We start from the raw sequence: 57671 nt of genomic DNA, 5'->3' as shown, positions 1-57671 counted from the left end.
CAGTTTCACCACGTTGGGTCATAATATTACAGATATAGATAACTTCGGCCTTGGTCTTGCGAACAGCTTCACCTAGGTTAGAGATCATTAAGTTAGGTAAAATCGAAGTAAATAAACTTCCCGGCCCCAATACAACAGCATCAGCTTGCATAATTGCTGCCAAGACTGGTAACACCGCCTTAGGTTCTGCATCCGAATCACTATCGGTTACCCAGACGCGCTTAATTTGCTTATTTTTAGAAGTAATTTCTGTTTCACCAGATTCAATCGTACCGTCCATAAATTCTGCATTTAAGGTCAAAGGCTCATTAGAAGCAGGGAAAATATGACCGTCAACCTTCATCATCTTTGATAAAGATTGAACAGCATCAAAAATATTTCCCTTCATTTCATCTAAAGCAGCAATAATCAAATTACCAATTGCATGACCTGCAAAAAATGAATCCTTAGAATTAAAACGATATTGAAAAATATCCTTCTCCTGCTTAGGAATATCTGAAAGTGATACAATAACGTTTCTAATATCACCTGGCGGAACTACGTTAATATAGTCCCTAATTACACCCGATGAGCCACCATCATCGGCGACAGTCACAATAGCAGTTATTTCGGCATTTTGTTCTTTTAATGCATTTAAAATAACTGGTAGCCCAGTTCCCCCGCCAATCACGGCAATCTTAGGGCGGCGACCTTTAATCACTCGCACAATGCGACTTTCTCCGTAGGCCATAAATTCTCCCTTCCTATTTACGAATATAACGACTAATTTCCCGATGAGAAATATCTACTGGATACTTCTTAGACAGGTCAGTCGCTAATTGACGTGCAATTGATACACTTCGATGCTGTCCACCAGTACAACCAATTGCAATCGTTAATTTTTCTTTACCTTCTCGAATGTAACCAGGAATAGCAACTTTAAGCATGTCTAAAAGCTTAGAGTAAAACAGCTTAGTCTCATCTTTTTCCATAACATAATCGAATACCTTACGGTCTAAGCCTGTAAATGGCTTTAGTTGCGGAATATAAAATGGATTAGGTAAGAAACGCACATCCATTACAATATCCGCATCAATCGGAATACCATACTTGAATCCAAAGCTCATTACTTCTATTGAAAAACGGGGCGCATGATTTTCACTAAACTTATCTATCAACTTTTTCTTCAATTCTTTAGTAGAGAGATTAGAAGTATCAATTATGATATTAGCTATATTCTTTACCCCACCTAAAATTGCTCTTTCCTGTTGGATGCCATCAAGCAATCTACCCTTATTAGCCAAAGGGGGCAGTCGCCTAGTTTCTTTATAACGAGAAACTAGCGCATCATCAGATGCATCCAAAAAGACAATAGTTGACTGAACATTTTGACTATCTTCTAGTGAATTGATTTCATCGACTAAATCTTTATAAAAGCTTTTGACCCTTAAATCAATTACCACAGCAGCCTTAGTAAAATCATCGGAATTATTAATTAATTCCCAAAAACTTCCAAGTAATTCTGGTGGTAAGTTATCTACAACTAGATAACCCATATCCTCTAATGACTTAATAGCAACTGTCTTACCTGCACCACTCATGCCAGTTACAATTAAAAGTTGTTTCTTTTGATCAGCCATATTGCGTGCCTCCTTAATCTTCACCATTATAACATACCGGGTGTTTCATTTTGATAATTAAAAACCAGCAACTACAAAAAAGTTGCTGGTTTTTATGGTTAACGATGCATAAATGCTACAAAAATTTCATTAAAGCCAAAGACCATTAACCAAAATGCTACTAGGTAAACTAAGGTGATTGCAGCTAAAACTGGATTAAACATTAACGTAATTGCAATCAATAAACTAATTACATTTAAGATCAAACTTAAAATAAAATAGCCGTTTGAGTAATCCCTTAAGTGCCATGAAAAGACTACCCCAACTACTGAATCAACAAAGAACCAGACAGCAAATAGGACTGCAATAGTCAGACCGCCAATCTCATGGGAAAATAGAAAAATTAATCCAACAATAATATCTAAAATACCAGAAATCAATGTTACCCAGCTACGAGCGAAGAAGTCACGGAACTTAGAATACATATAAATCCAAATAATCCCCTGCATAATTGACAAGATAGCGAACAAAAAGACAAATGCTGCTAATCCTCTACCTGGGTATCTTAATAAGATAAATGAAGTAATTACTAACAATACACCCGCTAAAAGTGCACCCCAATCAAATCCACGTGGACGATCAGAATTAAATAAATTATTCATACTTTATCTCCTCCTCGGGTCTTATTTTACAATTATTTAAAGAGGATTCAAGCTACTTTTTATTTATTATCTTTAGCTATCTGAGCACGAGTAATCTTAGTATCACGCTCTAATACCGGCTTCAAATATTGACCAGTATAGCTTTCTTTGATCTGAGCCACTTCTTCAGGCGTCCCTGTAGCAACTACTTGTCCTCCGCCTTCTCCACCTTCAGGTCCAAGATCGATCAACCAATCAGCGCTCTTAATCACATCAAGGTTATGCTCAATAATCAAGACTGTATTTCCCTCGTCTACTAAGCGCTGCAATACTTCCAACAAACGCTTAATATCATCAGTATGCAAACCAGTTGTTGGTTCATCAAGAATATAGAAATTATTACCAGTAGAGAGCTTTTGCAATTCTGCGGCTAACTTCATTCTTTGAGCTTCACCGCCTGAAAGAGTCGTTGCAGATTGACCTAGCTTTACATAGCCTAGCCCAACGTCAACAATAGTTTGCAATTTACGGTGAATTTTAGGAATCTTTTCAAAGAAATCACAGGCTTCATTGATAGTCATATCTAAGACTTGAGCAATGTTTTTACCTCGATAAGAAACTTCTAAAGTTTCAGAATTGTAGCGTGTACCATGACAAACTTCACAAGGTACATAGACATCTGGTAAAAAATTCATTTCAATCTTGATAATTCCATCACCATGACAAGCTTCACAACGTCCACCTTTAACATTAAATGAAAATCTTGCCTTAGTATAACCACGCATCTTAGCTTCATTTGTCTGAGCAAATAAGGTCCTAATATCGTCAAAGACACTCGTATAAGTTGCCGGATTACTACGTGGAGTCCTACCAATCGGGCTTTGATCAATATCAATAATCTTATCAATATTCTTATATCCAGTAAGTGACTTGTATTTACCTGGCTTAGATGAATTATGGTTCAACTTCTGAGCTAAGGCCCGCTTTAAAATCAAATTAACCAAGGTTGACTTGCCTGAACCTGAAACCCCAGATACTACGACGAATTTTCCTAAAGGAAAGTCGACATTAATATTTTTTAAGTTATTTTCACTAGCGCCTTTAACGGTGATCTTTTTACCATTGCCTTTACGTCTAGTTAAAGGAACTGGAATTAGTTTTTTACCTGAAAGATATTGTCCTGTAAGTGACTTAGGGTTCTTCATTACTTCTTGGGGAGTTCCGGCAGCCATAACTTTTCCACCATAACTACCAGCTCCTGGCCCCATATCAATTAAGTAATCAGCTTGACGCATAGTTTCATCATCGTGTTCAACTACAATTAGTGAATTGCCTAAATCGCGCATCTTCTTTAGTGAAGAGATTAAGCGGTCATTATCACGCTGGTGAAGTCCAATTGAAGGTTCATCTAGAATATACATAACGCCAGATAAGTTAGAACCAATCTGAGTAGCCAGACGAATTCTCTGCGCTTCTCCACCAGATAAGGTTCCTGCAGACCGAGAAAGGTTTAAATAATCTAAACCAACATTAATCAAGAATGCTAGACGATCACGTACCTCCTTCAAGATTGGTTTAGAAATCAGGGCTTTTTGTTCACTTAACTTAATTGACTTAAAGAATTCTAACGCCTTACCAATTGCTAAATCTGAAGCTTCCGCAATATCTTTACCATTTATCTTAACCGCCAGAGCTTTTTCATTAAGACGCTTACCATGACAAGTGCTGCACGTTAACTCTGTCATGTACTTACCCATCACATCCCTCATAAACTTAGACATTGGATGGTTGTAGCGACGGTCAATGTTATTAATAACGCCTTCAAATTCTTGTTCAGTATCATTAACACCAAAATCGCCCTCTAAGTGAAACTTAATCTTCTTACCCTTTGAGCCGTATAATACTAGGTCTTGCTGGCGCTTGGTTAACTTCTTAAATGGCTTATCCATTGGGATCTTCAAGGCGGCGCAAGCTTGCTCTAGCATTGAAGAATAGTACTTAGAATTACCCCATGGCGCTATGGCACCATCTGCCAAAGTCTTATCACGATCAGGAATTACTAAATCTTCATCTACAGCTAGCTTCATCCCTAAACCATCACAGTCAGGACAAGCGCCAAATGGTGCATTGAATGAGAACAAGCGTGGCTCCATCTCACCAACTGTAAAGCCACAAATTGGACAAGCATAATACTCTGAAAAGTTAAGCTCTTCACCATCAATAACGTCAACATTCATATAACCTTCAGATAAGCGTAAGGCAGCTTCAGTTGAATCAAATAAACGACTTTTTATGCTATCTTTAACGACTAAGCGATCAACAACAATATCAATTGAGTGTCGCTTATTCTTATCTAAGTCAAATTCATCACTAATATCATGCATCTCTCCATCAACAATGACACGAACATAACCTGCTCTTTGAATTCGCTTAAAAACTTCCTTATGTTCACCACGCTTTTGACGAATAATTGGTGACAAAATTTGTATCTTAGTTCTTTCAGGTAATTCCATTACTCGGTCAACCATCTGGTCAACACTCTGTCTTTCAATAAGTGTGCCATCATTAGGACAGATTGGCTGGCCTACTCTAGCCCATAAAAGACGTAAGTAGTCATTGATTTCTGTTACTGTACCAACTGTTGAACGAGGATTATGTGATGTAGTCTTCTGGTCAATTGAAATAGCGGGATTTAAGCCATCAATTGAGTCAACATCAGCCTTATCCATTTGGCCTAGAAATTGTCTAGCATAACTAGAAAGTGATTCAACATATCGTCTACGACCTTCTGCATATAAAGTATCAAACGCTAATGAACTCTTTCCTGAACCAGATAAGCCAGTAACTACCACTAACTTATCCTTAGGAATAGTTAAATTAATATCCTTTAAATTATGTTCGCGTGCGCCGTGAATAACTATCTTATCACTCGACATTATTTAGTCTCCTTTTTGTCATGGACTTGTTTTTGTAGATCCATAATTGCATCCCTCAAGTTAGCAGCTTCTTCAAAGTCTAACTTCTTAGCAGCTTCTTGCATTTGTGCTGTTAGGTTCTTAATCATAGTCTTCTTTTGCTTGGTTGTTAATTCATCAAAGTTAAGATCTGCAAAGCTCTCCTTCTCTTCAGCTTCTTCAACATCCTTAGTAATTGATATTGCGTCCCTAATCGGCTTAACAATCGTCTTAGGAGTGATGCCATGTTCTTCATTGAACTTAATCTGTAAGCCTCTTCTTCGGTTGGTGGCATCAATAGCTTCTCTCATCGAATCGGTAATCCGATCGGCATACATAATTACTTCACCATGAGAATTTCTAGCTGCACGACCAATAGTCTGAACTAAGGGCCTAGTTGACCTCAAAAATCCTTCCTTATCCGCATCTAAGATTGCTACTAATGAAACCTCCGGTACGTCAATACCCTCACGTAAAAGATTAATCCCAATTAAAACATCAAATTTACCTAATCTTAGGTCACGAATAATTTGCATACGCTCTAAGGTCTTAATATCTGAGTGTAAATACCGCACCTTAATTCCGAGATCTTTTAGATAATCAGTTAAGTCTTCGGCCATCTTCTTAGTTAATGTGGTAACAAAGACGCGTTCATTACGTTCAATTCTCTTATTAATCTCCCCAACCAAGTCATCAATTTGGCCATCAATTGGTCGAACATCAATCTTAGGATCAAGTAAGCCAGTCGGTCGAATAATCTGTTCTACCTTATTATCTGTATGGCTTAATTCATAATCACCTGGCGTTGCAGAAACGTACATAATTTGATTAATATGCTTTTCAAATTCATTAATCTTCAATGGTCGGTTATCTAAAGCTGATGGTAATCTAAATCCATAATCAATTAATGTTTCCTTACGCTTACGATCGCCATTGTACATTGCCTTTAATTCGGGCATGGTTGCATGTGACTCATCAATCAAAATTAAAAAGTCATCCGGAAAGAAGTCAAGTAAGGTATATGGTGGCTGTCCAGGCTTGCGACCATCCATGTGACGAGAATAATTTTCAATTCCATTGGTATAGCCTACTTCGCTCATCATTTCAATATCATAATTGGTTCTCTGCTTAATTCTTTGGGCTTCAAGCAACTTCCCTTGACCTTCAAACTTCTTAACTTGAATATCCAACTCATCTTTAATTGAGCCCAGGGCTCTTTGAAGTTGCTCTTCATTAGTCATAAAGTGAGTAGCTGGAAAGAGTGAAACTTGTTCACGCTCACCAATTACTTCTCCAGTTAAAGAGTCTACCTCAACAATTCGATCAATTTCATCGCCAAAGAATTCTACCCGATAAGCGTGATCAGAGTTACCTGCCGGGAAGATCTCGACAATATCTCCTCTTACTCTAAAGCGTCCACGTTGAAAATCAATATCGTTACGGTCATATTGAATATTAACTAAGTCACGCAATAAGGTATTTCTGTCATACTCTTGCCCTTCTCTTAAAGAAATTACACTTCTAGCATATTCTCTAGGATCACCTAATCCAAATATGCAAGAAACTGAAGCTACAACGATAACATCATTTCTCTCCATTAAGGCTGAAGTTGCTGCATGACGAAGCTGGTCAATTTCATCATTAATGGAGGCATCCTTTTCAATATAAGTATCAGAGCTAGGTACATAGGCTTCCGGTTGATAATAATCATAATAAGAAACAAAATATTCAACCGCATTTTTAGGAAAAAATTGCTTAAACTCACCATATAGCTGACCTACTAGAGTTTTATTATGAGAGATAACTAAAGTCGGTTTATTTAACTTAGCAATTACATTTGCCATTGTGAAGGTCTTACCTGTACCAGTAGCACCTTCCAAAATTTGTTCCTTTTCACCATTTTTAAAGCCGGCTGTTAACTTATCAATAGCTTGTTGTTGATCACCTGCTGGCTTAAAATCAGAAACTAGTTCAAATTTTCGATCTTTTTGTCTTCTAATCATATTCTTTCCCTTATCTTTAGCATTTATCCGGTAAAAAAAGTTGGACAAAATGCCCAACTTTTTACTTAACATACTAATTCTACTACAGCAGATGAGTTAACACACGAATATTGCTTTACTGTAATAATTCTGCTAAGGCATCTTGATAAGCTTCTGCTGCTTTTTGAGCTGTTGCAATATCTGCCTTATTGACGCCTACATAAGCCTTAATAACCGGTTCAGTACCTGAAGGACGTAATGCTAGCCAAGTGTCATCAGCTAGTAAGTACTTCAATACATTTGACTTAGGGAAACCATTTAACGGTGTTTGCTTACCATCTTTAATAGTTTTTTGGATTTCAAAATCTTGAATCTCTACTACTTTTTGACCGTTGATTTCAGTTAAATGTTCATTACGCAACTTAGTCATCAACTCTGCCATCTTCTTTTGACCACCGATACCAGGCATTTCAATTGCACGAGTAATTTCATATGAAACACCATACTTCTGCCAGATCTCCTGTAGGCCATCAAAGACAGTCATATTTCTTGAAGCATAATAAGTAGCGACTTCAGCGAACATAATTGCCCCTTGCATTGCATCCTTATCACGAGCAAATGGCTGGAAGAGATAGCCATAACTTTCTTCAAAGCCCATTAAGAACTTGCCATCATTGGCCTTGTTCATTCGGTCAACTTCTTCACCAATATACTTAAATCCAGTTAAGACATGCTTGGTCTTAATACCAAAGTCCTTAGCAATCTTAAATGGCAAAGCACTTGATACAATAGAAGTTACAATCTCATAATCTGGGGTTAAGTTACCAGAATCTTTGAGATTTTGAAGTAAATAATACGCCATTAAAGTTGCAATTTGGTTCCCGGTTAATACTTGGAAGTCGCCATTTTCAGTTCTAACTGCTGCACCCATTCTATCAGCATCAGGATCAGTAGCTACGATTAAGTCAGCATGTTCCTTATTAGCTAACTCAATTCCTGGTGTAAAGACATCACGATATTCTGGGTTAGGCTTAATTGTAGTTGGAAATTCTGGATCAATAATTGATTGGCTTGGTACTGGAATTACATTAGTGAAACCGCCTTGACGGAACGCACGATCATAAAGCATCTTACCAGTACCATGCAATGGTGTATAAATAATCTTTAACTTATCAGCATTCTCTTTAACCATCTCACGATTTACCGTTACCTTGGAAAGTTCTGCTAAGTAGGCTTGGTCTACATCTTCACCAATTAATTGTAAGGTCTTGCTTGCACGTAATTGCTCTACTGGAGCCGCCTTAACACTAAATATGTCAGTTACCTTCTGGGCAAAGGCAAATAAACGATCAGCATTCTCTGGAGCCATTTGTGCTCCATCTTCACCATAAATCTTGTAGCCATTATATTGCTTAGCATTATGAGAAGCCGTAATATTAATACCTGCATAAGTATGCAAATGTCTTACAGCATAGGAAAGTTCAGGCGTAGGTCTTAAGTCATCGAACAAGTAGACATGAATGCCATGAGCACCCAAGATACGTGCTGCATGTTGAGCAAAGTCACGTGAATGATATCTTGAATCATAAGAAATAACTACCCCACGATCCTTAGCTTCTTGTCCCTCTTCTTCAATAAGCAATGCTAAGCCTTCTGTTACACGACCAACAGTAAACAAGTTAATTCGATTAGTACCAGGTTCAAGCTTGCCACGCATACCAGCAGTACCAAAGTTAATATCTTGTCCAAAAGCATCTTCAACCCACTTATGGTCCTTGCCTAAAGTATCTAGTTGATCTTGCAAGTAATCGGGTAGATTAGTTGCATTTTTCCATTGTTCAAAAATTTCTTCTGCGTTCATAAAAACCTCTATAATTCTTTCTCTTGCTTTCCTCAATAAGTCTATTTTACTATTTTTTAGCTAGAAATGAATTCTATACACTGTCTAAGTTAACTTTTTAGTATAAGACTAACTGATCTTCATTATTGAAATAATTGCGATATGCCAAGTAGCATGAAATAACTGCTCCTAAACTAGTTGCTGCTAATAACATAAAGGTAATCATAATCTGATATTTAATTGCATTAACTGGATTAACTCCTGCAAAAATAAGTCCCGACATCATGCCTGGTAAATTAACTAGTCCTACAGTTTTAGCAGAATCAATTGTAGGTTGCATCGCTGTTTTAATACTTCTTCTTAGAATTGGCACACAAGCTAGCTTAATATCACTACCTAAAGCCAGTCTTTCTAATACTTCTTGTTCTAAATCATGAAAACTAGTATCTAGAGCCTTGTAACACAAACCAATTGCAACCATCTCATTACCAGCTATCATACCTGTTATTGGAATAACCTGCATTGGTACTGGCTTGATTGCCTTAGTCAAGATTAAGACTGCTAAAGTGAGGTAAGTTCCAACTAATATTGCAACAATTGAATTCCATAACTTACGATTCTTATTAGGGTTACGATTATTTGCATTCCAAGAAGCATTAAAAATGATAATTAATGTAGCAATTAAAGTTAAAATCAAATTATTAACATGCAAAATAAATCGCAATACATAGCCAACTATTGCTAGCTGAATAACTGCTCTAAGCACACTAATAACTATATCTTTAGTTAATCCTAGCTTCTCTTTAAAGCTAATCCCCATGGCAACTAATACTAAAGCAAAGGCAAATATTAACGACCAATTGCTGATAGCTAAATTGTTCATTTCAAACTTCCATCCTTTTCTAATTTAACGATGTGTTGTGCTTGAGAAATTTCTGATTTATCATGTGTTACTTCAAGGATTGTTACATTACGTTTAAAATATGAACTGATTAACTTATTTACAATATGTTTACTATCTTCATCTAGACCAGCAGTAACTTCATCAAGCAAGAGGATTTTAGGTTTAAATAATAAATTACGAATCAAGGCAACGCGCTGCTTTTCACCACCAGAAAGCTCTGACTTCTTCTTAGTTAAGTAACTTGCGTCAAGATCTACTAAAGACAGCATTTGTCTTATTTTTTGCGAATCAACTTCTTGCTTACGCAATTCAAAAGGGAAGGTTAAATTATCCTCAACAGTTTTACCAAACAAAGTAGGTTGCTGGAAGCAATAGGAAACTTGGCGACGATATACCGCTGGGGCAATCGAACTAATATCCTTATCTTGGTAAAAAATTGTTCCCCTGCTTGGTGAAATCAAATTTGCAATCAACTTCAAAATAGTACTCTTACCACTACCGGATGGACCAATTAAAGTAATCCAATCACCTTGATTAATTTTTAAATTTACATCTTGCAGAATAATCTTAGAATTCGTTTGATAATATACGTTTTTAAGGTTTAAGAGCATAATATTCACCAGCTTTTATAATAATTAAATTTACTATACTAATTATAATTCTATGATTCATACTATAGAAATTTTATAATTATTATTTAGCTATTTTCCCACTTAATTAGATTTATCTTTTTGTCTTTAAAACAAAAAAAGATGCCTATCAAAACTTTTTAGTAGACATCTTAGAACTAATTATAATTTAATCATTCAAACTTTGAATATACTTAAATGCTTCTTGACCAGCAATACTACCTTCACCAACTGCAGTAGCAATTTGACGTAGGTCTTTTTGACGAACATCACCTAAGGCAAAGATACCTGGAATCTTAGTCTTCATATGATCATCGCTAATAATCCAGCCATGTTCATCGGTAATACCCAAATCTTCAAACGGAGCAGTCTGTGGTTGAACACCAACATAAATAAAGACACCAGCTACAGGTAAGGTCTTTTCTTCACCAGTTACCTTGTCCTTGTACTTTACACCCGTAACCTTATTCTCATCACCAATGATCTCTTCAGTTTGAGCATTCCAAATGAAGTCCATCTTATCGTTGGCGAAGGCACGCTTTTGCAAAATTGGTTGTGCACGTAATTGGTCACGACGGTGGATAACAGTTACCTTTTTAGCGGTTTGAGCTAGATAAAGTCCTTCCTCAATAGCAGAATCTCCACCACCGATAACAGCAATATCTTCATCCTTAAAGAAGGCAGCATCACATACTGCGCAGTAAGATACACCGCGACCTTGATATTCTTCTTCTCCAGCAACGCCAAGATGCTTATGTTCAGAACCAGTTGCAATTAAAATTACTGGTGCAACGTATTCATCATTATCTGTAACAACAATTCTGTCATTACCATCTAGCTTAACTTGCTTAACTTCTCCATAGACGAATTCTGGACCAAACTTCATTGTTCCTTGGTACATCTTTTCACCTAATTCAGGACCAGTAACATCTGGTAAGCCAGGATAGTTGTCAATTGCACCAGTATTATTCATTTGACCACCATATACACCACGATCAAGCATTAAGACAGATAAGTTAGCTCTTGCAGCATACAAGGCAGCAGTCATTCCACCAGGGCCTGCACCAATTATAATTACATCATATTTTTTAGCCATAATTAATGCTTCCTCCTTACTTTTAATAAGTACATTCTACACCGTATTTAAAATTATCACAACTATTTTGTTTAAAAAAGATGTAAGCTTGCACTTACATCTTTTCTCTTTATTATAAGCTAATCTCAGGCTTAGGACTACGACCCATCATTTGCTTAATTTCTTCATCGACATTAGCATTTTCGTACATTACACGGTAAACTGCTTCACTAATTGGCATGTCAATGTTCTTTTCTTGGGCTAATTCATGGACTGCCTTAACGGTAGTAGCACCTTCGACAGTTTGACCCATGTTTTCAATAATGTAGTCTAAGCTCTTGCCTTCACCTAATTGCTTACCAGCACGCCAATTACGTGAATTTACTGAAGTACAAGTAACAATTAAGTCACCAATTCCTGCTAATCCGCTAAAAGTCATCGGTTCAGCGCCGAAGTAGTTAACTCCCAAACGGGTAATTTCCGCTAATCCTCTAGTCATTAGGGCAGCCTTGGCGTCATCGCCATACTTCTTACCAACTAAGATACCAGCGGCAACGGCAATAACATTCTTAACTGCACCACCTACTTCAACACCAACTAAGTCAGAGTTAGTGTATAAACGTAAGTAATCATTTGAAAACATTTCTTGAACTTCTTTAGCATTTTCTACGCTAGTTGAAGCACAAGCAATTGCAGTTAAGTCTTTTTGAGCAACATTTTCTGCATGACTTGGTCCAGAAATTGCTACAATCTTATCTTGATCTTCTGGATAAATCTCTTCAGCCAAAATTTCTGTAGTTAACTTCTTAGTCCCTGGTTCAATTCCTTTAGTAGCAGTAATCAATAAGGGCTTAGTACCAATTTTATCTAGAACTTTACGAACATTCTTAGCAACAATTCTAAATGCCTTAGTTGGCAAAACAAATAATACCACTTCTGCTCCTTGAAGCGCCTTCTCTAAGTCACCCGTTGCTGTGGCATTAGGATTTAACTTCCAATTCTTCATATAATGCTCATTAGTATGATGTTTATTGATCTCTTCATTTACACTATCAATGTTTCCATAAAGAACTACATCGTTACCATTATCAGCCAATAAAGATCCTAATACTGAACCCCATGACCCATTACCTAAAACTGCAATTTTTTTCATTTTTTATACTCAAACTTTCTATTATTGGAATAAGCTTTTCCTTAATCTCTATTATACGGATATTTTAATCCACTACCAGCCAAATACCATTTCGGCCTAACAACTTTTCTGCGATAAATCCATAAGATAATTGCGCCAATGAACAGAATCAAACTCAATGCTTGAGAAACTCGAATAGTATTAGCAATATAGAGACTATCCGTTCTCATCCCTTCAACGAAAAATCTTACCGTCGCATACCATATTACATATGATAAAAATACCTCGCCTTGTTTAAAGAGGTGCTTTTTATGGCGTAAAGACAAAATTATAATTAAGCCAAGCAAATTACCTAAGGATTCATAAAGATAAGTTGGTTGATAGTAAGCACCATTAATGTACATCTGTTGAATCACAAAGTTAGGCAAGTGTAAACTCTGTAAAAAAAACAGCGTTGTCTTAGCACCATGAGCTTCTTGATTCATAAAATTACCCCAACGAGCAATAACTTGAGCAGCCATTACCCCAGGAGCAATAATATCTAACATTAAAAACGGAGGTAACATCCGCTTATAACAAAATATAACCAATACCGCCAGTCCAGCTAATAATCCACCATAAATTGCAATCCCACCATTCCAAATAGCGATTATTTGGTCTGGATGCTGAGAAAAGTAGCCCCATTCAAAGACTACATAGTAAATTCTAGCACCAATAAAGCCAATCGGAACTGCCCAAAGTAGGAAATCAACAAAATCATCAGATATTATTTGGCGCTTCTTACCTTCTTGTATAGCCATCAATGTTGCTACTAAGACGCCTGTCGCCATCAAAATACCATACCATCTAACCGATAAACTGCCTAAATGAAAGGCGATTGGATTTAATGCTAAGGTCATTATTTCTTTTCCTCCTTATCAGAGGCAGGCTTGGAATTGTCTGATATTAACTCAGTTAGATTATGTTCAAACTTTTCACTGGCGTCATAACCCATCTTCTTAGCTCTGAAGTTCATGGCAGCTACTTCAATGATAATTGCTAAGTTTCTTCCGACCTTAACTGGAACCGTAATTTGCGGAACATCTACATCAAAGATTTGACGAGTATCTTCTTCAAAGCCTAAACGATCGTAATTAGCATTAGGATTCCAATTTTGAAGGTTGATAATTAACTGAATCTCAGTGCTGTCTTTGACTGCACCAGCACCAAACAAGTTCATCACATCAATGATCCCAATGCCACGAATTTCCATTAAGTGCTTTAAAATTTTGGGAGCTTCACCAACAATTGTTGAATCATCTTGCTGGTAGACATCTACTCGATCATCCGCAATCAATCTATGTCCTCGCTTAACTAAGTCAAGTGCTGTTTCCGACTTACCAACTCCAGAGCTACCCGTAAGCATCACGCCCATACCATATATTTCTACCAAAACGCCATGGACACTCTTTCTTGGAGCTAATTGCTCATCTAGATATTGCATCAAGACACTAGATAGGTGAGTAGTTGCCATATCGCTAGTAATCACCGGTATATCCGCAATTTCGGCAGCTTCTATTAATTCAGATGGAATTGGCAATCCCTGAGAAACAATAAAGCATGGCGTATCAGAAGTGCACATCTTAGTAAATACATGCTTTCTCAGGTCATGATCTAAACGAGCACTGTAAGATATCTCTGTTCGCCCTAATAATTGAATTCTCTCTTTCGGATAAAAGTCAAAATAACCAGTCAACTCTAAGCCTGGACGAGAAATATCTGAAACTGAAACAGATCTCTTGTCCAAAAACTCCTTGCCTTCTACTACCTTTAATGCTGGAATATCTTTGACTAATTGACTAACTCTAACTGCATCAACCATTGTCTTTTCCTCTTTTATCTTTCTTTACATCCTTAACTGTAACATTCCGAGCTCTCTTACGACCAGTAGGATTACCAGAATTATTAAAAATATTATAATTTTTCCTCGGATAATTATCTCCTTCGCCAGTTGGCTTTTTGAATTTATAGATTAACCAAATAATTAAAGCAACAACTATTGCTGCTGGCAAAAGTGCGATAAAAAACTTAAAGATCGCAAATAATACACTCAAAATTACCAAGGCAACCAGCACTAAAATAAAAATAGTTCCTAAGCTCATATCTCTACCTCACCTAATCAGGATTCTTTTGACTTAGATTCCATTGTAAATATGCATAAATGAAGTCATCCAGCTTACCATCTATTACACCATTGACATCACTGGTTTCATAATTAGTACGGTGATCCTTAACCATATTATATGGATGAAAAACATATGATCTAATCTGTGAACCGAAACCAATTTCTTTTTGATTACCTTTCAATTCTTCTGTTTGCTTGCGCTTTTTTTCTTCTTCTAATTGGAACAATTTAGCTCTCAACATGTTCATTGCAGTTTCCCGGTTTTGAAATTGCGATCTCTGAGCTTGAGAAGAGGTCACTATTCCTGTTGGCAAGTGTGTTATACGCACTGCACTAGAAGTCTTATTAATGTGCTGTCCACCGGCACCACTAGAGCGAAAGACATCAATTCTTAAATCATCCGGATTAATGTCGACATTAATACTTTGATCTATTTCTGGAATAACTTCTACCGATGCAAAAGAAGTGTGTCTCCTCTTAGCTGAATCAAATGGTGATATCCTAACTAACCGATGAACGCCATTTTCTGACTTTAATAAGCCAAAGGCATTATCCCCCTGAACCCTAATACTGACACTTTTGACTCCAGCTTCATCACCAGGCTCATAGTCTTCAACTTCAAACTTGAAGCCATGACTTTCACTATAGCGCTGATACATTCTAAGAAGCATATCAGCCCAATCCATCGCTTCAGTACCACCAGCACCAGGGTGAATTTCCATCAAGGCATTGTGGCTGTCATATTTTTCAGAGAGCAATAATGATAATTCATAATTATGAAAGCTTTCACTTAAATCAGTAATCTGTTGCTCAAGTTCTGACTGCAAGTCTGGATCAAAATCCTCTCTTAGTAGCTCTAATGCAGTCTGGGCATCATCAAAGTTAGTAGATAGTTGCTTAAAGTTTTCACTTTTATTTTTTAATAAGTTAGTTTGACTAATTAAATCTTGTGCCTGATCCTGATTATTCCAAAAATCTGGCTCAGACATCTTCTGTTCATTAATAGCAATTGCTTCATTTAAGGAATCAAAGTCAAAGAGACCTCCTAAAGTGGGCTAATTTAACTTTTAATTCGTCAAGTTTATTTTGAATGTCACTAATTTCCATGTTTTACCTCATCATAAATAAAAAAGAGAGGACAAGTGCCTCCCTTTCTATTAACGACTAATATTTTGTCTAATTTGAGCCTTCATAAACAAGCGGGTGGCATCATATTCGATGTTGCTTATCATTTCCTCAAACATGCGATAACCTGCCTCTTGATATTCTACAAGTGGATTTAGTTGTCCATAACCACGAAGGCTAATAGATTGACGTAATTGATCCATTGCGTCGATATGATCTGTCCAGCGGTCATCTACTACTCGCAAGATGACTACCTTTTCAAATTCCAGCATTTCATCAGGATCAGCCAATTGTTCACGCTTTTCGGCAAAGTTATCTTGAGCAATCTTATGCAGCTTCTTCTTCAACTCGTCAGCTGTTATATTCTTCAAGTCAATCTTTTTAGCTACTTCTTCATTGGTTAAACAAGAAGCAATGAAGTCACGTAATTGGTCATTACGCCAATCTTTCTTTTCGCCTTGAGTATACATATCAACTTGGTGATCAATAGTACGTTGAATCATTGGTTTAAGCACATAATCAAGTGAGTGATCTTCAGAGATTACCTGCATTCTTTCACCGTAAATGATTTCACGTTGTGTCCGCATAACATCATCATATTGCAATGTTTGCTTACGAGTGTCGTAGTTATTACCTTCGACACGTTTTTGAGCAGATTCAACTTGTTTAGTAATCATTTTACTTTCAATGACTTTATCGTCATCATCATCTGAGATGCGATCCAAGAAGGCCTTTACTCGATCTGAACCAAAACGCTTCATCAAATCATCTTCAAGTGAAAGATAAAATCTCGTTACACCTGGGTCACCCTGTCTACCAGAACGACCACGCAACTGATTATCAATACGCCGTGATTCATGACGTTCTGTACCAATGACAGCCAAGCCACCTAATTCCTTTACACCAGGCCCTAGCTTAATATCGGTACCACGACCAGCCATGTTGGTGGCAATTGTAACTGCCCCACGTTGACCAGCATTCATAATAATTTCAGCTTCTTTAGCATGGTTTTTAGCGTTTAAGACTGCATGTGGAATACCTTCTCGGTCAAGCATGTTACTCAATCTCTCAGAACTTTCAATGGCAACAGTACCAACTAAGACAGGCTGTCCTTTAGCATGACGACGCTTAATATCTTCCACAACTGCTTCAAACTTAGAGTCTAAAGACGGATAGAGTACATCTGGCTTATCTACCCTAGCTTTAGGACGATTAGTAGGAATCGTAATAACTTGCATATTGTAAATTTCACGGAATTCCTCTTCTTCAGTCTTAGCAGTACCCGTCATACCAGATAACTTCTTATACATTCTAAAGAAGTTCTGGTAAGTAATTGTGGCTTGGGTCTTAGATTCTTCTTGAATCTTAACCCCTTCCTTAGCTTCGATAGCTTGGTGAAGACCATCTGAATAGCGTCTACCTTCCATAACACGTCCAGTGAAGGAGTCAACAATCATAACTTCGCCATTTTGAACTACGTAGTCGATGTCTTTTAACATGATGTAGTTAGCTCTCAAGGCTTGGTCAATATGGTGAACTAATACTTGGTTATCAATATCATATAAGTTCTTTAAACCAAAATGCTTGCAGGCCTTCTCAATTCCTTGATTGGTCAAGCTAATTGTCTTAGTAGGCCAGTCGATCTTATAATCACCATGATCTTGATCATCATCAACATCATCGTCACTCTTATCTTCAACCAAGGTCTTAACAAACCTATCAGCACGAATATATTCGCTATTAGCTTGTTGAGCTTGACCGGAGATAATCAATGGCGTTCTAGCCTCATCAATTAAGATAGAGTCAACCTCATCAATGATTGCATAGTTCAATGGGCGTTGTACCATCTGATCCTTATAAACAACCATATTATCTCTTAAGTAATCAAATCCCAACTCTGAATTAGTTGAATAAGTAACATCACAACTATAAGCTTCGCGCTTTTCATCAGCTGACATTGAATTTAAGTTTAAGCCAACAGTCAAGCCAAGCCACTTATATAATTGACCCATTTCACTTTCGTCACGGCTAGAGAGGTATTCATTAACAGTAACAACATGTACACCCTTGCCAGTTAAAGCATTCAGATATACTGGCATTGTTGCCGTCAAGGTCTTACCTTCACCAGTCATCATTTCGGCAATGTTACCAAAGTGAAGGGCTATACCACCAATTACTTGTACCCGATATGGATACAGTCCTAAAACACGCTTAGCACCTTCACGCGCAGTCGCAAATGCTTCAGGTAATAAATCATCCAAATTCTCATTATTGGCTAAGCGCTTGCGAAATTCTGGCGTCTTAGCCTGAAGTTGTTCATCAGACAACTTACTATATTCTTCAGATAAGGCGTCTACCTTATCTGCTAATTTTTCAAATTGCTTTAATTCACGTTTGTCATTATCGTAAAGTTTTTTTAGAATATTTACCATTAAATAATCGGTCCTTAAGTTTAAATTTTGTGCACAAATCTAAAGATACTAAGTAATTTTACCATTATTTTACCAAAATTAGAAATTACTTGAACATAAAAAATCCTCCCCGATGTATAACCATCAGAGAGGAAAACATTATAAACAAATTATTCGTTAGTTTCGATTAAGCCATAGCGACCATCATTTCTCTTATAAACGATGCTAGTGCCATTGGTATCTGCATCTTCAAAGACAAAGAAGTCGTGACCTAAAAGATCCATTTGTAAGACAGCTTCTTCTGCATTCATTGGCTTTAAGTCTAAGTGCTTGTTACGAACAATGTCGAACTTCTTAGGTGCTGGCTCTTCTTCAGAAGCTTCTTCATAGAAGTAATCTTTCAAGCCCTTTTCACGGTTTCTACGATTGATACGTGTCTTGTATTTTCTAATTTGACGCTCTAATTTTTCAGATACAAAGTCAATGCTCTTGTACATATCATCAGTCGTGTCTTCTGCACGTAATAAGAGGTAAGGAAGTGGAATAGTAACTTCCACTTTTGAGCTTTCATCCTTGTATACCTTCAAATTAACATGTGCAATAACGTTAGAATCGATCTCGAAGTACTTCTCTAACTTCTCCAATCTCTTCTCAACGTAGCTTCTTAAAGCATCAGTAACTTCAATATTTTCTCCACGAACGTTGTACTCTAACATAAAGATTCTCCTTTCAACGTTTTTCAACGTTTCTACTTACATATATAGTATAGCAGATGTGTAAGCGCTTAGTCTAATTAATTTACCTAGCTAAGGTAAAACTTTTAATGCAACTATTAGGAAAGGCTGCAGCCAAGGCATCCCTAGCATGATATAAAGTTCTACCAGTAGTATAAATATCATCCAAAAGTAAAATATTCCCCTGTAAATTTAACTTTTCATTAACATAAAAGCTCTGCTCAGTCTTTAATCGCTGCTGACGATTCTTTTCTCCTTGAGCTGACCCATTATCTATCTTTCCCAAAATAAAAGTTAAAGGAACTAAATCTTTAAATATCTCACTAACTGTATCAAATTGTCTTCTCGCAATATGTGACTTAGAAGTTGGAATTGGAACATAATAGTCAGCTGGCGAAATTTGACTTTTAATTAAGTCAGCTAACACTTGATGCAAGACATAGTCACCATAGCGTTTATAATTAACCATTAAGTCATGCATAGCTTGGTTATAACGATAAATTGATTTATTTTTTAATAACTTACCTTGATATTTAACCTGCCAAACTCGGCAATCTGAACAAAATTTAACCTTTTGACCAGCCTTATTACAATTCATACAGTGCTGGCCATTAATTTTTTCGAATTTACTTAAGCAATTGGGACAGATTGCTTTTTCCTGTGGCTTTTTAAATAAAAACAAATCCTTGAAATCTATCTGTGGCTTGTAGTTGGTATTACACAATAAGCAGTAACTCATTTATTCATCATCCTAATCTGTCTTTTAGCTTGCCTAAGTTCACGAGTATACCGATGGTAACAAAAGATCACCTTACCATCTCGATCATCTTGACTACGACCAACTCTACCAGCGATTTGAACAAGACTAGGTGCATTATAAATCTGATCATCTGCAGCAATCACAATTACTTGCACATGCTTGAAAGTTACTCCTCTCTCTAAGATTGTAGTTGTTAGTAAAATATCAAGTTGATTGTTTCTAAAAGAGAGAATTTTTTCTTGTCTTTGGCTATCTTGTGCATGGACTGCGCTAATTTTTAGATTGGGAAATGTCTTTTTAAGAACTCTTTGATAAAGTTCAAGTTCATTAATCCTTGGTATAAAAATCAAAAGTGGCTTAACTTTGGCAATAATTTTTTGAATTTCCTTTAGTAGCTTAGGATGTAGCCTTTCCTTGTTTAAAAATGGCTTAACAAATAATATTTCTTGTGGTACTGGTAATAATCCGCCATGGAATCTTCTATTAAGGAGCGAGTAGCCGATCTTGCCCTGCTTAGCTTGATCTAGTAAGCCCTGATCTGGAGTAGCTGACAAGTAGAAGGTTGCTCCGGTCGACTTTACTGCATTTCTAGCAGCGTAATTTAGGACCGGATTATTTCTAAAAGGAAAAGAATCTACTTCATCAATAATCAACAAATCAAAAGCATGGTAAAACTTAAGCAATTGATGTGTTGTGCAAATTATTAGCTGCTCATCCTTGGCTTCACAAAATTCCCGTCCATGGTACTTACCAATCTTTACCTTCTTAAATGCTTCCTGCAAACGAGGGTAAAGTTCGTCTACAACATCAATTCTCGGCGTTGCAATACAGCAGCGCTTTGCCTGCATAAGGCAAGTTGCGATCACCTGAAATAGCATTTCTGTCTTACCTGCACCGGTTACAGCATGAACTAAATGGTCTCTTTTCCGTTTAAATGACTCTACTAACTCATTAGAAACTTCTTTTTGGGCAGGGGTTAACTTTCCCTGCCAAGTTAGACCGCCGTTTTTAATTTGGGCATAGTTAATAATCTCACAGCTTCTAATTATCTCATCTCCTTCACATATTCTGCCTAGCCCAATGCAGAAGCGACAATATCGCTTACCATTAGGCAGCTGATATTTCACTAAACTATGACAACGAATGCAGCGATTATTTTCGATTGCTTTAACTTTTTTCACCTTTAACTTTGTGGTATCGTTATTTTGATTTAATAACCATTGACGGCCACATAATTTAATATCATTCAATTTTTAACACCTCAATTATTATTACGCTAAAGGAGGCAATTTTTTGTTAGAAAAAAAAGAATATTTAACCCTTAAAGAAAACGGCGCTCATGAACTAGTCATAAAAAAAAGCCGCTTTATTTGCACAATGAAGCGAACAGAAAGTGTTGAACAAGCTCAGGAGTTTATTGCAGAAGTTAATAAAAAATACCGTGATGCCACTCACAATACATTTGCTTATACTATCGGCTTAAATAATGATCAAGTAAAAGCTAGTGATAATGGTGAGCCATCAGGTACGGCAGGAATCCCAGAATTAAAAGCTTTACAGTTAATGAATCTCAAAAATGTTACCGCAGTAGTGACACGCTATTTTGGTGGTATTAAGTTAGGGGCTGGGGGTTTAATTAGAGCATATTCTAATTCTGTTACTCAAGCAGCAGAAGCGATTGGTGTTGTACGCTGCGTATTACAACAAGATATTAGCTTCAACATTGCTTATAATCGTATTGACGAAGTCCATCATTATCTAGAAACTAATAACATCTTTGTAGCTAATCAAGAATACGCTACAGAAGTTACTATTACTGTTTCGCTAGATTTAAATAGTATTGACAAGTTTGAAGAAGATTTAACTGATCTACTTGCAGGTAAGGTTCAATTTAACCATCAAGAAAAGCACTTTAACGAGATTCCAGTTAAAGGATTCAATTTCCATGAACAATAAGAGGAAAGCCGCCAGACTTTCCTCTTTATTTATTATATTTATTTTTTATTCTTTCTTTTGTCACTTAAGTGTTGAACCTCAACCTTAGGATCTTCTCGATCCATTTTATTGATCATCTTTTGGAAAAAATGAAGTAAAGGCTTATAACGCTCTCCCAATAAGCCAATTGTTTCAACAAATAACTCTAGGGCAAATAATAATCCTAACATCAATGGAATAACTCCCCATTTAGGAGCCGCAATTGATAGTAATGAAACAAAGGAGAATAACAAGGACAAGCCGTAAATTGCTAAGACTGTCTGTCTGTGGCTTAATCCCATTCTCATCAATTGATGGTGCAAATGATGCTTGTCAGCTTCTGAGATTGGCTTTTTATTCAAGCGGCGACGAATCATTGCATAGATTGTATCGGTAATTGGTACACCTAAAATGATAATCGGTACAAGTAAGGAAATGAATGTTACATCCTTCAATCCTTTTAAAGACAGAACCGCAATCATAAAGCCAATATACAGGGCTCCAGTATCACCTAAAAAGATCTTAGCTGGGTGAAAATTATAAGGTAAAAAACCCACTAAACATGCCGCTAACATGATACACATAATTGGTACATAATGTTGCCAAGTATAGAGAAAGAAAAAACCGACTATCCCCATTGTTATTAATGAGATGATTGACACTCCAGTAGCTAGCCCATCTAGTCCATCAATTAAATTCACAGCATTAGTTAACGCCAAGATCCAAAAAATGGTAATTGGCAAGCTCCACCAGCCCAGTTGAACTGTCCCTAGCCAAGGAAGAGTCAGTTCATTCATCTTAATTCCAGCTAAAAAATAAATCACTAAAGATGCAATAAATATACCAAACATCTTCTGGCGTGGTTTTAATTCTAAAATATCATCAATTAATCCTGTTAAAATTACAGCACTTGAAGCCAGTAATACAGAAAATAATTCGTGAGTTGGAAATTCATTCCGTAATAAGACAAATTGTCCAATACTAAAGGAAACAAAGATTCCCAACCCACCAATTGTAGGCATTGGCTTTTTATTAACTCTACGTGCATTAGGATTATCAACTGCACCTAAGACAAAAGCCAATCTCCTAATAAATGGTGTAATTATTGCAGATATTATTACTAATAAGAATATCTTTACTATTATTTGAAACATATAAAGCTACTTTCTTAAATCTTCTGTTTTAAATTATACAAATAGCTTTCCTTAAAGACAATTAGACTTTGTAACTTAATCATATTTTTAACAAAAAAAGCCAGACTTTCAAGTCTGACGTTAACAATGATTGTTATCAGCTTATAGTCCAGCTTTTATATTACTTGGCAATTGCGACTGCACGTTTTTCACGAATTACTGTCACCTTGATGTTACCTGGATATTCCATGTCATCTTCAATTTGATTCTTAATATCACGAGCTAAAATAACTGTGCGATCATCAGAAATCTTATTAGGTTCTACCATAACTCTTATCTCACGACCAGCTTGAATTGCATATGCTTGCATTACTCCTTGATGACTCTTGGCAATTGTTTCTAATTGTTCTAATCGTCTTATATAATTCTCAAGTGATTCGCTACGTGCTCCTGGGCGAGCTGAAGATATAGTATCTGCAGCAACAACCAATTCTGCAATAAACGATAACTTAGGAACATCATCATGGTGAGCAGCAATTGCATTAATTACAATGTCTGGTTCGTGGTACTTGCGTGCGAGTTCAACACCAATTTCAACATGAGAGCCTTCGATTTCATGATCGATGGCCTTTCCTATATCGTGTAATAATCCCGCGCGTACCGCTATTTTTTCATCTAAACCTAGCTCAGCAGCCATAACACCCGTTAACTTACCCACTTCAATTGAGTGAGACAGGACATTTTGACCATAAGAAGTACGATATTTCAATCGACCAAGGATCTTTACTAATTCTGGATGCATCTTGTGGATACCTAATTCCATCAATGCACCTTCCCCAGCTTCATAAATATCGTCGTTTACTTCTTTACGTGCTCTATCAACTAACTCTTCAATACGGGCAGGATGAATACGGCCATCCTTGATCAAGCGTTCTAGTGCTCTCTTAGCAATTTCACGCCTAATAGGATCAAAGCCGCTCAAAACTACTACGTCAGGAGTATCATCAATAATTACATCTACACCAGTTAATGCTTCAAAGGAGCGAATATTGCGGCCTTCGCGTCCAATAATTCGGCCCTTCATATCATCACTTGGCAAGTTGACAACTGAAACAGTCTTTTCAGCAACTGTATCAGCAGCACTACTCTGTATTGCCTCAACAATAACCTGTCGTGCAAAATGATCTGCCTTGGCCTGAGCCTTTTCATTACTCTCTTTGATCAAAGCAGCTCTTTCAGAAACTAACTTATCAGATAAATTATCTAAAACTATCTTCTTGGCAGCTTCTGGTTCTAACTTAGCAACCTCAAAAAGCTTCTGCTCACGTTGAGCAATTAATTCATCAGCTTCTTGATTCTTCTGCGCAACTTCTTCTTGTTGCTGCTTCACATGGTTTTCTTTTTGGGTGATTTGCGCTTCTCTTTTATCTAGCAAATCATCTTTATGGTCAATGGCATCTTCTCTTTGTAACAAACGATTCTCTTGGCGAGAAAGTTCTTGTCGACGTTGATTTAATTCATCTTCTACCCTTTCTCGATAGTGATGAATCTCTTCTTGAGCTTCCAGAATCTTCTCTTTTTTAGTATCTACAGCTTTCTTCTTTAAGTCTGCAATCGCATCTTTCTCTTTAGCAATCTTTAACTTGATAGCTTCAGCTTGGTCATTAGCATCTTTTAAAATATGCTCTGCATCTTTAGCTGCATTACTTGCTTGCTTCTCCCATTTGTTCTTACGGATTGAATATCCGCCATAACCACCGATAAGAAGTGAAACAATAGCGATAGCAACAGGAACTAAAATTGTATTTATCATTTACTATCGCCTTTTTTATAGAATTATTCACACAATAATAATAATAAAAGTATCACTTAACGATGTCAATCAAACAAAAAAAGTCTGGGCTTAAAAACCCAAACTTAATTGTTTATTTTTTGTCTTTACTGACCTTACTATCTTTTTTGTCTTTTTCTTTAGTATCTTTAGACTTTTCAGGATCTTCACGCTCTTCGATAGCTTCTTCATCCATGCCATAAGCTTGACGGACGCGATTTTTGATTTCTTGGTAAATATCTGGATGGTCTTCAAGATATTGCTTAGCATTCTCACGACCTTGACCAATTCTATCCTCGCCATAAGAGTACCAAGCACCGGCTTTATCAACAATATCTTTTTCAACGGCCATATCAAGTAATTCACCGGTTTGGGAGATTCCCTTACCATACATAATATCAACTTCAGCCAGCTTAAATGGTGGTGCAACTTTGTTCTTTACTACCTTGATCTTAGTACGATTACCAATTGCTTCACTGCTCTGCTTAATTTGTTCCCCACGACGAACCTCTAAACGGATAGTAGCATAGAACTTAAGCGCACGACCACCAGGAGTTGTTTCCGGATTACCAAACATTACCCCTACTTTTTCACGGATTTGGTTAATAAAGAGAGCAATAGTCTTAGTCTTAGAAATATTACCAGATAACTTACGTAGAGCTTGACTCATTAACCTGGCTTGCAGACCAACGTGAGAGTCACCCATTTCGCCATCAATTTCAGCACGTGGTACTAAGGCTGCTACAGAATCGACAACTAAAATGTCAATAGCACCACTAGAAATCAAAGTATCAGCAATCTGTAAGCCTTCTTCACCAGTATTAGGTTGAGATAAGATAAGAGCATCAATATCCACTCCTAGGGCCTTGGCATATGCTGGATCCATTGCGTTTTCGGCATCAATATAAGCTGCAGTTCCGCCTCGCTTTTGGACTTCGGCTACTGCATGAAGAGCTACAGTAGTCTTACCTGAACTTTCAGGACCATAGATTTCAATAATTCTACCACGAGGATATCCACCAACACCTAAAGCAGCGTCTAAGGCTAATGAACCTGTAGGTACAGTTGAAATTTGTGTATCTACCTTTTCGCCCATTCTCATGACCGCGCCTTTACCAAAGTCTTTTTCAATTTTTTTTAGCGCGTCTGCTAAGGCCTTCTTTTTTTCATCTTTAGCCACAGTATACCTCCTTAAATTTACTTAATAATTATACTTGGTCTAACTATTAAAAAGCAAGAAACACGAACGCAAGTTTCGAGTTCTCGCTTCTCATAATATATATACGCAAAAATCTCTCAAATGTTTTAAAAAAGAGTCGAAAATTTCGACTCTTTTTTTAAATTTTACATTGATCCTTTAAAGACACCCCATGAACCACGGAAATAGTCAATTCCTGAATAAATTGCAAAAATTAATGCAATATAAAGCAAAATTGTTCCAAGGTAGAATGGATCACCTAAAAGTAAGAAGATAATTGACAACATCTGTGCAGTTGTCTTTATCTTACCGGGCATTTTAGCTGCGATAACTTCACCATCATTTTCAACTACAATTAAGCGTAGTCCAGTAACAGCAAGTTCGCGACACACAATAATTGCAATTACCCAGGCTGGGGCTAATTTAAGTTCTACTAAGAAGATGAAAGCGGTCATCGTCAACATCTTATCAGCTAATGGATCCGCAAACTTACCAAAGTTAGTAACTAAGCCATTTGCACGAGCAATATGTCCATCAAGCCAATCAGTTGCTGAAGCTACGGCAAAGACAACCATTGCAATAACTTGGAGCCAAGAGACAGTTGTTCCTTGAACTATCCCCATTGGAGCAGTATATCCATCCATTGCTCCCCTAAAAATAAGCAACAACATGAATACAGGAATCATAAAGATTCGAAACATCGTTAATTTGTTTGGTAAATTCATTATTGGTTATTTTGACCTCCGTTATTTTGGCTTCCTGTTTGAGTATTATTTGTTTGGCTGCTTTGAACTGTTTGGGTATTGCTACTTTGTGCTACAGATGATTGAACTTGGCTAGTAGCACTTGAAGATTGACTATTAGCAGAACTTGAGCTAGTTGCTACAGATTTAGTATTGCCCAAAGTCAATTGAACTGTCGCAGTTGACGTTGATTTAGCAACTGGTAATTGCTTGCCTGCAATAGTTATATTTGTAGTTTGAGTATTACCTAATTGGATAGAAACACTCTTGACATTCTTAGCTAGCTTAATCTCGTGACTCTTATTAGCTTGCAACGTTCCTTGCCACAATGATTGTCCATCGACGCTAACTTGGACCCATACGCTTGCAGCACCAGTGCTTACCTTCAAAGTACGATTGTTGGTTAAACCAGTAACATTGAATGAATTATTAGCTAACTTTTTAACTTTAACGGCTTGGGCTTTAGCTGATGACTTCTTAGTCTTAGCCTTCTTAGGCTTAGAAGAAGTAACATGCGAGGAAACCGTTACATTATCTGATTCGTTTGCGGATTGTTGATTAGAACCTGAGAAGAAATGTCCGTATACAAGGTACACAACAAAGATAACAAGTAAGATACCAATCACTGTTGCAGCCTTAGGAAGATAGCTCTTCCATAAGCCCTTCTTATTATTAGTTGTTCTCTTAATCTCTTCACTCTTATTGTCGATTGAATTTTCAACATATTCCTCTGGCTTAGCTTCAGGAACTTCAGATTGAAAATCTTCTAACAATTCTTTACCATCAAGACCAACAATATCTGCGTATTGTCTGATGAAAGCACGGACATAAAAATCGCCTGGCAGTTGATCAAACTCATTATTTTCGATAGCTGCAAGATACCGTCTTTGAATCTTGGTTATCTTCTCGACATCCTCAATCGACATACCTTTCGCTTTTCGGGCACTACGTAATTTATCTCCAATATCTGCCATAATAACCTCTCAATTTTTTTGCATATTCAAGTATGAGTATACCAAAACAACTGGTAGTTAAACAAGCCACCCACCATCAACATATATTGTTTGACCAGTTAAATAATCAGACTGGGGAGCTAATAAATTCTTTACCCAGAAAGAAACATCTTCCGGCTTAGCTAATCTACCCGCTGGAATCTCATCTTTTACTTGTTCTAAAGTTTCTTTTGAAAAGATTGCATTCATCTTAGTTGCAACCGCACCTGGAGCAATAACATTTACAGTTAAGTGACTGGAAGCAACCTCTCGCCCATAGCCTTGGGCAAAGCTGGATAAAGCACCCTTAGTTGCGCTATAAACACTCTCCATTGCACTAGCTTGACCACCATACACTGATCCTAAAAAGACGATCCTACTATGATCTACCTTCAACAACATCGGCTCTAATAGAGATACTATCTTCAAGGGAGTTGTGAGGTTAATCTTAATGAGTGTTTCGATAGTGCTTAAATCTTGACTTCCTAAAAAGTTAAAATCCGTTATTCCATGAGCAAATACTACCCCATTAACTGGCAACAAACTATCGATTATTCTTTTTAGAGTTTTATCATCACTATTAAAGTCAAGCTTTAAAGTCATAAAGTCTTGTTTAGGATATTGCTGCATTAACTCTTCACTTAAAGCCAAAGCTTGAGCTTGCTGGCTAAAGTAATGCAGATACAGTGACCAGCCATCTGCGGCCAATTCTCTAGCAATAGCTTGGCCAATGCCACCTGTAGCTCCAAAAATTATTGCCCGCTTCATTTAGTTTCATCCCCATTATCTTCCCTTGTATCATTACCTCTATTCAATAATGAATCATTTGAAGAATCTAAATTTGATGAATTGCTTGCCAAAGTCGATGTAAATATATCACTTTTTGAAATTATTTTTTTATAATAATCGCAAAATTCACTAAAACTTAAATTTTGAAATCGTCTTACAACTGTATCTAAGTCTTCTCTTTCGAGCATCATTTCCCCAGCTTCAATCGCCAAGTCACTGATATTATCTCTTTCACGAATCATTTCAGCAATATATTCTTTCTTTTGCAAAGTGAAGAGTCGCTTATCGCCATTAAAATTCTTAATTTGCGCTTTGATAGCCAAAATTAACTTTTGATAATTTGGAGCAAAACCAGCTATTGTAGCAAAATTTCCTTGACGAGTATAAGAAACAGAAATATCTAACGGACTTACTAATAGTGCATTCTGCTGAGCTTTTTTAAACCAGCTACTCATAGTGCCTAGCTTCTCTTCCAGCATTGATTCAATGATCGACTGCATTAAATTTTTGCTAGGATCAAATTCTTCAAAATCAGGCAGCTTAATTCCAACAATTACTCGGCTAGTATCTACATCTCCCGTAATAACCATATCATGATTATCCTCAGAAGGAGATACTTGATTAGTTGGTAGTTGATATTTTTTAGCTGAAATATACTTGTTTTCAAGTTTACCTACTTCTCGCAAGATTTCTTGGGCTTGATTTTGGCTAAAGCCACCACAAGCAATAAATTTCATATTATTAGCCAGATAATGGGCATGATAAATCTCTTCTAGATCTTTTGCGCTCATTGCAGCAATAGATTCATGTGTCCCAGCTAGATCAGTCGACAGATTACTATTTGGAAACATCATCTGTAATAAGTTATGTCGAGCTTGCCATAAAATATCATCTTGATACATGCTCAATTCCTGATCGATAATATGAGCTTCTTTGGCAATACCCTTTTCACTAAAGCTAGTCGTACCCACTAATTCAAATAGCAATGGTACAACCTTACGCCAATGATTAGTCATCTCGGCATAAAACATAGTTTCATTCTCTGAAGTAAAAGCATTTGTCGTTGCTCCCACTTCTTCAAAACGATGGGCAATGTCACCATCTGGCTTGTTAAACAACATATGTTCTAAAAAATGAGCTCCACCAGCAACTTTTTGTGGATCTGCCCCGCCAAAATCAACAATTATGCCTATAAATTGTTTAGCAAATTGCGGACGCATGACTACTTGAGCTTCAAAGCCGGAAGAATATGTTCTTTTTAAAGTACTTAATTCTCTCATAGTAAGTAATATCTTTCATTCAAAAATAATTCTTGACTAAACTTAACTAAATCATCTGCCGTAAATCTTTTTACATGGTTAATTCTCTTTTCAAAAGTCATATTTCTTCCTCGCAAACCATTGGCTAACATCTGGATTAAACTTATACCTGGATCATCTTGAGAAATTAAGTAGCGCCGGATCAGCGCCTGCTTAGCCCGCTTAAATAAATCTAAATCAATCTCGCCTTGCTGAAGCTTAGACACTGAATTAGTGATAATTTTATTTACTTGATTAAGTTTTGACTTATCAATCGCAGTACTAATTACAAACATTGAATTGTTAAAATAATCATCTGCTGCAACAGAATAAGCTGCACCTAACTCTTCCCTAATCTTCTTAAACAAATCTGAATATTCATCACCTGCTAAATAATTGCTTAACAGTAAGCCTCCAAATTGATTCAAGATAGCCGACTTATCAATATTAAAGCCATATCCCATGATAATATGAGCCTGTAAATTATCTAAATGGTCCTCATCCTCATGAAAATCTTCAATCGCTGGGATAGACACTTGATTCACTGCAAATTCTCTAGAATATCCAGTCCAATCAAGATATGGCTGCACTAGATCGGTTAAGGTATCCGCATCTCTAGCTTGACCAAGGCAAATTGCTGGGCTGTGGGTCAACTTACGATAGAAGTCACGCACCTCATCTAACTCAGCATCAATTATCTTGTTCTCATCGCCCCACATCATGTCTTTAAAATTGGGGCTATTGCGATACCAATTCGACAAAAAGTGCTGCATTGCCAAGTGACCTGGCAGGTCGTAGTATCTTTCCATAATGTTATTAAGCCGACTTTTAGAAATTTCTAGTAATCTTTTTTCAAAAAGTGGTTTCTTAATAATATCAAAAAAAGTACTGATTACCTTTTCGTAGGTATAATCAGGATTTAGGACCTCTCGTGGTTCAATAAAGTTAGCCACATAAGACATCACAATCTGATTACCAAAAACTTCCGGTACAATATCTAAACTCATATCATAAAGATTAGACATTGAACGTGACTGCATTTCAACAGACGGATAAGCTCTTGTAGCACTACTTTGCATCATTGCTAAGATATTCGCTAAGGCTAAATTCTTAGGAGTCAATGGTACACGCAAAAAACAGCCCAAAGAGGCTGTTGTAAATTTTAAATTGTATTCTATTTCGAGATTTGCCATTATTAATCATCCTCATGTTTTTTGGGAGGTGGGACTAATACTTGCCGTGGCTTAGAACCTTCTGATGGTCCCACTATCCCCTTAGATTCCATTTCATCTACAATTCTAGCAGCACGATTATATCCAATTCTAAAACGCCTTTGCAACATTGATACACTTGCCGATTGCTGCCGACGGACTAGGTCAACAGCTTGATCATAAAATTCATCCTCCGGTTCATCATCACCCGCTGAATTCTCGCTATCTTTTTGAGATGGGATCATATCTTCATTATACTGTGCTTCTTGTTGGTTCTTAACCCAAGCAACGACCTTTTCTACTTCATCAACTGAAATATAAGCGCCTTGAATTCTCTCAGGCTTAGGAGCACCAATCGGCAAAAATAGCATATCTCCTCGACCTAATAACTTCTCAGCTCCCACTTGATCTAAGATAGTTCTTGAATCAACACCACTAGACACTGCAAAAGAAATCCTAGAAGGAACATTAGCCTTAATCAATCCAGTAATAACATCGACACTAGGACGCTGAGTTGCTAAAATCATGTGAATCCCAGCAGCTCGCGCCATCTGAGCTAGGCGGACAATTGCATCTTCAACTTCGTGACCTGCGACCATCATTAAGTCACTTAATTCGTCAACAATCACAACAATGTAAGGTAACTTATCCATGACGGGCTTTTCTTTATCAGCATTATTTTCAATTACTTTTTGATTATATTCAGTAATATTACGGACACCGCCAACTGCAAATAGTTTATAACGTCGCTCCATTTCCTTAACTGTTTTTCTCAAAGCATTAGCAGCTAGCTTAGCATCTGTCACAACTGGAATTAACAGGTGGGGTATTCCGTTGTAGACTGACAACTCTACCATCTTAGGATCAATTAAGACCAACTTGACATCTTCTGGATGTGACTTCATCAAAATGCTAGTAATAATCGTATTAATTGCAACTGACTTACCTGAACCAGTTGAACCTGCAATTAATAAATGGGGCATTTTACGCAGATCAGCTGAAATTGTTCTTCCTTCAACATCCTTGCCTAGAGGCACTGATAAGGCTGCCTCCTTTGCCTTATCATCTTGGTGTAAGACAACATCTTTGAAAGCAACTGCTGATGTAGTTTTATTAGGGACTTCAATACCTACTAGGGGCTTGCCTGGAATTGGAGCTTCAATTCTAATATCTTTAGCTGCCAAGGCCAATGCTAGGTCATCTGCTAAATTTACTATCCTACTTACCTTAACTCCCACTGCCGGTTGAACTTCATAACGAGTAACAGTTGGACCTAAGACAGCTTTTTTGACTATTACCTTAACGCCAAAGTTCTTAAAGGTTGATTCTAAGGTCTGAGTATTCTGCTGGATTAATTGCTTATCTTGGCTCTGGTCAATCTTCTTAATTGGCGCCAATAAGCTTACTGGCGGCATAATATACTTTTTCTCAGGATTAGATTTACCTGCTTCATTGCCTTCAGACTTAAGTTGATTCTTGGTTTCCAGGTCAAGTTTTTTATCATCTTCAATGTGCCCGTGAGAAGGTGGCAGGTCATCTGTCATGTCATCTAAGTGAGTAATCGTTGGTGCTTGTTCAAGCGGATCAGGATCTGGCACTTGATTGTCCTGTGCTACCTCAATTTCAGGTGTTGATACCTTCTGATCTAGATCTTGCTCTTCATCAGGATTGGTATCATTAGCAGAAAAATCACTTAAATCAGGAAAAGTACTATCACGATCATTAATTGGATCCTTTAACTTCTCGCGATTATCTGGTTGTGCTCGCTTTTCCTTTTGTCTATCAATAAAGTCCGCATACCTAGTTTTTAACTTATCACCAGCACCTTTATTTTTTTCAATGAATAATTGTGATGAATTTTGAAAATCATGTAGCAAATTTAAAAACTTAACATTAAAAATCATCAAAATTCCAATTAACATTGCCAAAAAAGCAATCACCTTACTGCCAATAGCCCCAAATAATGGAAACATTCCTTGATAAATAAATGCACCTAGCAAGCCACCACCAACACTGATTGTATTTTGACCACGAGAAAATTCATTAGCAATTGAACTTAAGAAGCTATTTACAAAACCATGGTTAATCATTAAATTTTCAAAATAAATACTACTTTGAAAAAATGCTAATCCCAAATAAAACAGTATTAAACCATAAGTCTTGCGATTACCCCACTTAGGCGGCTGATTATAAATTGTCATCACCAGGCCAAAGATCCCTAAAATAAGACTAGCTAAATAGTGACTATCTCCTATAAAGAATCTTAAACAATTGGTTAATTGACGACTAAAAAGACCAAAATGAACACAACTTAAAATTGCAATTAAAAGTAAAACTATTCCAATAAAAGCATAAGTATGATCTTGATTCTTCTTAACCTTAGGATGTTTAGTAGTTTTCTTTTTCGTGCGCTTCTTTTTTTGCGCCATTAGATACCTTCCTAATTCTTATCAGTATTTAAATCATCGTCATCTTCAACATCAATTGACTTAATTGACTTATTACTATCATTGAAGTTAGCTTCAAAGCTTAAATTTACAGGTTGGTCTAATACAACTTGCGTAATCTCATAAGTTAGCGTTTCAATTTCTTCCACCAATGGACGAGATACCAATTGATAGTCCTGCGGACTTAGATCAGTACCATCACCAAAGTAGTCCTTAAATTGTACTATCCTTGTGATCAATCCACTAACAGTAAACTGACCAGGTTCTGGCGCGACTTCAAAAGGAACTGCAATTTCAAAGTATCTGCCATCCTTACCCTCGTCTTGGCTACCATCATCTTGTGTTTGGTATACCTGGCGTAAAGATACATTAACCTCATTCTTTACTACTGGTTCTTCATTAAAATCATAATGAAAGTTACGCACTAATACTGGTGTCATATTCTTAAAATCCATTATTCATTGTCTCCTAAATTTCTTTCATATCTTTCAGGACGGTTATAACTATCCTTTAGCTTATCATTTTCATAGTGATGGCTTGTCTCCATGTTAGGGAAACCCTGCTGGCGCAACGCTTCTAATAAAACCATAGCCACCGAGTTAGATAAATTATAACACCGAATATTATCAGACATTGGAATTCTTAGATTGCGATCATAATATTCACGCATAAATGTTTCCGGTAAACCGGTGGTCTCTTTACCAAAGACAAAGTAATAGTCTTTATTTGGATCAGTATAGTCAACTTCAGCGTAGTTTTTTGATGAGAACTTAGAAATTAAATACATTTCATCATTTTGACCTAAAGTTTTTAAAAATGCATTCAAATCATCATGACGTCGAATATCAACCTTATCCCAATAATCTAGTCCTGCTCGCTTCATTTTTTTGTTATCAAGTTGAAATCCTAAAGGCTCAATCAAATCTAAGACAGTATTAGTACCAGCACAAGTTCGGGCAATATTACCTGTATTAGCTGGCATCAATGGTTCATATAATACAACATGATTGGTCATTATTATCTACTCCTTTAAAAAACGTAGTACCTATAATTCTAAGTACCACGTTAAAACTACAATTTTATTTTACTATTTACTAGTTAGCTTATCATCATTCTTTATTACTTTTTTATCCGATTCGGGTCTTACTTCATCATATAAACTTGAAACTTGTTTATAGTAGTTAAAGACGCGCGTCACAATGATTTTGACAACCGCATAAACCGGAATGGCAAAAACTACCCCACCTAAGCCAGCAACTGAACTAGCTCCAATCAATAAGAGAATTGTGGTAACAGGATTCATATCCATCTTACTACCAATTACTAAAGGTGAAATAACTCGACCCTCGATAGTCTGCTCAATTGCAAAGACAATAATCACTTTAATTAGCATCATTGGCGAATTCATCACTGCTAGAATTAAGGCCGGTATAATCGCAATAAAAGTACCAAAGTATGGTACCATATTCAAAACTCCAGCTGAAATCGCTAATACTACACCATACGGCAGACCAATAATTGAGTAGCCAATTGCAAACATAACACCTACCCAAAAGGCAACTGTAATCTGCCCTCTGACATAGGATGAAATAGCCTCATTAATATCATGTAATAACTCACTGAAGCTAGCTTGCATCTTCTTAGGAGCAATCCGCGCAATATAAGGCTTTAAATTATGACCATCTTTTAACATGAAGAATAATACAAACGGTGCTGTTAAAATAGTCATAAAGATCATGGTTAAAACATTTACTGCCGAAAAAATATTATCAATGGCAATTGTTATGCTCTGCTGACCAGCCTTAATTAACTTATCTTGAGCACTAGATAGAGTTTGATTAATATTACCTCTTACTTGATTTAATCTTGGATCATGCAGAGCAGATTCGACTGCCTTTTGAGCATCATTCCAGATATTGGGCCAATTCTTAATCAAGGAATTAGTCTGTTGTTGCAATACAGGGACAATTGAGATAATTATCCACACTAACAAAATAACTACAATAACATATAGGATAGCAATGCTTATAATGCGTGGAACATGAGCCTTATCTTCTAAAAAATCAACGACCGGATTCATTAAATAATATTGAATCGTGGCTAGTAACACTGGTGGTAAAATAGCATTAAAGAAAGCCCAAAACGGGTTCAATACAAATGAAATTTTATTAAAGACGAAGATTATCAAGAAAAAAAGCAATAAATTTAACAAAAAGATGCTAAATTTATTATCCAAAAACCAACGCATAAAAACATTACTATGATGCTTTTCCTGGTTTTTCATAATTACATCCTTAAACTTATTTTTTAATTTATCTATGTTCGTAAGAGATCCAGTCTCCCACTTTTACCATTGGGAGTGGATCATTTTCATCTTTTTCAAGATAGATAGCGTTCTTTAGGGGATGCTTAGGGACTTCATCAGTAAAAACTAATGTTGCATGACCAATTGCTTTCATATTCATATCTACCATTGGTCCCACATATAGGGTCAAGAAGGTTTGACCATCAATTGTAACAGTATCGTCTTTTTTTAAAACGAAGCTGCTTACTGTAGTGTCTTTATCGAACTTCTGGATTACTGATACTTTTTTCAAATCTTCAGTAGCTGTTTCATTAAATAAAATAATAATATTTTCTTTAGGGTCGATAGCTTCAGGGCCTACCGCTTCAATTGTCGAATTCCATTTCATAATTTATCTACTCCTTGTCTTATTAATAAAACTTTATCACAACTTTTGTTTCAAAAAAAATAATAGCTACACCAAAGTAAAGCTTTTCATGATATACTCAAAAACGAACACAAACAAGGAGGAATTTTTTATGAAAGTTTGGTTCGGTGGATATACAAGCCACGATTCAAAAGGTATTTACCAAGGTCAAGTTAAGACTACTGACTCAGATATTAAAATCGAAAATGTTGAAAATGTCATTCAAACTGGCAAGCCTACTTACTTCCAAATTAATGACGATTTAATCTTTACTATCGCCCAAGAAGGCGACGATAAGGCTGGTATCGCTAGCTATTCTAAAGACTTCAAGCAACTTGATAGTTACATGCATCCCGGTGCAGCACCTTGCTACATTGGTATCAATAATGATAAGAAGTTACTCTATACAGCTAACTACCACCTTGCTACACTCAATGTATTCTCATTTGATAATGATGGCAAGATTAGCTTAGTTGCTTCAACTAAGCATGAAGGAAGTGGTCCACGTCCTGAACAAGATGCTGCTCACCCACACTTCTTCGACGAAACCCCAGCAGGTAACTTGGTCTCTTGTGACTTAGGAACAGATAGCGTTGACTTTTATAAACTAGTAGATAATAAGCTTGTCCACTTAGCCAGCTATCAAATGGAAAAAGGCTTCGGAACCCGTCACATTACTTTCGCACCTGATGGTACGACAATGTACATTGTTGGTGAGTTATCTAGTCAAGTTAATGTAGCCCGTCTTGACGAAGATAGTTGGAAATTTGAAGATTTAGGAACTTATAAGACAATTGCTGATGACTTTGAAGGACATAATGGTGCAGCAGCAATTCGTCTTTCAAACGATGGTAAATTCTTGTACATTTCTAACCGCGGTGACGATTCTCTTGTTGCTTTTAAGGTCTTAGATAATCAAAAATTAGAAAAAGTTCAACGTATTTCAGTCTTTGGTTCCTTCCCTCGTGACTTTAACTGGGATGAATCTCAACAATACCTAGTAGCCGCTAATCAAAATACTAATAATGCAACTCTGTATCGTCGAAACTCAGAAAACGGAACTCTTACTCCTATTCAAAAGAATATCTCAGCACCTGAAGCAACTCGAGTTTTATTTACTAAGGACTAATTAGAAAGGAAAATCAATGCTCGAATTTCTTAAAGCAATTGTTCTAGGAATTATCGAAGGTATTACAGAATTCCTTCCCATTTCCTCAACTGGTCACCTTTATCTGGCTAACTATTTCATTCAATTAAATCAGCCTAAGGCCTTTATTGATATGTTTATGGTGGTTATCCAATTAGGGGCCATTCTTAGCGTTATTGTTCTTTATTTTAAGAAGTTGAACCCATTTTCACCTTCTAAAACGACGATTGAACGCAAAAATACTTGGACCTTATGGTTTAAAGTTATCATAGCAGTTATTCCATCAATCATTATTGGACTACCCCTAGATGACTGGCTAGATGCCCATATGACAACTTGGCAAGTTATTGCTGCTACCTTGATTATCTATGGTATCTTATTTATCGTCTTAGAAAATTACTATGAAAAAAAGAAACCTACTACGTCAGATCTTGGTAGACTTAGCTACCAAATGGCACTAATTATCGGTTGCTTCCAAGTTCTATCCTTAATTCCGGGAACTTCTAGATCTGGAGCTACCATCTTGGGAGCAATGCTTATTGGCGCTTCACGTTATGTTTCAACTGAATTCTCATTCTTTTTGGGAATTCCAACAATGTTTGGTGCTTCATTGCTTAAGATATTTAAGTACTTCCATGAAGGAAATGCATTCGTTGGTAACCAGATGGCAGTCTTATTAGTTGGAATGGTAGTTTCATTTATTGTTGCCTACCTCTCAATCAAGTTCTTACTTAACTATGTTAAGACACACAACTTCAAGCCATTTGGCTGGTACAGAATTGCTTTAGGAATTATCGTTATTATTATCGGTAGTATCTTTGCAAGGTAAAAGCCCCAAAATCTTGTCGATGGCCTATAAAATTCATAGACTATCAGCAAGATTTTTTTATTTAGTTTTTGTAATTATTTATTAGAAATCTGATGCAATCCTAGCAAACAGCTTAAGCAAAAAACACAGAATAGACTTTGATAATAAATCTATTCTGTGTTTTTTTAGTTTTTAAAGAATTAGCTTAGTGATTTCTCCACTAGAGAACTTTCTTAATTCGCCGTTCACTTCTACTACTAAGCGACCTAACTTATCAATATCAACTGCCTTGCCGACTAACTTTTGCTTGCCAATTTTTAGGGTAATTTGCTTGTTAATAACATTCGATAAGCTCTTATACTCAGTTAAATTCAAGTGAGTATAGTTCTGACTAGCTGCATATGTTGTAGTTATCAGCAGCTTAATTAAGGCTTGCTTATCAATCTTCTCTTCAGAGATACTTCCAACCATTGTGCTTAATTCATCTGGAAAATTTGAAGTATTAATATTAATACCTACACCAATAACTAAACCATTATTATGTCCCTCTGCTAAGATACCGGCTACCTTTTTATTATTAACATAAATATCATTAACCCATTTTAGCGAAAAGTTGACCTTAGGAAAGTATTCCTGCAACTGCTTAACAATCTTAGTAGCTAGATTTAAAGTCAATAAGCCTATCTTATCGTTATCTACTTGAAAGTTAGGAATCGCCAGACTATAATACAGTCCACTATCAGCAGGAGAGTAGAAATCTCTCCCGCGCTTACCATAGCCAGCTGTCTGTTCATTGGCGATAAATACAGCGACTTGATTAGCATGTTCTAAATATTTTTTAGCTAAATCTTGAGTAGAAGTTACCTGATCGTAATTAAAGATTCTCATTATCTTAGGTGAACACCTTTATCAACATAAATCACATCACCAGTGATACCGCTAGCTAAGTCACTCATCAAGAAGGCACAAGTGTTACCAACTTCTTCCTTAGTAACATTAACGCCATCAACAGTTTCGCTTTGAGAGATCTTTAGTAATTCAGAATGTCCCTTAATTCCAGATACAGCCAAGGTCTTAATTGCACCTGCACTAATTGCATTTACTCTAATCCCATCAGTTCCTAGGTCCCTAGCAAGATACCGCATTCCTGATTCAAGAGCCGCCTTAGCAATTCCCATTGTATTGTAGTTAGGAAGGGCACGACTACTACCCATATAGGTCAAAGTTACAATACTAGCCGGATTATTCAAAACCTTAACTGCAGCCTTAGCTACCGCTAAAAGTGAATATGCTGAAACATCTAAGGCTTGTCCATACCCTTCTCTAGTTGAATTAAGAATAGAGCCGCCTAGTTCCTCTTTTTTTGCGTAAGCAATTGCATGTATTAGACCATCAATCTTACCAAAGCGCTCTGCAATTAACTTAAAGGCAGAGTCAATACTGGTATCGCTTGATACATCACACTCAATTAATCTATCTTCATCAGTTACTAACTTAGAAATAAACTTCTTTAAGCGTTCATTTTGATAAGTGTAAATAATTTCTGCACCTTGGGCTGCCATTGCTTGCGCACATCCCCAAGCAATAGAACGATTATTAGCTACTCCCATAACTAAAATCTTTTTCCCATTTAAAATACCTGACATTTTTTCACCTAAAATTTTCTAAATCTTTTATATCTTCTCTCAATTAATTCGTTATTGCTTAGCTTCTCTAGCTTAGTTAATTCAGTCGCTAGTATATCAGCAATATTTTGACAAACTAATTGGTGGTCTTCTGGTTCTTCAATAATTCCTTCAATAACTTGAAACTTCAGCAAATCCTGTGGTGTAAGCTTCATAGCCTCAGCTGCTTCACTTACCTTAGAGGCATCCTTCCACATAATTGCAGCAAATCCTTCCGGCGATAATACTGAATAGATACTATTTTCCATCATCCAGACTTCGTCACCACAAGCTAATGCTAATGCTCCACCAGAACCACCTTCACCATACATAATAGTAATAATGGGCGTTTTGGCTGCTCCTATTTGTAATAAATTTTGCGCAATTGCTTGTCCTTGACCATTTTCCTCGGCGCTTTTACCCGGATAGGCACCAGCCGTATCAACAAATAAAAATACCGGTCGACGAAACTTTTCAGCATTCTTAATTAACCTTAAGACCTTACGATAACCGCTAGGTTCAGGTTGACCAAAGTGTTTCTTTATTCTTTCGTCTAAGTCATGTCCTCTACTTGTTGTAATTACAGTTATTGGCTGACTACGAAAGGTAGCAACACCACCAACAATAGCAGGATCATCGCCGCTAAGTCTATCACCATGAAGCTCAAAAAAGTCAGGAAATAATCTGCTTCTGATCTCATGACCGGTAATGTGTTGCTCACTTCTAGCAGCTTGAACCACTTCCATAGCTGACTTAACCATTATTTTCACCACCAAACTGAAGCAGCCAACTTAATAGCTTCTTTTCATCCTGTCTTTTGACAATATTATCAATAAAGCCATGCTTAATAACATTCTCTGCATCCTGCAAGTCAGGGCTAACTTTTTCATGGATGGTTTGCTCAATAACTCTCTTACCAGCAAAGCCGACAATTGCATGTGGTTCTGCTAGGATAATATCAGCTTCTGTAGCAAAGCTCGCCGTCACCCCACCTGTTGTTGGATCTGTCAAGACTACAATATATAGCAATCCTGCCTTACTATGCTTACTTACCGCATTAGATACCTTAGCCATTTGCATTAATGACAAGATTCCTTCCTGCATTCTTGCACCACCCGATGCTGCAAATAAGACTACCGGCAATCTTTGTTCGGTAGCTTTTTCAAATAAGCGAGCCAGCTTTTCTCCAGTCATTTGACCTAATGAGCCCATAATAAAGGTTGGATCCATAATTCCTAAGGCAAACTGTCTTTGATTAATCTTAGCCAAGCCCGTTAAGACTGATTCATTAATCTGGCTTATTTTTTGTGCTTTAGCAATCTTAGCTTGATAGTTAGGGAAGTCTAATGGATCCGAGGGCTTAAGTTGACTATCCCATTCTTCAAATTCATCTACTAACCAGTCAAGACGTCTTTTAGCAGAGATTCTAAAGCCATAGTGGCACTTAGGGCAGGTGGCATAATTATCTAGCTTACTTGCAAAAATCTCTGTCCGGCATTTAGGACAGCGCTTAATAAAACCATCTGGCACCCGATCATCAGCTAGCTTATCAGCCTTAACGTGATTTTCAGTTAAAGTATTATTATGCTGAAACAGCTTCATTCATTCGCTCCTTCCACTTAGGCAAAAAATGTTGCTCAAGATATGTGTTAGTAAACGCTCCTTGCTTAAATCCTTCATCCTCTAAAAGGGCTAAGTGGAACGCTTGATTAGTCACAATTCCCCGAATTACCATTTCACTTAATAAGCGCTTCATCTTAGCAATTGCTTCTTGACGAGTTTCACCATAACTAACTACTTTAGCAATCATTGAATCATAAAATGGCGAAATCTTCTCTCCCTGGTACAAGGCAGTATCAATTCTCATTCCCGGATTACCAATTGGTAAATATAGATAATCTATCTTACCTACTGATGGCATAAAGTTATTGGCGGGATTTTCAGAATTAATTCGGCATTCGATTGCATGACCTCTAGCCTTTAGGTTCTCTTGTTTAAAAGGTAACTTCTCTCCAGCCGCTACTTGAATCTGAGCCTTAACTAAGTCAACTCCTGTAACCATTTCGGTAACGGTATGTTCAACCTGAATACGAGTATTCATTTCCATGAAATAAAAATTATGATCTTGATCCATCAAGAATTCAATTGTACCTGTATTCACATAGTCGGCTGCTTGAGCTGCTCTAGTCGCTATTTCTCCTAAGTGCTGGCGTTCCTCATCTGTAATCAAGTCGCAAACACTCTCTTCTATTACCTTTTGCTTATTTCTTTGTAAGGAGCAATCTCTTTCAGGAAAGTAGACACAATTACCATATTGATCACGGAAGATTTGTACCTCAATATGCTTAACATTCTGCATAACTTTTTCCATGTACATTCTGTCATCACCGAAGTTTGTCTTAGCTTCGCTTTGAGCTGAGGAAAGAGCCATTTCCATTTCAGAAGAATCTTTGACTTGACGAATACCCTTACCGCCACCACCAGCGGCGGCCTTTAATAAAACAGGGTAGCCAATCTTAGCAGCTAGGTCTTTAGCTTCTTGCACTGAATTAATGAAGCTTTTACTGCCGGGGGTAACTGGGACATCATTAGCCATCATTGTCTGCCTAGCATGTTCTTTGTTACCCATCTTATCGATAGTTTCAGCCTTAGGTCCAATAAAGCAAATTCCACATTCAGCACACATCTTAGCAAATTCTGCACTCTCAGATAAAAAGCCATATCCAGGATGAATTGCTTCAGCTCCCGTACCTACAGCAGCGGCTAAGATATTTTTGATGTTTAAGTATGAATTACTTGGCGATGCTGACCCAACGCAAACTGCCTCGTCAGCAAGTTGAACATGTAAGCTATCTCGGTCAGCTGTTGAATAAATAGCAACAGTCTTAATTCCCATCTCCTTGAGAGAACGAATTATCCTTACTGCTATTTCACCGCGATTTGCAACTAATACCTTTTTAAACATATCTACCACCACCTAATCAATCATGAAAGTTAACTCTGCCTTAGCAATTATCTTGTCATCTACACTGGCATAAGCTTGACCAACACCAATATTGCCCTTAATCTTAGTCAACTCCGTTTCAAGGATTAATTGATCCCCTGGGTAAGCTTGACCTAAGAATTCTGCTTTTTGAATACCACCAAAATAAGCAATCTTTCCTTTAAACTCATCCTTACTCAACAAGGCTACTGCACCTGTTTGAGCCATAGCCTCAATAACTAACGGTAATGGGAATCTGCCATGATTTGCTTGAACAACTTCTTCATTAATACTTACATTGTGAAGAGCTCGGGCATTTTTACCTATTTCAAGGCTAGTAACCTTGTCAATCAAGAGCATTGGATAGCGATGTGGGATAATCTTTTGGATTTCAATAGTTCCTAATTCTTGGCTCATATTAGTTTTCCTTCACCATGATTAAGGGTTGGTCTACTTCAACAAGGTCCTCATTTTCGACCTTAATTTCACTAACAATTCCTGTAGCAGTCGATTTTACTTCTGTCATCATCTTCATTGCTTCAATAATACAAATGGTGTCGCCTTTTTTAACATGATCTCCAACCTTTACGAAAGCTGGTTGTCCCGGCTTAGCTTGTAAGTAGACTACTCCTACAATTGGAGCCTTAACAGCGGTTAAGTCTGAATCTTCTTGAGAAACTTGAGGTGTAGCTACAGTAGATTCTTGAACTTGAGGCTTAACTGTCTGTGATACTTGAGCTGATTGAGATAAAGGTGCATTATTTTTGTTTTTGCTCAAATAAAGGTGAAAGTCACCATCATCTATCTTCAATTCGCGCAAGTCCGAATCTTCAAATTGATTCATTAATGCTTGAATATTTTCTAACTCCATAATTAACTTATTCACTCCACTTCTTAAAAGCTAATACCGCATTATGGCCACCAAAGCCAAATGAATTTGAAATTGCATATTCAACTTCCTGACTACGGTTATTCTGGTTTACTAATTCGACATCACATTCAGGGTCCTGATTGAAGCAGCCAACGTTAACTGGAAGTTGTCCTCTTCTTAAACTCTCAACTGTCAATATAGCTTCAATGGCGCCAGCTGCCCCTAGTAAATGTCCAGTCATACCTTTAGTTGAGGATACTAAAACATTACTATCACCAAAGACAGCATTAATCGCCTTGCTTTCACCACTATCATTGGCATGTGTAGCAGTACCATGAGCATTAACATAACCCACTTCAGCTGGCGTAATTCCGGCTTCCTTGATTGCTAAGGCCATCGCCCTTTTGGCACCTAAACCAGTGGGATCTGGAGAAGTAATATGGTAGGCATCTGTTGTTGCCCCATAACCGACAACTTCTCCCAAAATCTCAGCCCCACGTTCTTTAGCATGGTCTAAGCTCTCCAAAATCAACGCACCAGCACCCTCGCCTAAGACGAAGCCATTGCGGTCTTTATCAAAAGGTAGTGAGGCATGCATTGGATCAGTACTTTTTGATAAAGCAGTTAATGCCGCAAAGCCGGAAATTGCGGTCTTGTTAATTGTAGCTTCTGAAGCTCCACTAATCATTACTTTGGCTCTGCCTTCCTTAATTTGGCGATATGCTTCACCAATTGAATTAGTACCAGATGCACAAGCAGTAACAATTGAAGTCGAAATATTTTGTGCATTAAATCTAATTGCAATATTACCAGCCGCCATATTAGCAATTGCCATGGGAATAAATAATGGTGATACCCTTCTAGGTCCCTTGTCATGCATCTTAATTACTTGGTCTTGAATCGTTGTTAATCCACCAATTCCTGAGCCATAAATAACACCTATATCTTCAGGATTAGTGTTCTCACTAGATATGCCAGCCATCGTCATAGCTTCTGCGGCAGTCTGGATTGCGTATTGACTATAGAGATCTAAACGACGGGCTTCTTTTTTGCCAACATAGGTCTTGGGATAAAAGTCATCCACTTCTCCTGCAACTGTAATTCCAGTATCAGTTGCATCAAACTTGTTAATTGGTTTAATCCCCACTTTACCGGCTAAACTATTTTCAATAAAGGTTTTCACACCATTACCATTAGGTGCAATTGCTCCCATTCCTGTAATAACAACTCTGTTCATAACTTCTCCTTAGATTGTCATTCCGCCATCAACAACAATTGTTTGCCCAGTTACATAGTCATTTTGAGTCAAAAAAATAGCCGCTTGTGCCACTTCTTCTGCATTACCAAAACGTGCCAATGGAATTCTGGTTAAGATGTCATCTTTGACGCGGTCACTAAGTGCTTCAGTCATATCGGTAGCAATCATTCCTGGCGCAATTGCATTCACGCGGATATTACGCAATGCCCCTTCTCTAGCGAGTGACTTAGTTAAACCAATCAATCCTGCCTTAGCAGCAGCATAATTAGCTTGTCCAGCATTACCGTGAATCCCAACTACACTAGACATATTGATAATTACGCCACTACGCTGACGATTCATCCTCTTCATGACGTGTTTAGACAGGAAGAATGGCACTTTTAAGTCTAAATCTATTACCTGGTCAAAATCTGCTTCTCGCATCCCAATAAACATTTTGTCACGATTAATACCAGCATTATTGATTAAGATGTCAATCTTGCCAAAGATGTCCCAGGCATCCTTAGCATAATCTTTTAAATCTACCGTTGATAAATCTGTTGCTAAATACTTATAATCTGCTCCTAAAAAAGATAACTCCTGCTTAAAGTCTTCATCAATATCTTCATGACGTCCATTTAAGATTAACTTGGCGCCTTGTTTAGCAAAAGATAGAGCCATCTCCTTGCCTAATCCTTTAGTAGAGCCAGTTATTAATACTATCTTATTTGTTAAGTTCATCCATCTGCTCCAAAAATTCCTGATATTCTTCAAAAGTTCCAATCTTGTAACGTGTTAACCTTCGATCAACTTGTTTAGCAAAACTTGATAGTGCCTTACCAGGTCCAATTTCTAAACTAGCATTGGCTTCGTAATTTTTAACCAAGTAACTTAAGCAATCACCAAAATGGGTAGGCTCAGCCAACTGGTGGGCCATCACTTGTCCCCAATCACCTGCAAAAGGCTTTTGGGTGGTATTGGATATTACAGGTATGGTATTTTCTTTAAATTGGACGTTCTTTAAGCGATCATGCATCTTTTGACTAGCAGTATTAAACAACGGTGTATGGAAGGCACCATTAACCTTTAAAGAGACAACTTTCAAGGCCGCTTTATCCTTTTTGATTTGCTCGTTAGCGTTCTCTACTGCTACTTGCTCTCCTGAAATTACAATCTGCTTAGGAGAATTGTAGTTGGCAATGTATACACGCTGACCTTGTGCTTGTAAAGTAGTCAGAATTTGATTTATTTTTTCTAAATCTGGCTTAACTAAAGCAGTCATCGCACTGGCAATCTTATCAGCATCATCTTGCATATACTTAGCCCGATCTTTTACCAAACTGATCGTATCTTTTAAAGATAAGGCACCACTAGCAAACATTGCCCCATATTCACCCAAGGATAAGCCTACCATCCCCGCTATGTTAAGGTGAGGGAGGTCTCGCTTCAACATGCGATAGATTCCTGCTTCAAAGGCTACTAGAGCTGGTTGAACATTAATGGTCTTATCTAATTCTCCAGCTCGACTGTTGAAGATAGTTACCATATCTGAGCCTATAGCATCACTTGCTATTTCAATTGTTTCTTTAAAAATAGGATCAGACATAAAGTCGATCCCCATCTTAGGCTTTTGTGCGCCTTGTCCACTAAATAAAATTGCGAAATTCATTAGTTTTGCTTGTCCATTTGTTCCTTAACAAAGTCTACTAATTGACCGATAGTTTGAATTCCTTCATCAGCATCTAATTCAATGTCGTACTTATCTTCAAGTTCGTTTAAGATTTCAAATAAGTCTAAGCTATCAGCATCAAGATCTTCCTTGATATTAGTGTCTAAACTAATCTTTTCAGGTTCTACATCTAGTTCTTCTTGAGCAATTACTTGTACGTCTTTTAAGATTTCTTCTTTAGTCATTTTTATACCTCTCAAAAATTAAAATTTATAAATTAAACTTGCTGTTGTTAAGCCTCCGCCAAAGCCACTCAAAATAATGGTTTCGCCTGGCTTAATAACTTTATTTTCTAGACATTCTGCTAATAAAATTGCTTCACTAGCCGCAGCCGTATTACCGTATTCAGAAATATTAACTGGAAACTTCTCAATCGGCTGCTTTAATTTACGTGCCACTTGAGTAATGATGCGACTATTGGCTTGGTGAAGTAAGTAGTGATCAATTTCATCAAGGCTAATATTAGCCTTCTTAGCAGCTGAAAGAATTGACTTAGGTACATTATGTGTCGCAAAGCGATACACTTCTCGTCCATTCATCTTAAAGGCCGAGATATGGTGTAAATTATCTTGCCAGCTATCAGCCACTGCTATGCTACCGGCTACTAAGTTATCAGCTAAATCACCAAAAGTATTCAAATCCTTGGCTAATAAGTGCCGAGTAGAACTTAGTCTTAATAAAACTCCACCGGCTCCATCGCCGAATAAGACACTAGTAGTGCGATCTTGCCAATCCAACAACTTAGATAAGACTTCTGCTCCTATCACCATCGCATTCTTAAAGTTATTGGCAATCATTATATCTTGCGCAATTGATATTGCATAAGAAAATCCAGAACAAGCCGCCGAAATGTCAAAGGCAATTGCCTTCTTAGCACCAAGTGCTCCCTGCACCATTGCACCAACAGCAGGTGTCATATTATCAGGCGACATAGTCGCAACGATAATCAAGTCTAGATCATCAGCTTGCCAAGAAACTTGTTTGAGTAATACTTTAGCTACATTAATGGCTAAATCAGATGTATTCTCACCAGCACTGATATGGCGAACTTTGATTCCAGTTCTTTGTTTGATCCATTCATCAGAAGTGTCCATAATTTGGCTTAAGTCATCATTAGTAACTACTTGCTCAGGAATATTCCTAGCACTAGCAACAATTTCAATATCTTTCAACTTGTTTATCCTTATCTAGTGTGAATTTACGAATTTTTCTAGATTAGTAAAAGCATGATAGATCGTTTCTAATTCTTCTTTATCAAGATTCTGTAAGAAGCTTTTGACCATCATGTTGTGGTATGCACGATATGCACGACACAGCAGTCTGCCTTTTTTGGTTAACTTTATATGAACTACCCTGCGATCATGTTCATCGCGAACTCTCTTGGCATATCCTTTATTAGCTAAGCGATCAACCGTTGAAGTAATAGTAGCTCTTGATAAGTGCAACTTTTCAGCAACTTGTGACACAGTTAGATGGTCATGCATAGTAATTGCATCAATAGCATGCATTTCATTAACTGTTAAGTCACTAAAGCGGCTCTTTTTTAATTCAGATTCTTCAATTCGATTAATCCCGTAATAAGTATTGTAGAGTGCATCACTAATTTCACGATATAAGTCATTCATTGTACTAGATCCCTTTTAAATATAATTAAACTTGTTCTATTTAAATTATAACTAAAAAAGGATCCTCCCGCTTATATGAAGCTAATTACCGCACTACAAGCTACCTCATCACCAACATATGCCTTAGCACTGCAGCTTAACTCTCCAGTAGCAATTAACTTAATAGTCAATTGATCTCCAGGCTGAACCATCTTCTTAAAGCGAACTCGCTTCAGTTGACTAGGCTGAAGATCTGGCTTGTCAAATAAGACACATGCTGCTTGACACATCGCTTCTACAATCAATACTCCAGGCATAACTGGTAAGTTAGGAAAATGTCCCTTAAAAAAGGTCTCATTGGCACTAATAGCAGTCGTAGCAACTACTTCATTACCATCCTTACTTGCTCGATCAAGTAGAGCTAGAGGAGATGATTTACCAGTTAATTGTTGGATCTGACTTGCGTCAAAAGTCACACCATTCACCTCTTTTAATTCGTATTGCAAATAATTTGATGTTCAAACTATTTGATATTCAAAGTATATAGTTATTAAAATGAATGTCAATATCTCATATGACCGTATAGTTTTAACATTAGCTAAATATTACCACTATAGTTAAAATAATCTATATAAAATATTTTTTGTATAGATAATATAAGTGTAATACTGTATTCGCTTTCTTTGCTAGCGTTTTTTGATAATTTCTTGAATTTATTTAACCATGCAAAAAAAAGCAATAGCCTTTTATTAATATACTATTGCTTTCATAATTTTAATATTTACTTAAAAACAATTAAACTTGATACCTAGTCAACGAAGCTTGCTCTTTATAAACAAATTTAATAACTAAATTAAATGTTGTTCTGCCAATAATTCTTCTATCCATGTACCTTTGATCTTCTTAAGACCAGTCTTAACTGCTAGCTTCTCCGGTAGATTCATATCTTGATCAGCTAACTTCTTCTTATCTGACATATAATACATTGCTCTAAGTAATTGGCGGATGTCGTAAATTGAATCAAATACTTCTGGCACACCACGATCAATGTCAAGCAAGGTGTAGACAGCTTCCATTGCTGTTCTAACTGAATATTCAGTAGTAAAGACTGTATCTCTTGTAGGGCTTTCAGCAAAGTTCCCGATAAAGGCTAAGTTCTTAGATCCTTCAGGAACTACTGCTGGACGGTCACCATCACGACGAGGCATGAAATAGCTGGTGATATATGGCATATATACTGGAACAGTATTCATATACTTATCCGAAGATAATCTATTAATTTCAGTTTCGGGCACACCAATATGGCAAAGTAACTCTTCAGCAATTTCTTGACCAGTGCAGTCAGTAACTTTCTTATGGATATAATTACCTTCAGTATCAGAATACAAAGCATAAATCCAAATAACAGTTTCATCAGGCTTCTGAGCCTTGAAGTGAGGCTGTCTATGAATGGTGAAGCTTAACATCCAGTTAGAATCGGTTACAGTAACTATTCCACCAGTATTAACCTTGCCATCATACAAGCTACGTTTAGTAATTCTTTCAAAATATGGTGCCAGTGTCTTATCCTTCAAGGTGGTAGTAGCACTGATAAACCAAGACCTCTCTGGTAGATTTTCACTAAAGACTTCTGGATGACCAAATGCTGGATCTTGTTTAGCTAAGTTCTCCCATAAGGTCCAAGATCCACCTTTACTATGACTAATTGGGGCTGGCTTAGTCTGACTACCATAAGTTGAACTCTCTGTAATCGAACCGTTAGTTACAAATACCAGATCATCGGGACTTAAGTTAAGCTCTTCAGCCTTCCCCTTGCGATTAAGCAGAATCTTTTGGGCGACCTTTTGGTCATTACTAGTATCAACTACTATATTCTTAACGTGAACATCATAGTCAATCTTGACGCCGTGATCCTTCAAGTACTTGATTAATGGCTTAACCATTGACTCATATTGATTGTACTTATTGAATTTTAAGGCAGTGAAGTCAGGTAAGCCATCAATATGATGGATGAATCTCATACAATAGCGACGCATCTCAGCTAGTGAGTGCCACTTCTCAAACGCAAACATTGTTGCCCAATAGGTCCAAAAGTTAGTCTTAAAGAATTCCGGTGAGAAATACTCCTCAATCGTCTTGCCCTGTATCTCGCTTTCAGGAGTTAAAATCAATTTAACAATCTCACTAGTTGCCTTGCCTAATTGATATTTACCATCACTAGGCAAACGATCACCACGATGATGGATTAAGCGACAATTTGAAGAATTTGGATCTTTCTTATCTAGCCAGTAATACTCATCTAGATAAGAAGCACCTGGAATCTCAAGGCTAGGAATTGAACGGTACAAGTCCCACAGACATTCGAAGTGATCCTCCATCTCACGACCACCACGAACTACAAAGCCATCTCCAGGGCGATTAGTACCATCCAGCGATCCACCAGCAACCGATAATTCTTCTAAGATATGTATCCTCTCGCCTGCCATCTTCGCATCCCTGACTAAGAATGCCGCAGCCGCAAGCCCTGCTAAACCAGAACCAATAATATAAGCAGATTTTTTGTCCACACCAGCAGGCTTTTGTGCATCAGCAAAAGCTTCATAATTACCATTTGAATAATACATGTAAATCCTCTTTTCTATATTTACATAGAATTAATACATGTACATTGTATATAAAACGTTTTCAATAGTCAATGGAGGTTTAGATATTTTTCCATAAATTAAGCATATCTTCTGGATCAGAGATTGAAATTCTTTTATTTTGATTAGTAAAAGGATCTTGATACTCTAGCAAGTAACAATTCAGCGCCTGGCGGTTAAATTGATCGACTAATCCATAAAGAGGATCGCCATAGAGAGGATGTCCAATTGATTGCATATGTACACGAATTTGGTGTGTACGACCCGTAAGCAGCCTTAACTCAACTAAAGCAGAACCTGACTTTTGAGCAACTACTTGGTAATCAGTAATTGATTGCTGACCACTAGCAATAATATAGCGCTTTACGCTGTCATCTTTCTTACCGATTGGCTTATTAATCCGTCCACTTAACTCATCGTCAGTGAAATTGCCATGAACAATTGCATGGTATTTCTTGATTAAATTATCCTTACCTAAGCGACTGAAACGAGCTTGAGCAACAGGGTTCTTGCCAATTAAGACCAAGCCAGATGTATCGCGATCAAGCCGAGTAACAACATGTGGCTTGGATCCATTTAACCCCTGCTTGATAAAGTAATGCAGTGTTCGATTAACTAAAGCATCGTCATCTTCATAACGCGATGGAATTGACAAAATCCCAGCCGGCTTATTAACAATTAAGTAATCACGCTCTTCTAAGACAATATCAATTGGCTTATCTGAAGGTTTAAGGTATTGGTTTTCCTTTTCTTTACCTAACATAAAGACAACTTCATCCCCTTCATGAAGCAGATAGTTAGTATAGCGACGCTTGTGGTTAACAAAGATCATCCCACCGTGTTGGTTACTATTGGTAATAGTCCTCTTAGAAAAGCCACTCTTTAACAAAAAACGCCCCAAGTTCTGGGGGGTCTTATGGGTAAATATTAATTTAAAATAATGCATTATACTTCTTCATCATGACCAATAAAGGCATCTTCTACTCTATTCCAAAAATGGGTATGTTGATACTTATCAAAACGAATCACATGCTGTGAGATTCGATATTCAATCTTTTGAATATGCTTATGGTTAAACTCATAGCCATCATAAGTTACTACATAATGATCATCAGCCTCTGGCTTCAAGGTAATCCATTCATCAGGTGCAATGACAATTGGCGATGACAAAGTCCTAAATACTCGGTTATTGATCGAGGCAATTTCAGTCATCTGCAAGGCCTTCAAGCGAGGATGAATTACAGCCCCACCTAGTGACTTACTGTAAGCTGTTGAACCGGTTGGCGTAGATACACATAGGCCATCTCCTTTAAAGCTTTCAAAGAATTGATCTCTAATATAGACATCTGCAGTAAGCGTCTTAGACACTCGCTTAATTGTTGCTTCATTCAAGGCTAAAAGCTTCTTCTTTTCACCTTTACCAGTAGTAATAATTAATTCTAGTAGTGGATAAGATGCTGTTGAAGGCTGCTTCTTAGTCAAGTTATCGACTAACTTGCTAATTTCAAAGTTACGCCAGTCAGTATAAAATCCTAAGTGACCTGTATGGATTCCTAAGAACCTCACCTGGTCAATAATATTAACATACTTATGAAATCCTGATAGTAACGTCCCATCGCCACCAACAGTGATGACCACATCAGGATTTTCAGGATCAATTTCTAGGTTCTTAGCTGCTAGTAGTTTTTCTAAGTTTTTAACTACGGCTTGTGTCTCTACTCGATCATTAGCAACAATTGCTACTTTCATTGTTCTTTTCCCTTTGTCTTAGTAAAAATCTTCTGTGCTTCTTGAACTTCATCCTTAATTGACGACATTTCTTCATCCAGCTTATAAGCGGCTTCAGCTGTAGACTTTAATCTCTTCGAAATATCTTCTGGATACTTGCCCTGATATTTATAATTTAAGGTATGCTCAACTGTAGCCCAGAAATTCATTGCTAGTGTTCTAATCTGAATTTCAGCAATTATTTTCTTAGATCCTTCTGGCAGGAAGATAGAATATTCAATTACCATATGATAAGAACGATAGCCCGAAGGCTTAGCATTCTGAATATAGTCTCGCTCTTCAACTACTTGCATATCTTGTCTTTGATGGATTAAGTCAACAACTTTATAAATGTCATCAACAAATTGACACATAATTCGAATACCGGCAATGTCCTGCATATCGGTTTCTATGACATCTGGTGCAATGACACGTCTTTGCATTTTTTCTGTAATTGAATCAATAGTCTTAACACGTCCAACGACAAATTCAATTGGTGAATGTTCCCCCTTATTCAAAAAACTCTGTCTTAAAGAGCGAAACTTCACCTTTAATTCTGACACAGCTTGATGATAAGGCCACAAAAATAAATCCCAATCTTGCATCAATTTTTCCTTTCCGTTCCAAACAAAATTATTCTAACATAGAATGTAGACAGACTATTATAAGGAGGACAAAATTATGTCAAAAAATATTGAAATCGAGTCTAAAACTCTTTTAAATCAAGCAACCTACGAAAAGATGAGCCAAGCTTTCACAGCTATCTCTGATTATAACCAACAGAACTTTTACTTTGATACTCCTGATCTTGATCTAGCAAACAATGAATCAAGCGTTCGAATCCGTATTTATGTTGATAAGGCTGAACAAACTCTTAAAACTAAAGATAAAAATCCTAAACAAGATACTTACCATGAAGTAGTTGAAATTAACGATCTACTCTCGCTAGATCAAGCTGAACAAATGGTTGAAGCTGCTCAAGCAGGAGAACATTTCAGTTTCGGTGGCGATGTCGGCAACTACCTCAACCAACACTTCGATCCAAACATTGCCGCTAATTTAGAATTAAAGACCTGGAGTAAGACTCATCGAATGCTTATCCGCGGTCCCAAGGAATGCGAGTTAACCTTAGATGCCACCCTATATGAAGATGGCTGGGCAGATTATGAATTAGAAATTGAAAACGATAACTCCACCCTAATTAAGGAAGTTTTGGCAGAATTAGAGCAGCAATTTGGATTTAAATCTACTAAAGATAATACTAACCAAAATAAAATTCAACGCGCCTTTGCTCATAGAAAATAATAATCTACAAAACATATTTTTTCCTATTTTTCAATAATTCTGATACAGTATTGTTGAAGTGATACAGGAGGGCGAAGAATATGTACGAGGTGTTTTTTTTTGTAAATCCAATCGGAATTAATTGTTATAAAAGTGAACGAGAAATTATCTCGGCTATTAATGAATCAAAGAAAAAGGTAGTTTATCATTTTGTTCCAATGGCAAACTTAACTACTATTCGCAGTGATATCCAAGCACGTAATCTAGAAAACTGTAATGTAGACTTGTTTAATTCCATTAGTACCCATACATTTAATGCGATGAAAGACTACCATGCCTTAAAATTAATCAAAGGCAACAAAGCAGCGCGTAAGTTCTTGTTGCAACTACAAAAGACAATTAACGATGATAAAGAAATATATTCTTTTGAACTAGTAGAGGATATTTTAAATAAACTAAATATCTCAGTTGATAAATTCTTACAAACAAGGGAAAGCGCCTATACGCAGCTTTCTATTAATAAGGACTTATCACTTGTTAAAGAATTAAAAGTTGAAACTACACCTACTACTTTTGTATTTAATTATGATTGTGATAATTGCGGTGTAATGATCGAAGGGTCTGTTACTCGAGATAAGATTGCTGCTGCTCTATCACCAGATGTGACAGCAGATGCTGAGCATTGTTTTAATCCTAGCGGATTACACTTGCTATAAATTTTACATAGATATAAATAAACACCCACTCTGCGATAGACATTATCTCTACTGCAGAGTGGGTGTTTTGATTTATACTCATTTAGTCTGTTCAATCATCTCTTGAAGCTCATCTTTAGTAAAGTCATCACCATAGCTTTGAGTTAACAGTAGTAAAATCTTTTCATCTGTTAATTCAAAGTTTTTTCGATAAGATTCAATCATCTTTGCTACGGCTTCTCTTCTAATGTCTTCTCTCATCAAAGCAATCTGATTCATAATCTCGCCCCATTCTGGTTTACTCGTGTATTCTTCAATGTCATCATTCAACTGAATGATATACTTGCTTGGCTTCTTAGATACTTGACCATTTAAATAATCTAAGAACTCTGCCATCTGCGGTGTTATATTGCTTCTATCCTTGCCCTTTGCATTAAAGAATAACAAATGTCCTACATTCTCTATAGTTAAATTATGATTTCTTTGCTCAGTAAAGTCAAATCTGTAAGCCGCCCGATCCTCATTAAAGGGATCAAACATACAAAAGAAAATCACATATGATGCCTTAACGTAGTCATAATCTTCTCTAGGCTTAGGTATATTTAACTGCCGTAGATAATACCAAGCCCTCCTAGTTAAAAAATCAACTGGCAAGTTCTGCATCTCAATATCATAGACACGTTCTTGCTTGTCCTTAGCATAGACATCTAGTCTTGATGTCTTTTCGAATAAGTTCAGGTCAATTGGCTTTTGCGGTGAGATGTCAACGATCTCTTGAATGTCTAATTCTGGTAGTGCCATTTGCAAGAGATGCAAGCAATTTTCCTTCTTACTCATCACATAACCAAAGATTGGATCAAGTGTTAGATCTTGCTTAAAGTCACCGGCTAGATAACTTCTTCTTAGCATTTGATACGTCCTTTCGTAATTTATTGGAAGGAGGTGGATTTATCCTTCATCATAAATTACGCAAAAAACGGCGAAATGTTTTTATTTATTTGATCTATGATTGAAAAATTTATTTATTGTCAATTCTTCCTTAGGCAACCTCACATGATTAAAGATTTCAGCTGGCAAGTCATCAATCGTTATACTCAATTCATACATTGAAGCAGCAACTTTCCTGCCAAAGCTAGTTTTTTGACGTAGTTGGCGAATCAGGTAGTTGCGCTGTTTTTGACTATTAATTTTAATCTTTATTGTACTATCTGGACGAAAGGCAAATAATTCCTTTATCCCATCTTCACTCAATGAAAAAGTTTTTCTTTTACAGACTATATTATCAATTAATGGCTCCAGGCGAATTTGATATTTTAAACAGATTGTTTCTTTACTTGCATCAACTTCTAAATAATACCAATCCCAGGTTTTACTGTATTTTAGAAATATTTTTTGTGATTTTTTAAGTTTCTTTTTGAGGTGGTGTCGCTTACCCACAATCCAGACATCTTTAATGCCAATTTTTTCATATAGAAAATGACGATGCTTAAATTCTCTCTCACTAAGTGGTGCACATTGAACTTCAAAGGCTAGATTAGGATATACCAAAACATCAGCCCTTAATTGCTGATCGGCTAGTGGAACCTCCATCTCTGCTTTTAATCCATTAGCCACTAAACTAGCACATAACAATTGTTTAGAATGTTGATGTTCTTCTTTTTCGCCAGTTCCCTTAATAAAACTAATATGTTTAAAAAACGGCATTTTTTCCTGAGAGATGACTAACATTACCCTCTTATTGCAATTAGGACAATAATATTTTTCATAGTTTAGTCTTTTATTACCTCCATAAATCAGATTTGCCTCGCTGACTGCAAGAACTAGTTTTTTGTTTAATAATGCTGCATACATTTTTTAACCCAGTATACAGTACGAAAAAAAGAGCAATTTTTTTCTTGCTCTTTTTAAATTTATCCAAAATAATGTCTTAAATTACCTAATGCGTCCTGCATAATTAAGCAGCGAGCTTGATTCTTGATACTACGGAACCTCTTCTCTGTCATTCCAGTTCCAAACTCGTTAGCAATTGCCCAAGCATCTGTTGGTGTTAATTCAACTATACCGTGGTCTAAGAAAGCTAAATCTAAATAATACTTATGCCTAAAAACATATAAACTAGAAGCCAGTCCGTCTACCTTTAAGCTATCAGCTAATCCAATAACCAAGTCGATATTTTTAATTTCAAAGATTCTGTGGTTATCTACCACCTCTTGTGTTGAAATATCAGTTCTTCGGTCACTATCACCTATATTACCATCACCAAAGTTATCCTGGCTTAGCCCTTCTAGTAGCTGACGTAGTTGATCTTGTTGCATATTATCATCTTCATCCTGATTATCAGGCACTTTAGAAATTAATAATTCTAACCCTGAACTACTTGGCATAACTTGAAAAGTTACTGGGTCGTTATTTGCAAAAGTGTGATCCGTATCGACTTCGCTCAAAATATCATAGAAGAAGTGTTGGATTTGGCTCTTATTACCTAATAAGTCCAACATAGTAATTCCACGTTCTTTCAATTCATCAGCATCCATAGTTACACGGATAGTATTCTTACTAATACGATGTACTTGCACTTTATTCACCTCGAAGTCTTCAATAATTACCTCTATTGTACCTTATTTATGCAAATAAACAAAAAGGTTAACTGGTATTAAATCGTTCTTAGTATTAAGTTTAACTATTATTACATAAAAAAAGCTAGAAATCGCACCAAATAGTACAATTTCTAGTCTTATGTTAATACTATAAATTAATCATGGCCTGTGCTTGTTCTAATTCTAAGCGACGAACCTTTCTTGGTAAGAATCTTCTAATTTCATCTTCGTTGTAACCTACTTGGAGGCGACGATCATCCATAATAATCGGACGACGAAGTAAACCAGGGTTCTTCTCAACAAGATCCAAGAGTTGATCAATTGATAAGTCATCTAAATCAACATTTAATCCTTGGAAAGTGCGGGA

General features: G+C 36.8%; 58 protein-coding genes (2 of these 58 running past the window's edge). 5 read left to right on the top strand and 53 right to left on the bottom strand.

From position 1 onward, the window contains the following. From J2Z60_RS04125 to J2Z60_RS04040, 18 genes are all read right to left on the bottom strand, one after another. Positions 1–730, bottom strand: the 5' portion of a protein-coding gene (locus J2Z60_RS04125) for a gluconeogenesis factor YvcK family protein (protein WP_209686410.1). The gene continues 305 nt to the left of window position 1, outside the view; 730 of the gene's 1035 nt are visible here — the first part of the coding sequence; it begins with the start codon at positions 728–730; the stop codon falls past the left edge of the window. Positions 731–743: 13 nt separating this feature from the next. Next, on the bottom strand, positions 744–1619 hold the full coding sequence (gene rapZ / locus J2Z60_RS04120; protein ID WP_209686409.1) for an RNase adapter RapZ: 876 nt from the start codon (positions 1617–1619) through the stop codon (positions 744–746). Between the two features lie 98 nt (positions 1620–1717). Beyond that, positions 1718–2260, bottom strand: coding sequence for an HdeD family acid-resistance protein (locus J2Z60_RS04115; protein ID WP_209686408.1), 543 nt, complete (start codon positions 2258–2260; stop codon positions 1718–1720). A 59-nt stretch (positions 2261–2319) separates the two neighbouring features. Then, a complete protein-coding gene (gene uvrA, locus J2Z60_RS04110) occupies positions 2320–5175 on the bottom strand; it encodes an excinuclease ABC subunit UvrA (RefSeq protein ID WP_209686407.1) in 2856 nt (951 codons plus the stop codon). Next, positions 5175–7196, bottom strand: a complete 2022-nt coding sequence (gene uvrB / locus J2Z60_RS04105; RefSeq protein WP_209686406.1) for an excinuclease ABC subunit UvrB — start codon at positions 7194–7196, stop codon at positions 5175–5177. The genes uvrA and uvrB overlap by 1 nt, the downstream gene beginning before the upstream one ends. 115 nt (positions 7197–7311) lie before the next feature. Then, positions 7312–9036, bottom strand: a complete 1725-nt coding sequence (locus J2Z60_RS04100; protein WP_209686405.1) for a phospho-sugar mutase — start codon at positions 9034–9036, stop codon at positions 7312–7314. 97 nt (positions 9037–9133) lie between these two features. Beyond that, positions 9134–9898, bottom strand: coding sequence for an ABC transporter permease (locus tag J2Z60_RS04095; protein WP_209686404.1), 765 nt, complete (start codon positions 9896–9898; stop codon positions 9134–9136). Beyond that, positions 9895–10533, bottom strand: coding sequence for an ABC transporter ATP-binding protein (locus J2Z60_RS04090; RefSeq protein ID WP_209686452.1), 639 nt, complete (start codon positions 10531–10533; stop codon positions 9895–9897). The genes J2Z60_RS04095 and J2Z60_RS04090 overlap by 4 nt, the downstream gene beginning before the upstream one ends. 184 nt (positions 10534–10717) lie before the next feature. Next, on the bottom strand, positions 10718–11671 hold the full coding sequence (gene trxB / locus J2Z60_RS04085; protein WP_342590241.1) for a thioredoxin-disulfide reductase: 954 nt from the start codon (positions 11669–11671) through the stop codon (positions 10718–10720). Between the two features lie 85 nt (positions 11672–11756). Beyond that, positions 11757–12776 carry an NAD(P)H-dependent glycerol-3-phosphate dehydrogenase gene (locus J2Z60_RS04080; RefSeq protein ID WP_209686402.1) on the bottom strand — a complete coding sequence of 340 codons (1020 nt, stop codon included), beginning with the start codon at positions 12774–12776 and terminating at the stop codon, positions 11757–11759. Between the two features lie 41 nt (positions 12777–12817). Beyond that, the gene (gene lgt, locus J2Z60_RS04075; RefSeq protein WP_209686401.1) at positions 12818–13654 is read right to left on the bottom strand and encodes a prolipoprotein diacylglyceryl transferase; all 837 of its coding nucleotides are present in this window, start codon (positions 13652–13654) and stop codon (positions 12818–12820) included. Then, positions 13654–14616, bottom strand: a complete 963-nt coding sequence (gene hprK, locus J2Z60_RS04070) for an HPr(Ser) kinase/phosphatase (RefSeq protein ID WP_209686400.1) — start codon at positions 14614–14616, stop codon at positions 13654–13656. Before hprK ends, lgt begins: the two co-directional genes overlap by 1 nt. Then, on the bottom strand, positions 14609–14896 hold the full coding sequence (locus tag J2Z60_RS04065) for a hypothetical protein (protein ID WP_209686399.1): 288 nt from the start codon (positions 14894–14896) through the stop codon (positions 14609–14611). Before J2Z60_RS04065 ends, hprK begins: the two co-directional genes overlap by 8 nt. A 13-nt stretch (positions 14897–14909) precedes the next feature. After that, positions 14910–16026, bottom strand: a protein-coding gene (gene prfB / locus J2Z60_RS04060; RefSeq protein WP_209686398.1) for a peptide chain release factor 2 whose coding sequence is annotated in 2 segments (ribosomal slippage) — positions 14910–15953 and positions 15955–16026 — 1116 coding nt in all. Because the reading frame shifts where the segments join, the coding sequence is not laid out codon by codon here. A 50-nt stretch (positions 16027–16076) separates the two neighbouring features. Then, the gene (secA, locus tag J2Z60_RS04055; protein WP_209686397.1) at positions 16077–18476 is read right to left on the bottom strand and encodes a preprotein translocase subunit SecA; all 2400 of its coding nucleotides are present in this window, start codon (positions 18474–18476) and stop codon (positions 16077–16079) included. A gap of 149 nt (positions 18477–18625) precedes the next feature. Beyond that, entirely contained in the window at positions 18626–19171 is a 546-nt protein-coding gene (gene hpf, locus J2Z60_RS04050) for a ribosome hibernation-promoting factor, HPF/YfiA family (protein ID WP_209686396.1), read from the bottom strand. Positions 19172–19253: 82 nt separating this feature from the next. After that, a complete protein-coding gene (locus J2Z60_RS04045; RefSeq protein ID WP_209686395.1) occupies positions 19254–19928 on the bottom strand; it encodes a ComF family protein in 675 nt (224 codons plus the stop codon). Further along, a complete protein-coding gene (locus J2Z60_RS04040) occupies positions 19925–21199 on the bottom strand; it encodes a helicase-related protein (RefSeq protein WP_209686394.1) in 1275 nt (424 codons plus the stop codon). The genes J2Z60_RS04045 and J2Z60_RS04040 overlap by 4 nt, the downstream gene beginning before the upstream one ends. Positions 21200–21242: 43 nt before the next feature. Between J2Z60_RS04040 and J2Z60_RS04035 the strand changes: the two genes are divergently transcribed. Then, a complete protein-coding gene (locus tag J2Z60_RS04035) occupies positions 21243–21905 on the top strand; it encodes a YigZ family protein (RefSeq protein WP_209686393.1) in 663 nt (220 codons plus the stop codon). Between the two features lie 38 nt (positions 21906–21943). Here J2Z60_RS04035 and J2Z60_RS04030 read toward each other — a convergent pair whose 3' ends face one another. From J2Z60_RS04030 to J2Z60_RS03970, 13 genes are all read right to left on the bottom strand, one after another. Continuing rightward, positions 21944–23077: a glycosyltransferase family 4 protein gene (locus J2Z60_RS04030; RefSeq protein WP_209686392.1), complete on the bottom strand. Its 1134-nt coding sequence runs from the start codon at positions 23075–23077 to the stop codon at positions 21944–21946. A gap of 160 nt (positions 23078–23237) precedes the next feature. Beyond that, positions 23238–24869 (bottom strand): ribonuclease Y, encoded by a 1632-nt coding sequence (rny, locus tag J2Z60_RS04025; protein ID WP_209686391.1) that lies wholly within the window; start codon positions 24867–24869, stop codon positions 23238–23240. Positions 24870–24981: 112 nt separating this feature from the next. Beyond that, positions 24982–26067: a recombinase RecA gene (gene recA / locus J2Z60_RS04020; RefSeq protein WP_209686390.1), complete on the bottom strand. Its 1086-nt coding sequence runs from the start codon at positions 26065–26067 to the stop codon at positions 24982–24984. Between the two features lie 164 nt (positions 26068–26231). Then, positions 26232–26810, bottom strand: coding sequence for a CDP-diacylglycerol--glycerol-3-phosphate 3-phosphatidyltransferase (pgsA, locus tag J2Z60_RS04015; protein WP_209686389.1), 579 nt, complete (start codon positions 26808–26810; stop codon positions 26232–26234). Further along, positions 26810–27802: a helix-turn-helix domain-containing protein gene (locus J2Z60_RS04010; protein ID WP_209686388.1), complete on the bottom strand. Its 993-nt coding sequence runs from the start codon at positions 27800–27802 to the stop codon at positions 26810–26812. The genes pgsA and J2Z60_RS04010 overlap by 1 nt, the downstream gene beginning before the upstream one ends. A 57-nt stretch (positions 27803–27859) precedes the next feature. Further along, the gene (gene ymfI / locus J2Z60_RS04005) at positions 27860–28588 is read right to left on the bottom strand and encodes an elongation factor P 5-aminopentanone reductase (RefSeq protein WP_209686387.1); all 729 of its coding nucleotides are present in this window, start codon (positions 28586–28588) and stop codon (positions 27860–27862) included. Continuing rightward, positions 28585–29889 (bottom strand): M16 family metallopeptidase, encoded by a 1305-nt coding sequence (locus J2Z60_RS04000; RefSeq protein WP_209686386.1) that lies wholly within the window; start codon positions 29887–29889, stop codon positions 28585–28587. The genes ymfI and J2Z60_RS04000 overlap by 4 nt, the downstream gene beginning before the upstream one ends. After that, positions 29886–31100: a M16 family metallopeptidase gene (locus J2Z60_RS03995; RefSeq protein WP_209686385.1), complete on the bottom strand. Its 1215-nt coding sequence runs from the start codon at positions 31098–31100 to the stop codon at positions 29886–29888. Before J2Z60_RS03995 ends, J2Z60_RS04000 begins: the two co-directional genes overlap by 4 nt. A 2-nt stretch (positions 31101–31102) precedes the next feature. Continuing rightward, complete coding sequence (locus J2Z60_RS03990; RefSeq protein WP_209686384.1) at positions 31103–33547, bottom strand: DNA translocase FtsK; 2445 nt, start codon at positions 33545–33547, stop codon at positions 31103–31105. An 11-nt stretch (positions 33548–33558) separates the two neighbouring features. After that, a complete protein-coding gene (locus J2Z60_RS03985) occupies positions 33559–34020 on the bottom strand; it encodes a DUF1149 family protein (protein ID WP_209686383.1) in 462 nt (153 codons plus the stop codon). Then, the gene (locus J2Z60_RS03980) at positions 34020–34580 is read right to left on the bottom strand and encodes a tRNA (cytidine(34)-2'-O)-methyltransferase (protein ID WP_209686382.1); all 561 of its coding nucleotides are present in this window, start codon (positions 34578–34580) and stop codon (positions 34020–34022) included. The genes J2Z60_RS03985 and J2Z60_RS03980 overlap by 1 nt, the downstream gene beginning before the upstream one ends. A gap of 72 nt (positions 34581–34652) precedes the next feature. Next, positions 34653–35849 carry an AI-2E family transporter gene (locus J2Z60_RS03975; RefSeq protein WP_209686381.1) on the bottom strand — a complete coding sequence of 399 codons (1197 nt, stop codon included), beginning with the start codon at positions 35847–35849 and terminating at the stop codon, positions 34653–34655. A 28-nt stretch (positions 35850–35877) separates the two neighbouring features. After that, positions 35878–36258: a PTS glucitol/sorbitol transporter subunit IIA gene (locus J2Z60_RS03970; RefSeq protein ID WP_209686380.1), complete on the bottom strand. Its 381-nt coding sequence runs from the start codon at positions 36256–36258 to the stop codon at positions 35878–35880. A gap of 130 nt (positions 36259–36388) precedes the next feature. On the opposite strand from J2Z60_RS03970, the gene J2Z60_RS03965 reads away from it, so the two are divergent. Both J2Z60_RS03965 and J2Z60_RS03960 read left to right on the top strand, forming a co-directional pair. Next, complete coding sequence (locus J2Z60_RS03965) at positions 36389–37405, top strand: lactonase family protein (RefSeq protein WP_209686379.1); 1017 nt, start codon at positions 36389–36391, stop codon at positions 37403–37405. Between the two features lie 16 nt (positions 37406–37421). Further along, positions 37422–38252, top strand: a complete 831-nt coding sequence (locus tag J2Z60_RS03960) for an undecaprenyl-diphosphate phosphatase (RefSeq protein WP_209686378.1) — start codon at positions 37422–37424, stop codon at positions 38250–38252. Positions 38253–38423: 171 nt separating this feature from the next. Here the strand turns inward: J2Z60_RS03960 and J2Z60_RS03955 are convergent, their stop codons facing one another. The 18 genes from J2Z60_RS03955 to yjbM form a co-directional block, all read right to left on the bottom strand. After that, complete coding sequence (locus tag J2Z60_RS03955; RefSeq protein WP_209686377.1) at positions 38424–39119, bottom strand: biotin--[acetyl-CoA-carboxylase] ligase; 696 nt, start codon at positions 39117–39119, stop codon at positions 38424–38426. Next, the gene (gene fabI / locus J2Z60_RS03950; protein WP_209686376.1) at positions 39119–39877 is read right to left on the bottom strand and encodes an enoyl-ACP reductase FabI; all 759 of its coding nucleotides are present in this window, start codon (positions 39875–39877) and stop codon (positions 39119–39121) included. Before fabI ends, J2Z60_RS03955 begins: the two co-directional genes overlap by 1 nt. A gap of 8 nt (positions 39878–39885) precedes the next feature. Then, positions 39886–40656, bottom strand: a complete 771-nt coding sequence (gene accA / locus J2Z60_RS03945; RefSeq protein ID WP_209686375.1) for a carboxyltransferase subunit alpha — start codon at positions 40654–40656, stop codon at positions 39886–39888. Beyond that, positions 40649–41497 (bottom strand): acetyl-CoA carboxylase carboxyltransferase subunit beta, encoded by an 849-nt coding sequence (locus tag J2Z60_RS03940; protein ID WP_209686374.1) that lies wholly within the window; start codon positions 41495–41497, stop codon positions 40649–40651. Before J2Z60_RS03940 ends, accA begins: the two co-directional genes overlap by 8 nt. Beyond that, complete coding sequence (gene accC / locus J2Z60_RS03935) at positions 41478–42860, bottom strand: acetyl-CoA carboxylase biotin carboxylase subunit (RefSeq protein WP_209686373.1); 1383 nt, start codon at positions 42858–42860, stop codon at positions 41478–41480. The genes J2Z60_RS03940 and accC overlap by 20 nt, the downstream gene beginning before the upstream one ends. A 12-nt stretch (positions 42861–42872) precedes the next feature. Beyond that, positions 42873–43295 (bottom strand): 3-hydroxyacyl-ACP dehydratase FabZ, encoded by a 423-nt coding sequence (gene fabZ, locus J2Z60_RS03930; protein WP_209686372.1) that lies wholly within the window; start codon positions 43293–43295, stop codon positions 42873–42875. Position 43296: 1 nt separating this feature from the next. After that, positions 43297–43749, bottom strand: coding sequence for an acetyl-CoA carboxylase biotin carboxyl carrier protein (accB, locus tag J2Z60_RS03925; RefSeq protein WP_209686451.1), 453 nt, complete (start codon positions 43747–43749; stop codon positions 43297–43299). 7 nt (positions 43750–43756) lie between these two features. Beyond that, a complete protein-coding gene (gene fabF, locus J2Z60_RS03920; protein ID WP_209686371.1) occupies positions 43757–44986 on the bottom strand; it encodes a beta-ketoacyl-ACP synthase II in 1230 nt (409 codons plus the stop codon). A gap of 9 nt (positions 44987–44995) precedes the next feature. Then, on the bottom strand, positions 44996–45727 hold the full coding sequence (locus tag J2Z60_RS03915) for a 3-oxoacyl-ACP reductase family protein (protein WP_209686370.1): 732 nt from the start codon (positions 45725–45727) through the stop codon (positions 44996–44998). Then, entirely contained in the window at positions 45711–46655 is a 945-nt protein-coding gene (locus J2Z60_RS03910; RefSeq protein ID WP_209686369.1) for an ACP S-malonyltransferase, read from the bottom strand. The genes J2Z60_RS03915 and J2Z60_RS03910 overlap by 17 nt, the downstream gene beginning before the upstream one ends. Next, positions 46655–46900, bottom strand: coding sequence for an acyl carrier protein (locus J2Z60_RS03905; RefSeq protein WP_209686368.1), 246 nt, complete (start codon positions 46898–46900; stop codon positions 46655–46657). The genes J2Z60_RS03910 and J2Z60_RS03905 overlap by 1 nt, the downstream gene beginning before the upstream one ends. 18 nt (positions 46901–46918) lie before the next feature. After that, complete coding sequence (locus J2Z60_RS03900; protein WP_209686367.1) at positions 46919–47887, bottom strand: beta-ketoacyl-ACP synthase III; 969 nt, start codon at positions 47885–47887, stop codon at positions 46919–46921. A 15-nt stretch (positions 47888–47902) separates the two neighbouring features. After that, positions 47903–48340, bottom strand: coding sequence for a MarR family winged helix-turn-helix transcriptional regulator (locus J2Z60_RS03895; protein ID WP_209686366.1), 438 nt, complete (start codon positions 48338–48340; stop codon positions 47903–47905). A gap of 71 nt (positions 48341–48411) precedes the next feature. Beyond that, on the bottom strand, positions 48412–48795 hold the full coding sequence (locus J2Z60_RS03890) for a 3-hydroxyacyl-ACP dehydratase FabZ family protein (RefSeq protein ID WP_209686365.1): 384 nt from the start codon (positions 48793–48795) through the stop codon (positions 48412–48414). Positions 48796–49167: 372 nt separating this feature from the next. Next, positions 49168–50943, bottom strand: coding sequence for an oleate hydratase (locus J2Z60_RS03885; RefSeq protein ID WP_209686364.1), 1776 nt, complete (start codon positions 50941–50943; stop codon positions 49168–49170). A gap of 79 nt (positions 50944–51022) precedes the next feature. Continuing rightward, positions 51023–51907 carry an RluA family pseudouridine synthase gene (locus tag J2Z60_RS03880; RefSeq protein ID WP_209686363.1) on the bottom strand — a complete coding sequence of 295 codons (885 nt, stop codon included), beginning with the start codon at positions 51905–51907 and terminating at the stop codon, positions 51023–51025. Further along, on the bottom strand, positions 51907–52710 hold the full coding sequence (locus J2Z60_RS03875) for an NAD kinase (protein ID WP_209686362.1): 804 nt from the start codon (positions 52708–52710) through the stop codon (positions 51907–51909). Before J2Z60_RS03875 ends, J2Z60_RS03880 begins: the two co-directional genes overlap by 1 nt. Further along, the gene (yjbM, locus tag J2Z60_RS03870) at positions 52707–53333 is read right to left on the bottom strand and encodes a GTP diphosphokinase (protein ID WP_209686361.1); all 627 of its coding nucleotides are present in this window, start codon (positions 53331–53333) and stop codon (positions 52707–52709) included. The genes J2Z60_RS03875 and yjbM overlap by 4 nt, the downstream gene beginning before the upstream one ends. Positions 53334–53409: 76 nt before the next feature. On the opposite strand from yjbM, the gene J2Z60_RS03865 reads away from it, so the two are divergent. Both J2Z60_RS03865 and J2Z60_RS03860 read left to right on the top strand, forming a co-directional pair. Continuing rightward, the gene (locus J2Z60_RS03865) at positions 53410–54033 is read left to right on the top strand and encodes a CYTH domain-containing protein (protein WP_209686360.1); all 624 of its coding nucleotides are present in this window, start codon (positions 53410–53412) and stop codon (positions 54031–54033) included. Positions 54034–54113: 80 nt separating this feature from the next. Beyond that, positions 54114–54728, top strand: coding sequence for a DsbA family protein (locus tag J2Z60_RS03860; protein ID WP_209686359.1), 615 nt, complete (start codon positions 54114–54116; stop codon positions 54726–54728). 78 nt (positions 54729–54806) lie between these two features. Here the strand turns inward: J2Z60_RS03860 and J2Z60_RS03855 are convergent, their stop codons facing one another. The 4 genes from J2Z60_RS03855 to spx form a co-directional block, all read right to left on the bottom strand. Beyond that, positions 54807–55616, bottom strand: coding sequence for an Rpn family recombination-promoting nuclease/putative transposase (locus J2Z60_RS03855; RefSeq protein WP_209686358.1), 810 nt, complete (start codon positions 55614–55616; stop codon positions 54807–54809). Positions 55617–55697: 81 nt separating this feature from the next. Beyond that, positions 55698–56558 carry a competence protein CoiA gene (locus J2Z60_RS03850; protein WP_209686357.1) on the bottom strand — a complete coding sequence of 287 codons (861 nt, stop codon included), beginning with the start codon at positions 56556–56558 and terminating at the stop codon, positions 55698–55700. Between the two features lie 59 nt (positions 56559–56617). Next, positions 56618–57283, bottom strand: coding sequence for an adaptor protein MecA (locus J2Z60_RS03845; RefSeq protein ID WP_209686356.1), 666 nt, complete (start codon positions 57281–57283; stop codon positions 56618–56620). Between the two features lie 169 nt (positions 57284–57452). After that, positions 57453–57671: the 3' portion of a transcriptional regulator Spx gene (gene spx / locus J2Z60_RS03840; RefSeq protein WP_209686355.1), read on the bottom strand. The gene runs 180 nt beyond the window's last position; the window shows 219 of its 399 coding nt (coding positions 181–399); its start codon lies beyond the right edge, outside the window; it ends in the stop codon at positions 57453–57455.

This window comes from Lactobacillus colini, from assembly GCF_017874575.1.
GTDB lineage: Bacteria > Bacillota > Bacilli > Lactobacillales > Lactobacillaceae > Lactobacillus > Lactobacillus colini.
Note: the sequence above shows the minus strand (reverse complement) of the source record. Positions and strands in the feature narration are given on the sequence as shown.

Excerpts from the sequence above, each read along its gene's own strand:
- rapZ (WP_209686409.1), bottom strand. The coding sequence starts at position 1,619 with ATGGCTGATCAAAAGAAACAACTTTTAATTGTAACTGGCATGAGTGGT.
- J2Z60_RS04115 (WP_209686408.1), bottom strand. The coding sequence starts at position 2,260 with ATGAATAATTTATTTAATTCTGATCGTCCACGTGGATTTGATTGGGGT.
- uvrA (WP_209686407.1), bottom strand. The coding sequence starts at position 5,175 with ATGTCGAGTGATAAGATAGTTATTCACGGCGCACGCGAACATAATTTA.
- uvrB (WP_209686406.1), bottom strand. The coding sequence starts at position 7,196 with ATGATTAGAAGACAAAAAGATCGAAAATTTGAACTAGTTTCTGATTTT.
- J2Z60_RS04100 (WP_209686405.1), bottom strand. The coding sequence starts at position 9,036 with ATGAACGCAGAAGAAATTTTTGAACAATGGAAAAATGCAACTAATCTA.
- J2Z60_RS04095 (WP_209686404.1), bottom strand. The coding sequence starts at position 9,898 with ATGAACAATTTAGCTATCAGCAATTGGTCGTTAATATTTGCCTTTGCT.
- J2Z60_RS04080 (WP_209686402.1), bottom strand. The coding sequence starts at position 12,776 with ATGAAAAAAATTGCAGTTTTAGGTAATGGGTCATGGGGTTCAGTATTA.
- lgt (WP_209686401.1), bottom strand. The coding sequence starts at position 13,654 with ATGACCTTAGCATTAAATCCAATCGCCTTTCATTTAGGCAGTTTATCG.
- hprK (WP_209686400.1), bottom strand. The coding sequence starts at position 14,616 with ATGGTTGATGCAGTTAGAGTTAGTCAATTAGTCAAAGATATTCCAGCA.
- J2Z60_RS04065 (WP_209686399.1), bottom strand. The coding sequence starts at position 14,896 with ATGAGCTTAGGAACTATTTTTATTTTAGTGCTGGTTGCCTTGGTAATT.
- secA (WP_209686397.1), bottom strand. The coding sequence starts at position 18,476 with ATGGTAAATATTCTAAAAAAACTTTACGATAATGACAAACGTGAATTA.
- hpf (WP_209686396.1), bottom strand. The coding sequence starts at position 19,171 with ATGTTAGAGTACAACGTTCGTGGAGAAAATATTGAAGTTACTGATGCT.
- J2Z60_RS04045 (WP_209686395.1), bottom strand. The coding sequence starts at position 19,928 with ATGAGTTACTGCTTATTGTGTAATACCAACTACAAGCCACAGATAGAT.
- J2Z60_RS04030 (WP_209686392.1), bottom strand. The coding sequence starts at position 23,077 with ATGTTTCAAATAATAGTAAAGATATTCTTATTAGTAATAATATCTGCA.
- rny (WP_209686391.1), bottom strand. The coding sequence starts at position 24,869 with ATGATAAATACAATTTTAGTTCCTGTTGCTATCGCTATTGTTTCACTT.
- pgsA (WP_209686389.1), bottom strand. The coding sequence starts at position 26,810 with ATGAATTTACCAAACAAATTAACGATGTTTCGAATCTTTATGATTCCT.
- J2Z60_RS04010 (WP_209686388.1), bottom strand. The coding sequence starts at position 27,802 with ATGGCAGATATTGGAGATAAATTACGTAGTGCCCGAAAAGCGAAAGGT.
- ymfI (WP_209686387.1), bottom strand. The coding sequence starts at position 28,588 with ATGAAGCGGGCAATAATTTTTGGAGCTACAGGTGGCATTGGCCAAGCT.
- J2Z60_RS04000 (WP_209686386.1), bottom strand. The coding sequence starts at position 29,889 with ATGAGAGAATTAAGTACTTTAAAAAGAACATATTCTTCCGGCTTTGAA.
- J2Z60_RS03995 (WP_209686385.1), bottom strand. The coding sequence starts at position 31,100 with ATGGCAAATCTCGAAATAGAATACAATTTAAAATTTACAACAGCCTCT.
- J2Z60_RS03990 (WP_209686384.1), bottom strand. The coding sequence starts at position 33,547 with ATGGCGCAAAAAAAGAAGCGCACGAAAAAGAAAACTACTAAACATCCT.
- J2Z60_RS03985 (WP_209686383.1), bottom strand. The coding sequence starts at position 34,020 with ATGGATTTTAAGAATATGACACCAGTATTAGTGCGTAACTTTCATTAT.
- J2Z60_RS03980 (WP_209686382.1), bottom strand. The coding sequence starts at position 34,580 with ATGACCAATCATGTTGTATTATATGAACCATTGATGCCAGCTAATACA.
- J2Z60_RS03975 (WP_209686381.1), bottom strand. The coding sequence starts at position 35,849 with ATGAAAAACCAGGAAAAGCATCATAGTAATGTTTTTATGCGTTGGTTT.
- J2Z60_RS03970 (WP_209686380.1), bottom strand. The coding sequence starts at position 36,258 with ATGAAATGGAATTCGACAATTGAAGCGGTAGGCCCTGAAGCTATCGAC.
- J2Z60_RS03965 (WP_209686379.1), top strand. The coding sequence starts at position 36,389 with ATGAAAGTTTGGTTCGGTGGATATACAAGCCACGATTCAAAAGGTATT.
- J2Z60_RS03960 (WP_209686378.1), top strand. The coding sequence starts at position 37,422 with ATGCTCGAATTTCTTAAAGCAATTGTTCTAGGAATTATCGAAGGTATT.
- J2Z60_RS03955 (WP_209686377.1), bottom strand. The coding sequence starts at position 39,119 with ATGAGAATCTTTAATTACGATCAGGTAACTTCTACTCAAGATTTAGCT.
- fabI (WP_209686376.1), bottom strand. The coding sequence starts at position 39,877 with ATGTCAGGTATTTTAAATGGGAAAAAGATTTTAGTTATGGGAGTAGCT.
- accA (WP_209686375.1), bottom strand. The coding sequence starts at position 40,656 with ATGGTTAAGTCAGCTATGGAAGTGGTTCAAGCTGCTAGAAGTGAGCAA.
- J2Z60_RS03940 (WP_209686374.1), bottom strand. The coding sequence starts at position 41,497 with ATGAAGCTGTTTCAGCATAATAATACTTTAACTGAAAATCACGTTAAG.
- accC (WP_209686373.1), bottom strand. The coding sequence starts at position 42,860 with ATGTTTAAAAAGGTATTAGTTGCAAATCGCGGTGAAATAGCAGTAAGG.
- fabZ (WP_209686372.1), bottom strand. The coding sequence starts at position 43,295 with ATGAGCCAAGAATTAGGAACTATTGAAATCCAAAAGATTATCCCACAT.
- accB (WP_209686451.1), bottom strand. The coding sequence starts at position 43,749 with ATGGAGTTAGAAAATATTCAAGCATTAATGAATCAATTTGAAGATTCG.
- fabF (WP_209686371.1), bottom strand. The coding sequence starts at position 44,986 with ATGAACAGAGTTGTTATTACAGGAATGGGAGCAATTGCACCTAATGGT.
- J2Z60_RS03915 (WP_209686370.1), bottom strand. The coding sequence starts at position 45,727 with ATGAACTTAACAAATAAGATAGTATTAATAACTGGCTCTACTAAAGGA.
- J2Z60_RS03910 (WP_209686369.1), bottom strand. The coding sequence starts at position 46,655 with ATGAATTTCGCAATTTTATTTAGTGGACAAGGCGCACAAAAGCCTAAG.
- J2Z60_RS03905 (WP_209686368.1), bottom strand. The coding sequence starts at position 46,900 with ATGACTAAAGAAGAAATCTTAAAAGACGTACAAGTAATTGCTCAAGAA.
- J2Z60_RS03895 (WP_209686366.1), bottom strand. The coding sequence starts at position 48,340 with ATGAATGACTTATATCGTGAAATTAGTGATGCACTCTACAATACTTAT.
- J2Z60_RS03885 (WP_209686364.1), bottom strand. The coding sequence starts at position 50,943 with ATGTATTATTCAAATGGTAATTATGAAGCTTTTGCTGATGCACAAAAG.
- J2Z60_RS03880 (WP_209686363.1), bottom strand. The coding sequence starts at position 51,907 with ATGCATTATTTTAAATTAATATTTACCCATAAGACCCCCCAGAACTTG.
- J2Z60_RS03875 (WP_209686362.1), bottom strand. The coding sequence starts at position 52,710 with ATGAAAGTAGCAATTGTTGCTAATGATCGAGTAGAGACACAAGCCGTA.
- yjbM (WP_209686361.1), bottom strand. The coding sequence starts at position 53,333 with ATGCAAGATTGGGATTTATTTTTGTGGCCTTATCATCAAGCTGTGTCA.
- J2Z60_RS03865 (WP_209686360.1), top strand. The coding sequence starts at position 53,410 with ATGTCAAAAAATATTGAAATCGAGTCTAAAACTCTTTTAAATCAAGCA.
- J2Z60_RS03860 (WP_209686359.1), top strand. The coding sequence starts at position 54,114 with ATGTACGAGGTGTTTTTTTTTGTAAATCCAATCGGAATTAATTGTTAT.
- J2Z60_RS03855 (WP_209686358.1), bottom strand. The coding sequence starts at position 55,616 with ATGCTAAGAAGAAGTTATCTAGCCGGTGACTTTAAGCAAGATCTAACA.
- J2Z60_RS03850 (WP_209686357.1), bottom strand. The coding sequence starts at position 56,558 with ATGTATGCAGCATTATTAAACAAAAAACTAGTTCTTGCAGTCAGCGAG.